Consider the following 48,886-nt stretch of genomic DNA (forward strand, 5'->3'; position numbering starts at 1 on the left):
TTGAGTACGCTTAAAAACAGTTTTTTAGATGCTTGGTAGCTTAAGAATTTCCAATTCCGATGTTTTTTATGGTTGACATATCACCACTGGGCTTCCATATGTATTTCTATGCTTCATAACGCTCCATTAGCTTTTCCTTATGAGCGGAAAAAATTTCTTCCAGTGAAATATCATATTTATTAGCGATAACAATAATATTCCCTAAAACGTCTCCAAGCTCCTCTACTAATTCTTGCTTATTTTCTTCATATGTTTGAATCTTTTCATCTGGTCTATCTCTACCAATTTCTAAAGCTCGTATGGCTCTTGCTACTTCCCCAGTTTCTTCAGCTAGGAAGCCAATACGCGTAAAAATACTTAAATCAGACCAACCACGTGTATCATAGTAATCCTTTAGCCATTTTTGAAACTCATTTAATTCCATTTCTATTTCCTCCATTTCTTTCCTCTCAAAATTAAATTATACTATAAAAGTGAAACGTGAATCAGTGGGGTTTTTTCACCCCCCCGCTTACAGTTCACTGCCCGTTAATGCGGAAAGATACTTATCAGATATGGAGGAACAATGATGGATAGTATTGCAGTATTTTGCGGATCAAGCATCGGTGCTTCTGAGGCATATAAAGAAGGAGCTATTTTTCTAGGAAAAGAATTAGCAAAACGTAATATTACCTTAATTTATGGCGGAGCGAGTGTAGGTGTGATGGGAACAGTTGCAGACACGGTTCTTCGTGAAGGTGGCAAGGTGATTGGGGTTATTCCGACGTTGTTAGAGGAACGTGAAATTTCTCATAAACATTTAACTGAGCTAATTGTCGTCAATTCTATGCATGAGCGCAAAAGCAAAATGATGGAACTAGCTGATGGCTTTATTGCTTTACCTGGAGGCCCTGGTACGTTAGAAGAATTTTTTGAAGTATTCACTTGGAATCAAATCGGCCTTCTACAAAAGCCTTGTGGTATTTTAAATATCAATCATTATTACGATTTACTCATTGAGTTATTTGACCATATGCAAAACGAACAATTTTTACAAGCCAAATCTCGAAACGCCCTTCTTGTAGATGAAGATGTTGTGGGACTATTAGATAAATGTGCAGCCTATGTTCCACCTGCAGTTAAAACATATCAAACGAATAAATGAATGCAGACTTCTTTAACCATAAAACTATAGGGTATTGTACTGGATTTGTTACTATCTTACATACTCGAAAAACAGCTGAAATCTATGAATTCAGCTGTTTTACATTTATCTATGAGATTTAAGTAAAATATGACTATTCTGCACAACGAGTGATTGATTTCCCTTCCGGCTGAGTGCTTTGTCGCTGACGCTTCGCTTTCGCACAGATAAAACATTTGCCGCTGACGCTTCGCTTTCGCGCAGATAAAACATTTGTTGCTGTCGCTTCGCTTTCGCACAGATAATACATTTGTTGCTGTCGCTTCGCTTTCGCACAGATAATACATTTGTTGCTGTCGCTTCGCTTTCACACAGATAATACATTTGTTGCTGACGCATCGCTTTCGCACAGATAATACATTTGTTGCTGACGCTTCGCTTTCGCACAGAGCAAAGCTTCCTGGGGGCGTCCGATGAGGTCAACACGATGTTGGTCACGAAGGCGTTATCACAGGACGTGATGGTTTTAGCCTTCGTTCCTCTATTGCTAATCCCCAAGGAGTCACTCAGTCTCCACTCCAATCAACCAATTCACATAGCGTGTATCTATTGGTAACAGATGCTTCCGTTGCTTATGTATATTTCATCACAAACTATTTTTATACTGTCTCAATCTTTAATTCCCTAGCCTGTATCATTAATTCACAAAGTGGACAGTCAAATAATACGTGTAATTCAAACCCTGTTTCAGTTTTATAGATTTCATCATATAGCCACCAAGAACCTTCTAATTGTTCTGGAATCGAACTTTTCTCTATATCACTAAAAGTTAATCTTACATTTGTATCGTACCAACCTACACTTGTTCCAGCTATAGTAAGCGTAATTGTAGATTCAGTTGAAGAGAAAGATAATACTTCTCCATCGTGCAATGATTTTGTATGTATTTCAAGAACTTGAGATGGGAGCTGCTCTTTTATTTCCTCAAATTGTTCCATATACTGTTTACTTAAATCGTGACTACGACTTTGATAATTTTTATTCCACTCTTCCGCCATTCTTCGTAATTCTTTAGATGGATATTTAGTTTTTAGAGAGCCATCTAAAATATATGGATGAAATGGTGCTGGAAGTAATGTTAATAAGTCATCTTTTCGCCATTCCAACTCTGCTTGTAACATTTCGATATAGCTTGTCCCATCTTCGTTTATCCAATTTAAACTTTCTTCCCAATCTTCTTTAGAGTCAGGGAAAGTCAAAAAACCATTGACTTGCATTTCACGATACCAATTTTGAGTGAAATATTTCAATTAAAAATCCCCCTTTCGTTATTTCTTGTTGATCTTTATCTTATTTTAATATACATCCAATAATAAATCATCTCTGTGAGAAATTAGCAAAATATTTGGTTGGTTTTTGGAGGGTATACACTGGTGCAATAAAGATGTAAGTTAATTTTAATAAAGCGGGGTTTTTATAACTCGAACTAAATGTGTTCCTTGCAGTTAAAAGATATAATGACAAGGCCAATATTCAATATTTATGAATCACTGGCCTTCCCCATTATCTCATAGAATTAATAATTTTCACCATGCCATCAACGGTAATAGCATTTGCACTGACTTCATCAACAATAAAAGTGTATTGAAAATCATTTTTCACGATATTAAAAATGACAAAATCTAAGCTTTTATAATAAACCATCTCATTTCCATCAGGTAATTTCACTGTCTTAGCACCCTTTGGAAATGAACGTTCATATTCATTGTCGGTTATTTCTATTATATAATGTGTACGACCTGCACCCTCTACCAAATATCGGATGGATAGTTGAGGATGTTTATGATTAAATGATCCAAAAACATGAGTGAAAGTAATAGGTGGAAGTCGTGTTGGTAAAGGTATATCACGTTTAAAAACCGCTTCACTTTCTTGAATTGCTTTATTAACTTCTGTATACTCTCCACCTTCTAAATAGATTTTTTCTAAATCAGTAGTAATTGCTTTCGCTTGATTTATTTGAAAATATAGAAGGAGTAAAAGACATACACTCATTTTCCTCAATTGATTTTTAACCTCCTGATTTCATTTTCCTTACTTTCTCCTAAATCAGAAGATATATGAGTTTTAGTCTTTTCAAGTCCTTTGTAAAACCTTTAAAATATCTTGAATTTCTATTAAATTATCAATGATATAATTTGCTTCAACACTTTGCCATGCATCATTTCGTTTCCAAATAGTCGTCATCCCTACTTTTTTAGCAGCTTCCACATCATTAAATGGATGATCCCCAACGTAAATACTTTCATTAGCTGTTACTTCTAGCTTAGATAACGCTCGATCAAATATTTCTGCATCCGGTTTTTTGATGCCCTCCCATTCAGAGATAAGAATCACATCAAAAACATCTTCAATTCCTAACGCTCGTATATTATTTAATTGAAATTGCCCATAACCATTTGTAATCATACCAAGTTTTAAGCCTTGCTTCTTCAAATTGTTCAACATGCTATGTAAGTATAAAAATGGAACACAACAATGCTTAAATTCCTGCAGGTAATCCTCTAACATTGCTTTTGGAGATAACTTAATAGAAAATTCTTCGATTAATTGTTGATAGACCTTATCTTTCCATACATAGCCATGATTATCTAGCTCAATAAAGCGTTGAACATAGTTCTCTTTTAAAATGTGTGATAGATTCGGCTTTAATCGCTCGTATTGTTGTTCAATAAATAAGCGAACTGAACTATCACGATCTAACAATGTTCCATCTAAATCAAAAATCACCGCTTGAATCATTAGTTTGCATCCCCTTTATTTAAAACTTCATTCTACAACTTTTTCGTTTTTTCACTGCCACTACCGCTATCATCACCATTACTAACTTCATCACCAAAATTAATCCGTAAATGCTAAAAGATATGATCGCTGGCAAAAGCACTAACCACCAAGACCATGCAATAACATCCGTGAGCTTTAATACTATAAATACAATTGTTAATACTTCCGCGATTCCCATATTCACACCACCAGATACGAGATTTTCGTCATACCAAATTTAGTTTCTTGTCGTTAATTCTTCTGAAGCCTCAAACTTTATTGTTATACAACTATTTAATCACTTTACATGAAATGTTTAAACTTTTTAAGTTTTTCAAAAAAAAGATGAACCTTTTCATTTGGTAATTCGTCTAAATATTGGAAACTAGAGTTCTAGAGTAAATAAAAGGGAGAAATGATCATGAAAAAACCGATTAAAAGAACTTGGATGATTGCTTCAGCACTAACAATAGGTATGGCAGTTCTAACACCACTTCAAGCAGGAGCTACAGCAGTAGAACCAACAAATGGTGTTACTGTTCAAATCGAACAACAAATATCAGGAACGATAAAAGACATCAACGGAGACGGGATTAATCTAAAAGGTAAAGACGGTAAAAACTACTATATCAGTTTCATTAAATTTTCTGAAGAACAATTAGCAAACATGAACTTAGTTGAAGGACATGAAATTACTGTAGAAGGAAATCTAGTAGAGGATTATTCAGACTTCTATACATTTGAAGTTTATAAAAGAGTGTTGCCTAAAGAAGTAACGGAAGAAGAGCTAACAAAATTAGAAAAATTGTTTAATGAAAAAATCAAATTACACAAAGAATTGTCAAATGAAATGACAGAAGAAGAGTTTGAAAAGAAATTTGAAGAAATCAAGAAAATAAGTGAAGACATGTATAAAATTTTAAAACCATATCTATTAGCTAATTGGCAGCCTGTAACGTTTGAAGAATATATAGAAAATTACGGATTTAATGAAAAAAATATAGTTATAGAAGAAAATGATAAAAAACAGCTCAAAGTTATTTATGAAGAATGGGTCAAGCTTGAAAAAGATGGTCAAGAGGTAAAGGCTAACGAAAAATATGATGAACTTCATAAAATCCTAGAACCATATATTGATGACCTTTATCCACCTCAAACATTTGAAGAGTACATGGAAGGTAAAGAGTTTGATATCCCTACAGAAACTTTAGCAAAACTAAAAACTATTTATGAAGATGCTCAAAAAGCTGAAAAAGCTAAAAATGATGAATTAGCTGAAAAAACATGGAATGAATTCTATGAAATCATTGATCCGTTCATCAAGCCTCTAACATTTGAAAAATACATGGCTGACTTTGATTTCGAAGTCAGTGAAGCGGATAACAAGCAATTAAAACAACTTTATGATGAAATCTTAAAGCTAGATGAAAAAGAAGAACAAGTAAAAATTGAAGAGAAATGGGAAACATTTAATAAAATTTTAGACCCTTATTTTAAAGCAAATAAAGAAATTCTAATTTCAGCTTCTAAAGTAACAATTAACGGTCAAGACTATCTTCCACAATAAGTAAAAGAATCGAGGTGTCCCAACAATCATTTAAGATGATTATTGAGATTCCTCTTTTTGTTAATTCCACAATAATATTCAGAGATTTTTTATACAAGAAGAACTTCCTTTAACTTTTGCCCATCGTCCGATATAAGTCCCCTTCTCTTTTGAAACAGAGAAAACATTACTTTGTACTTTTACATCCCCTCCATAGGTAGTTTCTTAAATCTATTTTTAATTCCACTTGAGGTAAAACGAAAACAGAACAATTCTTTTATTAGCCATAATTTCTGGTGGTAGAATTTTATCAACGCATTCATTACTTATAAGATTTTCCCAACTATATGTACCTTGTACTGTTGGTGCTTTATATAATCAGACTGCTCAAACTTGGATGTTATACAACTATTTATGTACTTAACATGGAATGTTTTAAAATTTTTTGAAAAATAACGAAACTTCCTAACTGGAAATACGTCTAAATATTGGAAACCTCGAGTTCCAGAGTAAATAAAAGGGAGAAATGATCATGAAAAAACCGATTAAAAAAACTTGGATGATTGCATCAGCACTAACAATAGGAATGGCTGTTCTGACGCCACTTCAAGCAGGGGCTACTGAAGTAGTACCAACAAATGGTGTTACTATTCAAATCGAACAACAAGTTACAGGAACGATTAAAGGAATCAGTGATGACGGGATATATCTAAAAGGTAGAGACGGTAAAAATTACTATATCAATTTCTATAAATTTTCTGAAGAACAAATAACAAAAATGAACCTAGTAGAAGGACAGGAAATCACAGTTGAAGGCAGCGCAGTAGAGGGTTTTTCAGACTTCTATACATTCGAAGTTTATAAAAAAGACTTGCCTAAAGAGGTAACGAACGAAGATTTAACAAAATTAGAAAAAATGTTTAACGAAGCGAAGAAGCTGCAAAAAGAAGCTGCAAAAGCGGATGAAAATAAAGCGAATGAAGAGGCCGAAAAGAAATATGAAGAAATGCATAAAATTTATGTAGACATGAGTAAAATTATTAAGCCATATTATTTAGCTACTTGGCAACCTGAACCATTTGAAGAGTATATAGAAAATTTCGGCTTTAGTGAAAAAAATATAGTTATAGAAGAAAATGATAATAAACAGCTTAAAGTTCTTTATGAAGAATGGGTAAAGCTTGAAAAAGAAAGTCAAGAGGAAAAGGCTACCGAAAAAATGAATGAGTTTCACAAAATCCTTCAACCGTATTTTGATAAACTTTATCCAACCCCAACATTTGAAGCGTTTATCGAAAGAATTGAGTTAGATATCCCTGCTGAAGATTTTGCAAAACTAAAAAATATTTATGATAATGCTCAAAAAGCAGAAAAAGATGGCAACGCTGATGAGTCTGTAAATTTGTGGGAGGAATTCTATTATATCATTGATCAATTCATAACGCCCCAAACATTTGAAGAGTACATGGCTGACTATGAATTCAAAGTTAGTGAAGCGGATAGCAAGCAATTAAAACAGCTTTATGAAGAAATCTTAAAGCTAAATATAAAAGAAGACAAAGCAAAAATTGAAGAGAAATGGGAAGCATTTCACATTATTTTAGAACCATATTTCAAAGCAAATAAAGAAATTCTAATTTCACCTTCTAAACTAACAGTTAACGGTCAAGACTATCTTCCACAATAAGTAAAAGAATCGAGTAATCCCAATAATCATTTAAGATGATTGTTGCGATTACTCTTTTTTTAATTCCACAATAATATTTAGGGATTTTTTCCAAAGTCTAATCCATAGTGTAATCCGTTTATTTCTATAGAAAAAAATAAGAAGAACTTCCTTTTGCCCATCTAGTCCCCTTTCTTTCGGAACAGAGAAAATATTACCTTGTCCTTTTAAATCCCCTAAATAGGTAGATTCTTAAATCTAATTTTAATTTCACTTGAGGTGAAACGAAAACGGAACAATTCTTTTATTGCCATAATTTTTGGTGGTAGAATTTTGCCAACGCATTTATTATTTATAAGATTTTTCTAACAACCTTGTACTATTAGCGCTTTAATAATCAAACTGCTCAAACTTTGAACAACTATTTATGTACTTAACATGGAATGTTTTAAATTTTTTTAAAAAATAACGAACTTTTTAACTGGAAATACGTCTAAATATTGGAAACGATAATTTCCAGAGTAAATAAAAGGGAGAAATGATCATGAAAAAACCGATTAAAAAAACTTGGATGATTGCTTCAGCATTAACAATAGGAATGGCTGTTCTGACGCCACTTCAGGCAGGAGCTACTGCAGTAGACCCAACAAATGGTGTTACTGTTCAAATCGAACAACAAGTTACAGGAACGATTAAAAACATCTACGGAGATGGGATTGATCTAAAAGGTAGGGATGGTAAAAACTACTATATTAGCTTCTATAAATTTTCTGATGAACAACTAGAAAAAATGAACTTCGTAGAAGGACAGGAAATCACAGTTGAAGGTAACGTAGCAGAGGATTATTCAGATTTCTACACATTCGAAGCTTATAAAAAAGAATTACCTAAAGAGGTAACGAAAGAAGAGCTAACAAAATTAGAAAAATTGTTTAATGAAAAGAAAAAGCTTCAAAAAGAATTGTCAAATGAAATGACAGAAGAAGAAGTCGAAAAGAAATTTGAAGAAATTGATAAAATTTATAAAGAAATGGATAAAATCACAAAACCATATATATTAGCTAAGTGGCAACCTCAAACATTTGAAGAGTATATAGCAGATTTCGGATTTAGTGAAAAAAATATAGTCATTGAAGAAAATGATAATAAACAGCTTAAAGGTATTTACGAAGAATGGGTAAAACTTGAAAAAGATGGTCAAGAGGAAAAGGCTAACGAAAAAATGGATGAATTTTACAAAACCCTTCAACCATATTTAGAGAAACTTTACCCAACTCCAACATTTGAAGAATTCATGGAAAGATATGAGTTAGATATCCCTGCTGAAGATTTAGTAAAACTAAAAAATATTTATGATAACGCTCAAAAAGCAGAAAAAGATGACAATGCTGATTTGTCTGAAAAACTATGGGAAGATTTTTATTACATCATTGATCAATTCACAACGCCTCAAACATTTGAAGAATTCATGGCTGACTATGAATTCAAAGTTAGTGAAGAGGATAACAAGCAATTAAAACAGCTTTATGAAGAAATCTTAAAGCTAGATAAAAAAGAAGACAAAGCAAAAATTGAAGAGAAATCGGAAGCATTTTATAATGTTTTAGAACCATATTTCAAAGCAAATAAAGAAATTCTACTCTCTGCTTCTAAAGTAATAATTAGCGGACAAGAATATACTCCACAATAAGGAAAAGAATGAGGTGTCTCAACAATCATTTGATTGTTGGGATTCCTCTCTTTGTTAATTCCACAATAATTTTTCGGGATTTTTTCTAAAATCTATACCATAGTGCAATCCGTTTACTTCTATAAAAAAATATAAGAAGAACTTTCTTTTACCCATCTATCGATATAAGTCCCCTTCTCTTTTGGAACAGAGAAACATTACCTTATTCTTGTTCAATTTCATCGCTGCTTAACCATTTTTCTACTTCTATCCCCTCGGTAGGTAGTTTCTTAAATCTAATTTTAATTTGAGGTGAAACAGAAAACAGAATAATTTCTGGTGATAGAATTTTATCAACGCACTCATTATTTATAAGATTTTCCCAATAATATGTGGTGTTTTATTTAAATAACATGGACTGTTTTAAAATTTTAAAAAAACAACGAACCTTTCCCACTGGAAATCCGTCTAAATATTGGAAATGTTAAGTTCCATAGTAAATAAAAGGGAGAAATGATCATGAAAGAACCGATTAAAAAAACATGGATGATTGCCTCAGCATTAACAATAGGAATGGCTGTTTTGACGCCACTTCAAGCAGGAGCTACTGCAGTAGAACCAACAAATGGTGTTACTGTTCAAATCGAACAACAAGTTACAGGAACGATTAAAAGCATCAGTGATGATGGGATGTATCTAAAAGATAGAGACGGTAAAAACTACTATATCAGTTTCTATAAATTTTCTGAAGAACAACTAGACAAAATGAACTTAGTAGAAGGACAGGAAATCACAGTCGAAGGTAGCGTAGTAGAGTATTATTCAGACTTCTACACATTCGAAGCTTATAAAAAAGACTTGCCTAAAGAGGTAACAAATGAAGAGCTAACAAAACTAGAAAAAATGTTTAATGAAGTGAAGAAGCTGGAAAAAGTAGCTTTTAAAGCAATGGAAAATAAAGCATTTGAAGAAGCAGACAAGATATATGAGGAAATAAGCGAGATTTCTAGAGACATGCGTAAAATTACTAACCCATATTATATAGCAAATTGGCAACCTATACCTTTTGAAGAGTATATAGAAAATTTCGGTTTTAGTGATAAAAATATAGTTATAGAAGAAAATGATAAAAAACAGCTTAAAGTTATTTATGAAGAATGGGTAAAGCTTGAAAAAGATGGTCAGGAGGAAAATGCATACGAAAAATATGATGAACTTCATAAAATCCTTGAACCGTATATTGCTGAACTTTATCCACCTCAAACATTTGAAGAGTACATGGAAGGCAAAGAGTTTGATATCCCTGCTGAAACTTTAGTAAAACTAAAAACTATTTATGAAGATGCTCAAAAAGCGGAAAAAGCTAAAAATGATGAGTTAGCTGAAAAAACATGGAATGAATTCTATGAAATCATTGATCAGTTCTTTAAGCCTCAACCATTTGAAGAATACATGGCTGACTTTGACTTCAAAGTTAGCGAAGCGGATAGCAAGCAATTAAAACAGCTTTATGAAGAAGCTATTAAGCTTGATAAAAAAGAAGAAGCTGAAAAAATCAGAGAAAATTGGGAAGCATTTCACATTATTTTAGAACCATATTTCAAAGCAAATAAAGAAATTCTAATTTCACCTTCTAAACTAACAGTTAATGGCCAAGACTATCTTCCTCAATAAGTAAAGGAAACGGGGTGTCTCACCAATCATTTGAAATGATTGGTCGGATTCCCCTTTTTTTAGATCCAAAGTAAACTTCGTCGCAAAAATAAACTATTTAAACAATTCAACAAATTTGATAACCTATAAATGGTTAATACGAATGCTTATATGATAAGGGGTGATGAATTGACATTTTATCTATTTAAAACAATTGCTCGTTAGGGGACGAATGCCGAAGTCAGTGATTATAGGAGAACACCTACTAGTGGAAGATGGAGCGGTCCGTCTTACAGTGGTTGGCACAAATATACAAAATCAATCGTGGTCCGGATCAAAGGATGAAATAAGTCTTTGTGAAGCAGGAACTAGAAGTAATCGTTTTGAAGAACAAGACGGTGAATTGGTTCATTCCCTATAAAAGCCTGATACTACTATAGTAGAAAAATAAAACGGAACCCTTTCTCCAATGTTGAAATAATATATTGGAGGAAGAGCAATTGAGTAGAAAAAATGAGAATACAGCATTTCAATGTGAAAATTGCAGTACGATGGTTGAACCATTAACGAACGGAAGTTTCAGAAATCATTGTCCAATCTGTTTATTTTCAAAACATATGGATCATGTTCCTGGAGACAGAGCGAGTACTTGTAAAGGTTTGATGAGACCAATTGGAGTCGATTATACAGGAAAAAAAGGCTTTCAACTTATCCATCAATGTACAAAATGTCAAAAGATTAGTCGAAATAAAATAGCTGTTGATTCCATTCAAGAGGATCAAGTTATCCAATTTATGCAATCAATCGTATAGTTAGGTAATTTATTATTCAAAGACACATTGGAAATTAACCTTCAATGTGTCTTTTATTATTTAAAATCAACCTATTCATTTTACCTCTATTGCAAAAATGTAAGAAGAACCTCCTTTGTCCCATCTTCCCGAAATACTATATATATAAGTCCCCTTCTCTTTCGGTACAGAGAAAACATTATCTTTTACCTTTACTAGCTCAATCTCATCGCTGCTCAACCATTTGTCTACTTCTATCCCATCAATCGGTGGTTTCTTAAAACTAATTTTAATTTCACTTTGAGGTGAAACAGAAAACGGAACAATTTTTTTATTGGCAATAATTTCAGGCGGTGAAATTTTATCAACACATTCATTATTTATAATATTTCGCCAACAATATGTGCCTTGTACTGTTGGTACTTCTTTTCCCTCTGTCAAAACAACAGGCTTGGGTGGTCCAGCATTATGTAGCATAATCATCCAGATTAATGCGATAATAAATAACATACTAATTATTTTTATCTTTAGACTTCTCATTTAAAATCTCTCCTATTCAGTAAATATAATTGCTAATATCATTTCGTTGCAATGGAAAACGAATTTCTCTATTTTCCCGCCATTTAAAATGTGTATAACAAAAAAATGAATTACGTGAATAATTAGCAAGCCTATATGACACATTACATATAGGAGGTGGAAGAGTAATGTCTAAAATAATTGGTGTGGAACAATCATTAACTAACGTTGAAGACGCTTTAAAGGCTAAAGGTTATGAAGTTATTCAACTTCGTACTGAAGAAGATGCAAAAAAATGTGATGCCTGTGTAATCACTGGGCAAGACAGAGATATTATGGGAATTAGCGATCCTATCATGGCAGGACCTGTTATTGACGCTGACGGTCTTTCTGCTGACGAAGTACTTCAACGTGTCGATAAATATTTCCACTAATAAATGACTTGGTGCTGTCGCTGTAGTTTTTTGACTATGGAGCAGCACCTTTTACTATTTATGTGATTATAGAGTGCTCATTATTAAATTCGCCAATTCAGGTCTTTTATAATTTCTATGCTTGGATTCTTACAAATTTTATCTATTCTTTTTCATAAGCTCTTACCTATAAACAAAATCTTGTTGTGCTTTTTTAGAATACTTTATTTGCATCATTTTAATTCTCTTTTAGCCCCATTCATGGCTGTTCGTTGTGCAATACGAGATTGCAGGAAAACTAAAACAGACGATAAAATCATTCCTCGAAACAAGAAATTGCGTGAGTTTTATGATAAAAAACGTGACGAAGGAAAACCTTTTAAAGTAGCGATAGTAGCTTGTATTAATAAACTATTACATTGGATTTTTGCCTTATTAAAAAATAGAACTACGTACCAAGATTTAGCTTGATAAGTAAGTACAACTAAATCAAACAAAACCTTCCAAAAACAAACTTTAGGAAGGTTTTTAGTATAGCACATGCCTATTAAACTTTTAACAGAAAATTATTGACAAACTATTAGCTGGTTTAGTTGAATAAGAAAAAAGATGAAATCTCTGTGGAATCCCATCTTGAAGTAAAGCACCCGTTCGTATTATAAGGTCAGCCAGAGTAATCTGGTTGACTATTTTTTATTCAATTTATAGATTGATAGTAGCCGGGGTCGAACGGAAGCACCCGTGGGACTAGATCCCGACAACTAAACTGTTCGCCCTCTACTTGTTAACACATGATTAGGCTGGTTGGGACATTACGATCTCGTATAACAAGCGAAGATATGAATAACAAGCTAGATAGAGGTTACCGGTCAATACACTACCTTAGGAGGAGATAAACTATGAATCCAGTAGTTGGTCTGGATGTCGCAAAAGGTGAAAGTCAGATTCAAATGTTCTTGGATAAAAAAATGCCCTATAAAAGCAGCGTGAAAGTTGATCATACGGTGGATGGATTGGAAGAGTTACACTCTTATTTATTAGATTTAGAGCGTCAAACAGGGATGAAGCCACCTGTTGTTTTGGAATCAACAGGTCACTATCATGCTCCAGTTGTACAGTTTTTAGAAGCAAGAGAATACATTGTCATTATCGTAAATCCACTGGTATCTTACCGAGCAAAAAGTTCTAGCTTGCGCAAAACCAAAACAGATGCCATTGATGCTTATCACTTAGGCGAACTGTATTACAAAGAGGATTTAGCGCCTCAGAAAAAGCGTGGTGTACAGTTATTAAACCTTCGACATCTAACAAGGCAACATGAAAATATGACGGGAATTATGATTCAAACAAAGCTTCAATTTCAAGCCGTATTAGATCAAATATTCCCTGAGTACAAAGGAGTTTTTGGCGATTTATACGCTGAGATTTCCATAAAAACTTTACAAGCTTACCCTACTTCTGAATCAGTTAAAGAAGCAGGTGTAGAAGAAATCGCACAATTCATTGATACACATTGCAAAGCACGTTCGTTTAATTGGGCGCTTGAAAGATCGGAAAAATTAATCGAAGCTGCAGAACGCAATCCATTTCAATCAACGCTTTATCAAAGTCTTCTAGTCAGTTTGAATATGTATATTGATTTACTTCAAGTGTACCACCAACAACTTTCTACGTTGGAGCGTGAGATTGATGAGTTAGCGGCACAACTTGAAGAATATGAATTACTCCAATCAATTCCCGGTATTGGTGAAAAAATCGCTGCAACGATTATTTCAGAAATCGGAGAAATTGATCGGTTTAATCATCCGAAAAAGTTAGTAGCCTTTGCAGGACTAGATCCCAGTGTGTTTGAATCAGGTCGCTTTAAAGGCACGAAAAATCACATTACTAAACGCGGCTCGGCTAGGCTTCGCCACATGCTTTATACAGCTGTTCGTTGTTCTATTCGAGATAGTCGGAAAAAGAAAACAACACCTGAAACTATCGCACGAAATAAGCGATTACGAGCCTTCTACGATTTAAAACGCAAGGAAGGAAAGCCATATAAAGTAGCCATTATTGCTTGTGCAAATAAGCTTTTACATTGGATTTATGCGATTTTAAAAACGAAAACACCATTCCAAGAAACCATGTAGTGACAGCATTTTCAAATACAACAAAAACCTTCCAAATTGAATTCGGAGGGTTATTTGGGTTGCGCTTTTTAGTATAGCATGAAGTGTTTTTTAATTTAAAAGATTTTTATTGACAATCTATTAGCTGGTTTAATTGAATAACGATTGTATTTTTATAGCTAATTCTTTTGGTTTAACGTCAATAGAAGATAGCTGGTTTATATCTACCCACATCGGTAGATATGTTCCACGTTGTCTTTTCTTATCTGTGTACTCTTCACCTTTCCCTGTGCCGAAATCGCCATGCATTATCTCAGCAAGAAAAAAATATTGAGTTCCATTAAATTCGATTGTTGCAATGCACTTACCAACTTTAACCGTAACACCTAATTCCTCTAACGCTTCTCTTTTAGCTCCTTCTTCAGGTGTCTCTCCATCTTCTATTCCTCCACCAGGAAACACATAATAAACTGAACCTTCTCGAACCCTCTTAATCAGTCCTACCTTTTCATCTTTAATCAAAACTATTGAACCTCGATCTCGCAAATGTATTCCCCCATTCTATATAAACCTTTATTCCATAATCCTGCACTTTTGCTGAATAAGCTACTGTAAATATAATACCTTAAAAAGTAAATTAACTAGTTACACTTACACTGTGGCATAATCAGCATTTGCATGACAAAACTGATTAGTAACAGGGATGTATCCGCACAAAAGGGAGCTATTATTGGATACAGATATATCAGTAAAACGTATTGCATTTAATGATATACAAGATGCAAAGCTGGTGGACACTGATGATTAATCACGAAGATCGACCAATCTTATACGACTATATAAAATTAGACATGGCCATTCGGTCATTACAACAAGACTATTCATCGCTTGAAAATTTAAAAATGTCGAAGGTCTATTTAAATGTTGTAGATGGTTTATTTAAAGACTTAAGAAACGATTTTTATAACAAAAAACGTGTGCTTACTAAGAAAAATATTGAGGTAGTCAAATGGGTAAATGTAGACAAACCCTGGGCAAATTGGTAAGGATATATTACAGCTTTTACAGGTTCAATAAATACTTTATATGAATACAAAACGGGGGTATCTCTAATTTTAAGATACCCTCATTTTAAATTTTTTTTACTTAATACAAATCTTAGAAGAACTCTGTATACAGTTCTGCTCCAAACTCTTATAATAATCCTGTTTATTTTCATATGGGAAAAAGTGACTTCCCGAAAACTCTTTCAAATTAAAAGAATTTGTCGTGACATTTCCCCAATTTTTCATACTACTTGCAGGCGCATCTGGATCATTAGTTCCGCAATGAGCAACAATCGGACCATGAAATAATTCATTACGATAATCAAAAGACTCATTCAAACGATAATCATTTTTCACTATTGGTAAAATATGTTGTAAAACTTCTTTATTTTCCAATAACTCTTTCGGAGTACCTCCTACTCGTATTAATTCTTTAACTAATTCACTATCATCCATATATGTTTGATAGTCATCAGGGAAATGATCTTGAGGTGCATGGCGACCTGCTACTATTAATAAATTCACTTTTTTCTTATATTTTTCTTCTAGTAAACAGGCTGTTTTAAAAGCAAGAATAGCTCCCATGCTATGACCATAAAAATATATTCGCGTTTGGTTTGTTACTCTGTTAATTGCTTCTGCAATTTGTGGCATCACATGAAGATAATCTGTAATATACTGTTCTTTTATTCTTGTTGATTTACCAGGTAGCTCTATCGGAAATACAGCTAAGTTCTGCTCCCATGTTTTCCAATTTCTAAAAGCGGCGGCACTGCCTCCAGCATGATGGAAACAGAACAGCTTATTACTATTTTCGTAATCTAACTCGTCCACAAAAGGAAACCACTTTTTAACGTCTACCACAACCATTCTTCATCCTCCTTGATATCCTTCATTCTTAATGGTTCTCGTTCCCGTATGTAAACTTTTTGAGAGGGTCCTATTTTTCTGCCAATATCATTCCATAATTTACAAGCTGTTAAATAATATTGTGTTGTTTGATTAAAGTAAGAACGATTCCAAATATCTTCATAAAATGTTAGAAGAGAACGTTCAACGCTTTTAGGCCATATTTTTTTATAGTGATCTTCGAAGCTATTGTTTTGTGCAGTAAAGACAATCTCCTCTACTGGATAGCTTAGAAATTTATTGTCTATTCTCTTATTTAATATAGGCGATTCGTTTAATGACGAACTCATACATGGCATCCAATGCACTGAACCGTGCGTGTCCGGTAAATACAATGTTCCTCTATTCGTTCCTAAAGTCACTCTGTGCAATAAATAAATGTTACTTTCTGGATTAGCTAAATCCATTTGATTGAAAACACGTAATGTCACAGGGGTGTCCCGTATTTGTCCAGATAGCATATAAAAAGGGTTATGCTCTGTAGGGTCATTAACTGGTTCAAATATACAGGATTGTAAACTACCAAGGGCTTGCCCTATAATATCTAGCATTGGAAATAATACTTGGATACTACAAGCCGCCTCTAAATAAATAATATCACTAACTTCTCTTAATGTTTTCGCCGTTTGTATAAAGGAATGTACAGCATCGACATTTGGATAAAAACTATTTAAGTGATATTTACAATTACCTACTTTCGCACTTTTAATTAGCTTTACATAGTCATCCTCATGAACAGGATGCTCCTGTATAACATGTATACCTTTCTCTAAAAATGCTTGTGCTATATTTGTCCCTTCTCCACCCACGATCGTTGATTTAACAACAACGCACGCAACATCCACCTGCTCATTTGTTATATCTTCTACAGTTGTGTAAAGTGGAACATTCAATGTATTGGCGAGTTCTTGCGACTGGTTACTACCCTTAGATAAAATACCTACAAGCTTATAAAGAGATGGTAAATTTAAGATTGCCTGCAAATAATAAGCACCGAACTTCGTACCACAAACGACTACTCTTAATGGCCTCATAATATCCCTTCCTCCAAGTCTAGGTGATTTTCTGTCTGTGAAGTAATGATAAAATCTTCTATCACACACTGTTCATGCAATTCTCGCATAACATTACTTGGATTCAATATGTCGCAAGCCCAATAAACTCCATTTTCCTGAATTATCCCTTCTATAATGGCTTCTACAGATAACGCACAAATAATTCCACTAATCGTAAAGCTATTTTGACAAAGTAATTGAGCTTGTCGTCGTATCGATTGTCCCTTAAATTTTCCAATCATCTCTATGACGAGTGTGTACCATGTTTGTCGAACAGGGAAAATGATAAGTTTTTCCATCAGGTCATCTACAATTTGATGTAAATGTTCAGGCGTATTTTTCATTGCTAATTGTATACACGCTTGTTGTAATAATGAAAAAACAGCTTTATTTGAATAAATATTATGCCAATGTGCTTCAGTTATATGTAGCTTTTTTGCAAGGCGAATTGTTTCATTTGTTATATACCTTTGAGCATATACAGTATTTTCCTCACCATTAATTTCCATTTTTATTTTTTCTGTATGTGCTATATCACGTACTACTTTTCCATCCTTATAAAAGGCATTCGCTGTACCAAAACCATAGATGGAGCTAAGCATTATATCAGCTGCTGCGCCTTTACTATATGCTTCTTCTCCTCCTGCATAGCCGCTTATTTTATCTATTTGATCAAATCCTTCTTGAGCTAATAGGCGAGGAAGAACCCCCGATAAACCGGGAAAACTTCCTGCTGAAAGAATCATTATATTTGTTAGCTCCTGTTGTATAAATTTCTTCTCCAACAAATCTGCCCCAAATGCATCGACATAATGGGCTCCAGCTTTTATGGCAGCTTGAGCCACTCTATCAATAATGCTATACGAGGGGCCTGCACAATTTAACACGATTGTACAACCTGCACAAAATGTCTCTAGCGCTATTTGGTCATATATATCTACCTGCATATATTCCATAAATTTGTCTAATTGAGAATGTTCTTTATGCTCACTTCTACTCCCACAGCGTAATGGGTATTTATCTTTTAAATATCTTACAGCCGCTTGTCCAACAGCCCCATTGTAGCCAATAATTCCTATTTTAAATTGATGGTTCATGGCTTACTCCTTTAAGCAGTAATTTAGCAGTCTCTTTCACATTAGGCTCCTGCAAACACGTAATATGATTACCATTTATAGGAATGATATTTAAATGACCAAATGTAATATCTCTCCAAAATTCTTCGTTTCTTGTACCAATTACCGGTAAAAAGGATGATATTTTATCAATACAACTAAATGCAACTACGTCTCCCATGAAAGGCTCGGTTCCATACGATACAACACCTTTAAAGCTTTGACAGAAGATTTGATATAGCGTTACCATTCGTTGCTTTTGAAAAGCTGAAATATCACCTTGCAAAGCTGGAACGGTAGTATATAAATCTACTAATCTCTGTTTAGGAGACTTGCTAGAAAGCTTTTGATAACATTGTGCAATTGGTGCAAACTCTCCGGTTAGATTACATAAATCTTCAATTGTAATGGTATTCGCTTCTTTTTTGATTAAATCATGTAGTGCTTTTTTAAGTAATTCATCCTCGACATCGTGACCACTTTTTACAAGATCAGCGCCTATTAATAAACCAAATGTTCTTTCCATTAATAGATCATTTCGAAGCTTTGCATCACAAGGCGTAGTATCTATTGTAATGACTGGTTCAACTTGAACACCTTCTGCAAGTAACACCTTTGCCGTTTCAACAGCAATAAGCCCTCCCATACAGTACCCTATTAATTCAAAGTTTGAAGCGTTTAGCTTTAACAATTGTTGCGCATATTTTTGCCCTAAATTTTGAATAAGTGTTTCAGGTGTATAGGCTAAATAATCTGCTTCATCACCAAAAATAAATCCTGCTATCGTGTCTTTGCGGTTAGGTTCATCTATCAAATAAGGGAGCAATTGATTGTAAGGTGTAAGTGTTCCCGTTCCATCGTGGAATAGTACTTTAATTTTTCCGCCAACCTCTCCTTCAGCTAATATAACGAAAGATGTTTTCGTATCTGAGGCAGTTTCATCCTGCATTGTTTGATGATTTTCAAGCGAGTGACTTATCTTTTCTGCAATTTCTGCAATCGTCGGTGTTTGTAAAATCTCTACCATTAATTGATCCCACTCCCAATGCTCCACTTCTGAAAGTGTATCTCTCATTGCTGCCACAACTTGTGCAACTAGTAATGAATCGCCACCTGCTTGATAGAAGTTTTCATTGCGCCAAATACTTTCTCTATTTAGTGCTTTCGCCCAAATTTCTGCAATTCTTTTCTCTAAGTCACCTTGCGGAGATTCACCGGATTGTGCAATAAATGGATTGGATGCTTCTAGTCGACTTTGTAATGTACTTCGATCCACTTTGCCGTTTTCAGATAACGGTAGTTCACGAAGCACTTCAATATGCACTGGTATCATATATTTTGGTAGTTGTCTTTCTAAATGTTGCTGAACCTCACTCGCATAAAGTCTCTTACGTTCACCTATAAATTGACCGACAAATACTGCCTGATTTGCAGCGGATAATGGATCATTTTTTGTAGGATATACACCGGCTATCTCCACCTCTGTTGCTGCAAATAACTCATGCCACTGTTCACAATTGAAAAATACTTGATCATTGTTTTTTCTAAAGTCTTCAAAATCATTTAGACCAGCATGAAATTCCATTGATGTAAGAAGTGAATAGTTTTCCCCAGTCGTATCTGCTACTATTAACGCTCCTCCTTCAACTGTCATTTCCTTAAAGGTTTGTAACACTTGTGGAGCTTTCTTAGCGTTGTGTAAAACATTATTACATAAAATCAAATCAAAGGAAGATGCTTGAATTCCTTGAGACCAATAGGATTGATTGATATCATACAAACCATATGTAACCCACTTATAAGGTTCAAACGATTTTCGCGCTTCATTTAAAAAGAATTGTGATAAATCTGTAAAAACATATTCTACATTTTTATGATTTAATGTTGGTATTAACTCTAAACTTACACCGCCTACGCCAGCTCCTACCTCTAAAATTCGGAACGTTTTCTCTGGATAAGCCTTTCTAAATTCATCTACAATTGTATGGACAGCTTGAATTGTAACTTGATTTAATGAACGACTAATTAGGTTGTCTTTATATGCCGCTAAAGCAATATCAAAGCTTCCTTTAGGGAAAAATAAATCTAATGAATCAATATCCCCGCGAAGTAAACCTAAAAGATGCTTACTTGAATCTTCAAAGTAATCCACAAGTTTTTTTCCATACTGCATTTTTTCTTCAATGTCTCTCCATTTTAGCCAAGAGATTTCTGATGCATTGTGTGGTAAATCTTTATTGACTAGATAATAGTTTGACGTTGCTGGATTTTGCTTTATAAGATTTTCTTTACATAAAACATTCAGCCATCTTCTTAGTAGCTGATGGTAGTATGGATGTACTTTGACTATTTGCTGAATTTCACTTATAGAAAATTCTCGATCATCTATAAAAATATCTAAGTCTTGGAATGTTTTCATAATATCTAGTACGGCTGTCCAATTTGAAATTGTAGACCATTGTGCAAATAACTCTCGATCTACATTATGGGTCGCTTGATCTCCAGCGTTTTTAACTACAGTTGTTAATCTTTCTGAAGAAACCAATGTTTTTATTTGATTTGTATTTTTCCTTGCTTGCACGAATGCTGAAATGTTAAATTCTTTACTTGCCAAATCTTTACTTGCAATAACCGCTGCATGCTCTACCTGCTGCATACGTTGCATAGAACTTTCAATTTCACTTAACTCAATGCGATGCCCATTAATTTTTACTTGAGTATCCTCTCTCCCTAAAAACTCAATCACACCATCTGGTAGGAATCTCCCTATATCTCCAGTTGCATATAAACGCTCTCCAGTGTAAGGATGGACAATAAATTTCGCTGTAGTATTTTTTTCATCCTGTAGGTAGCCGGTGGCAAGCCCCTCTCCCCCAATATATAAATCACCAATTGTCCAATCAGGGCATGACTCTAGCTCCTTATTCAACAAATAAAAATATTGATTTGCTAATGGCTTACCATAAGGAATACTGTTCTTATAGGTAGTATTTACATCTATTGGATAATAAATAGACCAGATTGCTGCTTCTGTTGCTCCACCAAGGCTGATAAATTTCGCTTGTTCAAAATAATGTGCCATTTGTTTTGGTAATGTAACAGGTATCCAATCTCCAGATAAAAATACTAAACGTAATTTTTTATGAAGAGTTGTTGTCGTATCCTGCATGTATGCATGAAGAAGTTGTAATTGGGCTGGTACTGAATTCCAAATAGTGGCTTGATGAGATGTTAAAAGCTCCAACCAATGTTTTGGATCTTTAAGACGTTTATGCTCTGGTAATATAACGCTACCACCAACACTTAATAATCCAAAGATATCGTATACCGATAAATCAAAAGCTAAATTGGCAATTGCTAAAACTCGATCATGCTCTGTTACTTGGAAACGATGATTCATATCCATTATTGTATTCAGTACTGCCCTATGACTAACAATAACGCCTTTCGCTTTTCCTGTACTGCCAGACGTATGAATAATATAAGCTGGCTGTTCTACATCTACACGTACAGGAATTAACTGTGCTTCTAAAGCAGTGTTTAATTGCTCGACTTCAATAAAGGAAAGAGATTCTTGTTCGTATAAATCACTATGGCTAGCATGACCTAAAATAAAAGTGGTTTGTGATTCACTTATAATATTTTTTTTACGAGCAATCGGTTGCTCAATATCTAAAGGTAAATACACGCCACCTGCTGTTAATGTTCCTATTACAGCAGCAATTTGCCAAATACCCTTCTGTAAGTCAATTGCTACAAAATCTCCTTGCCGCACACCTTTATTAATCAATACCTGTTGAATGGCATAAACATAACGACCGAGCTCCTCATATGTAAAATATTTACCATCTGCAAAAATAGCTATATTTTTAGCATATTGTGCAATAGCATCTAGCACATTGTCATAGAGTAACCCCTTAGGTAAATCAATCGTTGTTTTATTTACTTCATTTCTAATCTTTTGCATTGCTTCAGGTAAACCTAATAATTGACGTTCTGTCCATGCTGTTTCGTTAGTTGCAAGTTTTGTTAAGTGATCTACAAAAAATTGAAAGGCTGAATCGATTAGCCCACTTGGAAAAATACCTTCACGTACATCCCAATTTATTAATATTCCATCCGGTTGTTCAGATACTTGACAATCAATCCATACTTGAGGTGTTTGACTAATTTTATATGCTAATTTCAACTTAGGCTCATTTTCAGACATATGACTATTCGCGTCTGCACCTAATGTACTTGTATATACTACCGGTATAATAACATCACGATTACGATGTCGCTTTAATTCACGCAATACTTCAATTCCTGAAAAGTCGCGATACTCTAAGTCTGTCCATAGCTGCTGTTGTATTTCAGCCGCATGCTCATAAAATGCTCTATCTCTTTTTGCATGTATTTCTAACAGATTGATGGTCGTAAAATCTCCAATTACATCATGAATTTGAGCATGAATATTAGGTCGATTAAGCATCGTTATATTCATACAAAAGTGAGATTGTTTTGACCATAAGCCAATAATTTCAGCAAACGCTGTTAAAATAATACTGGAAGGAGTTAGCCGATGATCTTTTGCCTTCTGACTTAAAAATTGCCATTTATGATTAGGTAACAGGAAATTAAATTGTTCAAAACGAATTTTATTGCTATCAATTTTGTCGCTTTGAACGGGTAACTCTGGCGCCTCTGGGAAAGTCTCTAAACGACTAGTCCAATAATTTTTAGCTTTTTCATTGGCAATCGAGCGATCATGTTGTTCATATTGTTGTATCATGACATCTCTAAATTGAATATCTAAAGCTGGTAATGGAGTATTTCCTGTATAGTAATAGTGTTCTAATTCTGCTATTAATACATTGATACTGACAAAGTCAGCAATTAACATATCAATAGATAGATGAATAACACTTTGATTTTTTTGCTGTGTAAGGACTAGGTCATACAACGGCCATTTATCAGGAGCATATTGCTTAACAGATAACTCATTTCTTACATGTAATAATCGTTGATTGGCTACTTCAGGTACTTCATCTGATAAATCAATAACTTGTATAGTTGGGAGCTCTACGTTTTTTAATACTTGCTGATAACCCTCCTGATGCACTATCGCATGGAGCATATCATGTCGCTTTATGACTTGGTGCCATGCCTTTTCAAGCCGTGTAGGATCAAAAGTAGTGCCAACTAGTTCTGCATATACTTTACAACCTACTCCTCCATAACGATAATTGTTGCTTCTACCTACTAAATAGGCTGATTGAATATCAGTAAGCGGAAAGGAATCATAGCGTTTTTCAGTATCATGAATAATTGATTGTTGTTCCTTCTGTAAATAATCAAGGAGTTGCTCTTTATATTCTTTCAATCGCTCTTTACGTTCATTTGTAAGTACACCAGTTGGAGCCTTAAAATGTAATTTTCCATCTTCTACCCAAAGGTTCACTCCCAGCTCACGATACTCCTCTAATAATTTTTTCATGTTATAATATTCCCTCCTGATATTCGAAGTCCTTTTTCACAACTTCTATTAGATAGTCATCTTCTTTTAATGAATAAAGTGCTTTGATCGTTAATCCACTTTGATGAAATAGCGCCTCAAATTGGGATTGTGTTCTTTCCTTACCTCCACACATCGTCCAAATATTTAAATCCGTCATATATAAATGCGAGGCATTTCCTTCAATAACCTCTGGTAATAATTTTTCAATTATAGTTAGTGTAGAATTTCCGCCCATACTTTGAGCGATATTACGTAAAATTGTGATTGCTGCTTCATCCTCCCAATCATGGAGGATTCGCGATAAAATATAGAGATCACCCAATTTAGGTACCTCTTGAAAAAAGTCTCCTGCCTGAAATGTACATCGACTGTTGATGCCGTAAAGCTCCAATTTTCCTTCTGCCTTTTGTTGTACATGTTGCAGATCTATTACAATCCCTTGAGCATTGCGGTAAAATTCCAAAAATTTCGCGATTATCTCTCCAGATCCTCCACCAACATCGATAATTTTTTTGATGCAGTACCAATCTTTTTTTTCTGCAAAATATGCTTCTAGTTGAAGCCGTTCACTTGTTTTACTCATCATCTTATTAAACACTTCAAATTTTTCATTTTGCTGTACTTGCGCTTGAAAATAAGACTGTTGTTCTACTAATTGATAAGGGATTTTCTTCGTTTTCATCGCTTCATAAAGCTTCGACCAATAAGGCATTGCCTGTCTGCCTGTGAATAATAAAAAATCCTTTAATGAATCACTTGCTTGTCCTGATAATTTCTCCCCTAAAGGAAGTAATTTAAAATAATTATTTTCTTCCTCCATATATTTCAAAGCTACTAATGGTCGCATAAAACGAAAGAACATTTCTTCGTCAAGCGCTAATTCCTGTGCCAATAACGTTACATGCTTTCGTTCATCGAATAAGGCATCAAATATCCCTAATTCACAAGCTGTATATAGCAAATAAGAAGTAGAAAAGCCTTGAATCGTTGAGCGTATCATACTTTCTTGTATATCCATAGTTAATCTCCTTATTAATTACTGCTGCTATCTGCCATCAATTTATACCATCTACAAATAGTATTTTCTACGATATTAATAAGGGCATATAGCCCTCCTCCTAATAAAGCTAGCCCTATTACACCTGCATACATAGCTAAGTAATCTCTACTATCCATTCGATTTAAAATGTAATAACCTAATCCACTAAATGATGCAAAGGTTTCAGCTATAAATAGGATTGCTAATGCTGTTCCTAATGAAGCTCGCAAGGAAGTCATTACGCTCGGTAAGCAATAGGGTAGTGTCAAATGGCACAGTGTTTGTAGTTTTGTAGCGTTCAATGATTGAATAACTTGTTTCTGAGCATAAGGAATTCCTTTTGCGGCATCACGAATAACTACTACCAATTGAAAATAAAGAACAAAGGCAATTAACATGATTTTTGGGACATCCCCTAATCCAAATAGCACGAGAATAATTGGTAAAAAAACAACCTTTGGGATAGGATAAAGCACATATAATAAAGGACTTAATAAAAGATCTATCTTTTTATTCCACCCCATAAGTAAACCTGTAGGAATCGCGAAAAAGAGAGCACAGATTATACCGATACTTACTCGATAACTACTTATAAAAAAATGCTGTGTTAATTCACCACTAGTTACTACTGTTAAAAATGATTGTCCCGCTTCAAAAGGTGTAGGTAAAAAAGCTTTATTCAATGAGATGCTAGATAGATGCCATAATAAAATAATAATAATGGTAGCGATGACTATACTATATGTCTTCTTCACACGGCTCTCCCTTTAGTAATTGTTTAATTCGTTGTTGTTGACGATACATGAAAGCAGGATTACGTCGCTCCTCTATCTGATAATCATTCTCAATGGTGCCTGCAATTGTTTTTCCATTAGCGTGAAAGTCGACGATGCGATCGCTCATCATCAACGCTTCATCAATGTTATGTGTCACAAATAGTAGCGTTAAATTTCTTTCATGACGTATTCTCTGCAATGTTAGTATTAATTGCTCCTTCGTTAAAATATCTAACGCTGAAAATGGCTCGTCCATTAACAAAACTTTTGGCTTTTGGATTAAAGCTCTCCCTATTGCAACCCTTTGCTGCTGTCCCCCGGATAGTTGAAAAGGATAACTGTACTGCTGATTGTGAATATTCAATTGTGATAAAATAAATTGTGTCTCTTTTTCCCGTTCTTGCTTAGGTCGTTTGGCAAGCTTTAAAGGGAGAGCTATATTATCTTTCACACTTTTCCATGGGAACAGGCCGTAATTTTGAAAAATAATCGCTATCTCCTGCTGTGGTCCTTTCAATTCTTTTCCATCAAAATAAACGGTTCCATTACTCGGTTTTTCCAAACCAGCTACAATTTTTAATAAAGAGGATTTCCCACTACCAGAAACACCAACAATAGCTACACATTCACCAGAAGATATTTGAAGGTTAATGTTTTGCAGGACATTAACCGTACCTGAGGCTGTCTTGTACGCTAAGTCAACATGCTGAATTCTATACACGACATATCCCCCTTTTTATTGTTCTTCCAATGACGTTTCTACTAGATCTTCATATGGAAAAGCTTTGTCCAATAGTCCTCTAGAAACTAACCAATCAGATATACGCTCGACATTTTCTTGTGCTGGCACACAATTAGGAGTAAAAACTGGAACTGCATAATGCCCTTTTAATATTTCCGGTACGTTTGCCACTTTTAGAGCAAGTTCAAAGTATTTTTCTGGGTGCTGATTTAACTGTTTAATCGCTTCGTTGTAAGCTCTTAGGAAGTTTTCAATCACAGCTCTATTTTCTGTTATGTTTTTTTGTGTCATAACGATGACTGATTGGGAAAAGTTCTCTCCAAGTGTTGTATCATCAATGACAATATTTGCACCTTGTGCAACAGCATAGCTTGCCAATGGCTCAGGTAATATAGCTGCTTGCGCTTCTTTTCCAGCTAATACTGTATCTACACGTAATGAAAGATTCGGAAGATGAATTTTCGTTATTTCAGAAGAATCTAGTTTCAAATGCCGTTCATATTGCTCCATTAAATAATCCATCATTGTATTCTCAGAGATCATGACAGATTGCCCTACTAGCTGCTTCGGTTCAACAATAGAGCTATGTGGAGAAGAAACGACTAAAAATCTTCCTTCCTTCTCCGTCGCACCTAATGCTAATGCAATCGTTTTAACATCAATGCCCCCCTTTTTTATTAAATTTTGAACGATCATATCAGTCATCATGCCATCTAGCTCACCAGCCTCCATCGCCTTCGATTGATCAGAGGCACTGCCAAACTCTATAAGCTCAACATCGGCACCATATTTTTGGAAAAGCTGATCCTTCTCTGCAACATAAAGAGGCAGACTATCATCGATACGCAACACACCTATTTTTAGTGAAGAATGCTTGGTCATTTTTGTATCTTCACTACACCCACTTATGAAGGCCAAAATGACAATCATAAAAATTATTCGAGAAAGGTGATATTGTCTCATAGAGCACCTTCCTCCATAGTGACACTGTTTTCCTCAACGAATGCTGCTAGTTGTTCAAGACGTGAATGAGTGAATAATGTTTGAATAGAAAGCGCTATATTAAATTTCTCCTTTATTTTTCCGATGATTTGAATGGCCATTAAAGAATTACCTCCACATGCGAAGAAATCATCATCAATTCCAGGATATGAATAAGACAATATTTCTTCCCAAATTTTCGCTATTTCTTTTTGCATCTCTGTAAAAGGCTCTCTATATTCAGATGACTCCTCTTGCTCTAGAGGTAACTGTTGTAAAAATTTACGGTTAACTTTTCCGTTCTCTGACAGTGGCATTTTATCAATATATTTGTACACAGTAGGTAACAAATAATTAGGTAATTTTTGTGCCAATAAATTTTTGGTTTGTTCAATAGTTAGACCATTTTGTTCATCTTCTAATACTACATATGCCACTAATATTGTTGCTCCATTACGTTTATGAACAATTGTTGCCGCTTCCTTCACAGTAGGCAATTTAGCTAGGTGATAATCTATTTCACCTATTTCAACCCTATAGCCATTTAGTTTAATTTGTGAATCTGCTCTCCCTAAAAATTCAATATTGCCATCAGGTAAATATCGCCCTAGATCTCCTGTATCATATAGACGTTCTTTTGTAATTGGGTGAAGTAAAAATTGGTCATTTGTCCGCTCTTCATTTTTCCAATACCCCATGGCAAGTCCTAATCCTCCGATATACAATTTCCCTGGTACATTCACAGGACAAGCTGCCATTTGATCATTTAGTATATAGTAATATTGATTGGCTAAAGGTTTGCCATAAGGTATGCTCTTCCAATCCCTATTTACTGTTTGTATATCGAAACTATTTGACCATATAGACGCCTCCGTCGCACCACCTAATCCCAATATTCGAGTCTTTGGCGCAATTTCCCAAACATCTGTAGGCAAGCTTAATGAAATCCAGTCACCACTCAATAACACAGCCCTTAGTGTTGGATACTGAGCAGACTCTATATTCCTACTATATTCTGTTAACATTTGCATAAAGGCCGGCACTGTATTCCAAATGGAGATGTGATGATTTTGTATTAATTTTTTCCAATATGCAGGTTCTTTTACATGCTCAGCTTTTGGTATAACAATTCCACCACCAGCAGCAAGTATGCCAAAAATATCGTATACGGATAAATCAAACGTTAGGTTAGATAACGCAAGAATACGATCCTCCGTACAAACAGCAAGTCGATGATTAATATCTAATACTGTATTTACTGCACCTCTATGATCAATCATGACACCCTTCGGCTTACCAGTAGAACCCGAAGTATAAATGACATACGCTAAATCTGAAGGCAACAAGTCAGGACTATCGACTAGACATTCTTGATGTGCCCATTTAGCATCAACGACCGTCACATGATAATCATTTAGGAAGGGTAGCTGTGTGAGTATATGTGCTTGTGTTACTATGGATTGAACTTCTCCTTCTTTTAAAAGAAATTCCATCCGTTCAATAGGCGTTGTACAATCAATCGGTAAATATGCCTTCCCTGCTTTAATAATCCCCAATGCAGCAACTATTTGTTCCCATCCTTTTTCCATAACAATAGCAACTAATTTCCCTTTAGTACTATCCCGTTCAAGTAATGATTGAGCAGTATGATTTTTTAAATGGCATAGCTGTTGATACGTAATAGTTTTTTCTTCTGAGAACACTGCGATATTAGTAGGATTTTCAGCTATTTGTTTTTCAACAAGACTTAACAACGTCTCATTTGATATTTCTGTGTCCTGCCCTTTAATTTTTCCTACTTGCTCTTGAGATGGTAAACGCACAAGACTTCCAATTCTTTTTTTCCATAAATCTTCCTTCGTAGAAAGCTCTTTTAAAATACTGATGTATGCCTCAAACATGCCAATGACTAAATGCCGTGGGAAAATCTCCTCTATTGCATCCCAGCTTAGCCATAGTTCACCTTTTTGCTCTGAAACTTGATGATCAAGCCAAACTTGAGGAGTTTGAGATAATCCATATACAATATCTCCTAAATAGCCACCCATTGTTGATGCCCCATTATTTTTTTCAAGCCCTAATCCACTCGTAAAGACAAATGGCATCATTATGCCCATTTGACGATTCCACTTTTTAGCTATTGCACGCTCTACATATACACCACCCACATAAGGATGCTCTAAATCCTGCAATAGTTGCTTTTGAACATTTCTAGCACGTTCTAAAAAAGATTCTCCTTTTGACATATCAATAGATAAAAGATTAAGCGATGTAAAGTCACCTATAAGCTGTTCTACATCCGGTTCAAATAGCACACGATGGAAACGAGTAAGATTTATTGTAAATTTTGGTTGACTACTCCATCTTGCTAAAGTTTCAGCATAAGCAGCGATTAACAAGGATGCTGGAGACAAGTTCATTTTGGTAGCTAATTGCTTTAAGGCTAGCCATTGCTGTGAAGATAGTTTCTCTTCATATCTCGTAAACTTACAGTTAGATAAATCTCCTTTATAATCAAGTAGAGGTAAATCTGGTGCAGGGTACATATTATCAATGCGTTGATTCCAATATTGCATATCCTGCTCATACATTTCTGTTTCCCGAATTTTTTCATAAGCCAATATATAATCTCTGAATGTAGTTTGAAGCACTTGTAGTTTTGCAGAAGAATCATCATATAGGCGCTTCCACTCTTTAAATAAATAGAACATACTAAAACCATCAAAAATAATATTGTCAAAACTAATATGTAGTCTTGTTTTATGTTCATTTATAGTCGACATTCGAATATCAAACAAGGGCCACTCACTTGGATTAAATGTTTGATGCTCCATCTCACTTCGCACTATTGTAAGCTGTTCTTTTTGCTGTTCTGTTGAAAGATTTGTAAGATTGTACGATGCAATAGAATAGTACTCTACAAACTCTTGAACCTGTTGGTGTTGTCCATCATTTAAAATGACGGCCCTCATCATATCATGATGTTGTATGAGACGATTCCATATTTGTTCCACTCTTACATGATTTAGAGCTGGGCAATCCATTTCAAAATAGCAGTGAGTGGATACATCACCGTATGCATAAATACCACTACGACCTAGCCAATATGCTTGTTGAACTTCTGTTAATGGAAATGGCTCGAAACGATCCCGCTCATTAGGCACTATAGTTGGTAGCTTTTTCTCCGTTTCTTCGTTTGTCTTTTGTAGCACTAATTCCTCTAATAACAGTGCCATCTGTTGAAAATCAGGCTGATTGAAGATTGCTTCTAAGCTAATTTTGACAGCAAATTGCTCTTTTATTTTTGCACTAAGCTGAGTAGCTAATAATGAATCCCCGCCTAGCTCAAAGTAATGATCACGTATGCCAATTGCATCTACCCCTAATACTTCGGTCCATATTTCTGCTAACCTTATTTCGATTGGGGTTGCTGGTGCAATAAATTCTTTTGTAGCTAAATTGACTTGCTCAATTTCAGGGATTGGTAATGCTGCTCGATTCACTTTGCCATTGGCCGTAATAGGTAACTCCTCTAATGGAATAATTACATGAGGAATCATATAACTTGGTAATCGTTTTTCTAAATAATGTTTAAGTGGCTCTAGCTGGAATTCTGAAAATGATTGTCTTTCAACTTGAGCTACAAATAAATACTGAGTAAAGGCTGTATCAATAGACTGAAGCGTAATATTTGTGAAGCCCTCTTCTTTAAAAATAGAGAGCCAACGATCTTCCGATAGTAATGGAAGACATGTCTTTTCCCGTTCATCCTTATAATGTGTAAAACCATCTTCTAAAAATGCTGTACTGACTAATTGCAGAGGATTATTCTCCGTCATTTCTAAATTAACAAATAGCCCACCATGCTTTAATAACTTCTTTAAATCTTTAAGTGAATTTCTAATATGGACTGCTCTATGCAAAGAGTGCGACGCCACAATCAAATCATATTCACCATCTATAAAACCTTGAGAAATTGGACATTTATTTATATCAAGTACTTTTAAATGGATATTGGGCTGTAAACCTACTATTTTTTGAACACGATTTATAAAGTAGTTGGACTCATCTGTAGCAGTATAATGAATCTCATCTTTTGAAAAAGTCTCTGCTAGAATACGAAGTGTGTTCGTATGACGCACCCCAACCTCTAATATTTTGAGTGGTGCTTGGCGTTCTGTTCGATTACTTAAAACTGTTTGAATCAGAGTCGCTATTAAATCCTGCTGTTTTTTTCCATCAGACATGTTTTCAGTCAATTGTTCTAAAGGATGTATGTTATGATGAAGCAATAATTCTAAAGGCTCTAGTTCACCCGTTAAAAGTGCATAGCTTTTTTCAAAAAAGTCAGAAACAAACGCCCTTATATATGTTGTTTGCATTTTCTCTAAACTACTAAACTGTTCTTCACTATTAACGATTAAGCATTGTTTATTATGAATAGTAGATCCTTCACAAGAAACTAAATTGTTTTTTTCCAAAAAACTAAACCATTGATATATTAAACTTTGATATCTGCTGTTAATTTTTTCTCGCTCTATTATTTTTAAAATATTGTAACGAACATCTTTTTCTAGCGGAAATCCTAATTTGGAAATTATTTTACTAATCATCTCCATAGTAAGATATTCACAATAATCCTTTAACGACCGATAACGATTTTCATTCTCATTGTAAGTTTTAGTAAAATCCCCATTCTCTTTTAATTGAACAATATAAGACCAATCAATCATTGGTTTATTATATTTAATAGTTTGTACTTGCTCTTTTTCAGAACTACTTACAATATAAGCGGCTAAATATTGGTTTTCCTCTCCTCTGACCGTGACAGCAGCATCCTCAACTATTTCATAACTTCTAATGGCACTTTCGATTTCACCTAATTCAATACGGTGACCCCGTACCTTTACCTGTGAATCATTTCTTCCTAAAAACTCGATAAGGCCGTTGTTCCAAAATCGACCGATATCCCCTGTCTTATACCAACGAATACCTTTCTCTTCAATAAAGCGTTCAGTAGTTAATTGTGGCTCTCCTACGTATCCTTTGGCTACACCGGCACCTCCTATCCACAACTCTCCTGCTTTCCAACTCGGACAGTCTTCCCCATTTGTATCAATAATTCTATAAAACTGATTTTTCAGGGATCTTCCATAAGGGATTGAACGCCAACTTGCTGGTATTGGATGATTGACATGATAATAATTGGACCAAATTGCCGCTTCTGTCGCACCGCCCATTGCTACTAATAGCCCTTTCGGTGCTACTTTTAACAGTCTCTCAGGAATATCTAAACTAATCCAATCTCCTGACAACATCACAATACGTAAATTTTGACAAATCATTTTTACGCTTTCGGCTTCTATTAATAACATCTTCAATAAAGCAGGTACTGAATTCCATAATGTAATACGGTAATTACATATTAACTTTAACCAAATATCTGCGTTTCGAGCCGTATCGTCTGATATAAGGACAAGGCTACCACCAACACTTAAAAGACCAAATATATCATATATAGATAAATCAAAATCTAATGATGATAATGCTAGAATACGATCTTCTTTGCTAATATCATATTTTTTATTAATATCTGCAATTGTATTCCAAGCAGCCTTATGACTAATTTCTACACCTTTTGGTTCTCCCGTTGAACCTGATGTGAAAATAATATAAGCAGAACGGTTTACATCTACTTTAGGAAACTTCACATGACCAAATTGATGTATCTGTTCCATCATAATAACTTGTACTTGTTCAATATCTTGGTACTTTTCTTCGTAGGAGGCCGTTGTTAGAATAAAAGAAACATTTGCCTTCTCAATAATTTTTTTATAACGTTCAATAGGCTGTGTCACATGTACAGGAACATAACAGCCTCCAATAGCTAGTACTCCTAAAATCGCTTGTATTTGCTCTAATCCTCTTGGCAATGAAATAGCTACTCGATCACCTTGTTTAAAACCATTATGTAACAGGGCCGCAGCAACCTTTTCCGCTTGTAATGACAGCGTCTCATAACTAACTTCTTTATGACTTATACCATCTATAAGCGCTATAACTTGTGGTTGTTGCTTTGCTTTTTCGAAGAAAGACGTGTGCAAGCCTTGAGCATGATCTTCTATTGTGGCATTATCAATTAATTGACGTCTTACTTCTTGTGCTTTTGTTTCGATAGCTGGCTGTTGAAGCCAATGCTGTTCATCTTCAATTAACCAATCAATAGTTTTGATAAACAGTTCAAACATGTCATCCAACAAACCCGAAGGGAATAATTCATCTAAACCATCCCAAATACATAACAAACCATCATCCATATCAAACATTTGGAAATCCAACCAAACTTGTGGCGTTTGTGAAATCATATAATGAATAGTACCAAATGCATCTTTAAACTCCTCATTTATTAGTGGTACGCCTAAATTACATGAAAAAACTATCGGAGCAAACACTTTTTCATCTGGGAAATACTTAGCCATATCCCGTTGAATTTTCACACCTGAATAAGCGGTATAGTTTAAATCTTGATGAAGTTGCTGTTGTAAACTTTTCGTAAATGCTAAAAAATGTTGTCGATTTTCACTATCGACTTCCAATAATAGTAGCGTAGTAAAATCAGCTACAACTTGCTCTATCTCTTCAGACAAAGTATCTCGGTTAAACAATGGAATATTAATAATAAAACGAGATTCACTGCTCCATTTACTTAATGTATAGGCATAAGCTGCTAACAATACCATTGCAGGTGTGACGTTATGGTGTGAGGCAGTCAATTTAAGCTTACTCCAAGATTGTTCTTCTAAAAAATGCTCCCTTCTTGTAAATTTAGGGGTGTGTTGTATCAACTCAGCATTGTTTGATAACGGTAGTTTTGGACCTAATGGCAAAGTAGTTAACCTGTTTTTCCAATAAGCCTCTGCGTAGCTTTCTTCATTGGCAATTGCTAGTGCTTTATCATGTAGATATTTTGCAAAGTTCCAATTTTCAGGTGCCTTCGGTTTTTGCTGTCTAGAATAAGCTGCCGCTAAATCTCTTAAAATAATTTGGAAACTTTGAACATCAGCTACAAGTAAGTCTATATCGAAATGGAGACGAGTTTTACCATTTGGTAATAGAGATAGCTGTAAGCAAGCTACTTCCCCTTGATCAATTGCCAATAGCCGGTGTGAGGTATTAGCGCGAATAGTTTCTAGCTTTTTGCTAATCTCGACTTGCGAGCAAGTTGTAAAATCGTGGACATCAATAGTTGTAAAAGGTGATTCTTTTAAAATTTGCTGTTGACCATCTTCTGTATATTTGACACGGAGCATAGGATGATGCTGAATTATTAATGCCCATGCTGCTTTAAGCCGCTCTATATCAATATTCCGCCCATCAATTTCCATATAACCATGACAGCCATTTCCACCTAAATATTGACCGCTTTGTCGTCCAACCCAATAAGCATACTGTACATCTGTTAATGGAAAAGGTTCATACATATTAGCTACTGTCTTATCTTGATTTTCTAATAGTTCGTTATCATTATTAATTGTATATACATAATCTCTATTTATTATTTTATTCCAAGCACTTAAATACGGCTCGGATATTAATTCTTTAAAGGTAATTGTTACCCCAACTTTTTTTAGTTTGCCAACTAATTTCATCACTTGTAAGGAGTTTAAGCCTAATTCTAATAAATTTTGATCCTCATGTATTTCTTTCTGTATACCGAGTAGATGATTGACTTCCAACACTAGACTTTGGATATTATCTAGATCATTCTTTAATCTCAATACTTTGACGCCTCTCTTTCTATAGTAATCTGTTTTAATTTGTTCTTATCAACCTTCCCTACATTTATAAATGGTAACCGCTCTACATATATGATTTGATCTGGAAGTTTATATTGAGCAACGCCTAGTTGGATTAGAAAACTACATATCTCATCTCGTTCAATTCTTTGTCCATCCGTAACTAAAAATGCACAAATGTTCTCTCCTAACACTTTATCTGGCAAACCGATAACAGCTACATCTTTAATAATTGGATGTGCTCGTAGAAAGCTTTCGATTTCAGAGGGTATAATATTTTCACCTGCACGATTAATTTGTTCCCTTACTCTACCAACAATTTGTATATTCCCCTCTGGTGTTATACGTGCTTTATCACCAGTACGTAAAAAATAATTTATTGTGAAAATATCAGCATTTAAAGCAGGTGCTTGATAGTAACCCCCAAATGTATACGGTCCTTTTGCCACCAATTCCCCAAGCTCACCTTGAGGAACTTCTCTTCCTAGCTCATCTATAATCTTTATTTCATCACCTAAAGAAATTGCTCGCCCTTGACAGCTCGTAACAGTTTCTATAGGATCATTTAATGCTGTGAAGCAAGTTATTCCTTCCCCTAATCCATATCCTTGTTGTATTTTACATTGAAATTTATCCATAAAATGAACAGCTGTTTTTTGCTCTATGTGAGCAGCACCAATTAAAACAACCTCTAAACTCGACATATCCAATTCTTCATACCATTCAAAAGCTTCTAACCATAAGCTAGCTATTGTTGGTACAATTGAGGTATGTGTCACACGTTCCTTTTCTATTTCTTGAAATGCTTCATCAAAGCTAGAAGTTTGACATAATACCACTTTGCCTCCTGTAAAAAGAGTGCCTAATATGCCTGGAGAGCATAACGGATAATCATGTGAAATAGATAGTACTGCCATGTATACAGTTTCAGGAGTAATCCCACATTTTTCAGCAGAGGCTAGTGCATTGTAAGCATACGCCTCATGGATTTTCGGAATAATTTTCGGAATACCTGTAGTGCCACCAGACAATAAATATAACGCAGTATCTCTATAATGTGGTAAATCACTAACCACTAATGAATAGCTACTTTCTTTAAGCTGATCTAATGTTACATGTGTAAAAGTTGCTGGCCACTGTACGGTAGATTTACCAACCGTCACAATATATCGAATACTTTTATGCAGAGGGATGATTTGTGCAGCCATGCACTCATACTGAATACCAAGATGAGCGTTGCAACATATATAAGCTATTGGCTGTACCATCTTTGCGATTGTATCAATTTCTATTTCTCTATGAGAAGGTAACATCAGAACAGGCTGCACACCTATTTTTAGTAGACTAAATAATACAGTAATAAACTCAATTGTATTTGGTAATTGTAATAAAACCCGATCACCCTGCCGCCAACCTAATGACAAAAAGCCTGTCGATAATTGCTCAATTTCTTGAAGCAATTCTTGATAAGTTAGGCGTCGATTTCCTTCCACAACTGCTATGTTATGAGGAAATTGTTCAGCGATAATTTCTAGCTCCTCCATTAATGTTTTCTTTCTTAAGAAACCCAATTGCTCATATCGTTCAACCTCATGTAAATACCAATCCATTTGTGAAGACATGCTTTTCGCTCCCATCCTCTCATCTACAAAATACATTTTGTTATACGCTACTTAATTGATGTTCCTTTCTCCACATTGCTGCATATTTGCCTTCTTTAGCAATGAGCTTTTCATGTGAACCTTCTTCTACGATTTGTCCTTCATTAACAACTAGGATTTTGTCTGCATTTTTTATAATGGAAAGCGTATGGGCAATCATAACAACCGTTTTTTTCTTTTTCAAAAGATTTTTAATCGCTTCTTTTACAGCCAGCTCATTCTCGATATCTAACGACGCTGTTGCTTCATCTAATAAAAGTATTGGGCTGTCCTTTAAAATAGCACGTGCAATGGATATACGTTGTCTTTCACCGCCCGATAGCTTATTACCATTTTCTCCAACAATTGTGTCATAGCCACACTCTAATTTCTCAATAAAATCATGGCAGTTTGCTTCTTTCGCAACATTAATAATTTCTTGTTCTGTCGCTTCTGGCTTTGCATAGCGAATATTATTTAAAATCGTATCATTAAACAAAAATATATCTTGGTCGACTAGTGAAATTTTCTGCAATACTTTTTCAGAAGCAATCGATTGAATAACTTGCTGACCGATTAATATATCACCGCGTTCAGGCTCATAGTATTTTGTTATTAAATTTAAAATAGTTGATTTTCCCGAACCCGATGGTCCAACAATCGCCACAAACTGTGAAGAATCAATTTCAAAATTGACATTTCGTAGTATAGGTTCCCCTCGGTTATAAGCGAAATTCACATTTTGAAAAGCTATACTATACTGTTCAGGTTCAAAAGAAGTCTCATTTGATAACTCCTCCACCTCTTCTATGACGCACTCAATTTGTCTTTTTGCAATCATTAAGTTTTTATAAGAGGTTAAATCAATAAAAAGTGTGCCAAATAATTTGCATGTAAATAAAGGGGAAATGCTAATTAGAAAGAAAGAAGACGCATCTAAATTCCCCTCCAGCCATTGATGTCCTGCTAAATAAAGAACAATCGGTAAACTTAGCCAACACAAAATACTAAACGTTGTACCAATTGGAATTACTTTAATCTCATATAAATAACTAACATCACTATAGTCCTTCATTGATGAGGTTGTTGCTTTATTTTTAACACCACCCAAACCAAATGATCGCAACGTTTGAATACCATTTATATACTCAACTACAGCACTTGTGTTACTTGTCATAATATTTTTCTTTTGATTTCCGTATTTTTTTACCATTAAAAAGGATAAATAAAGAGTTGGTATTAACAATAAACCTGAACATAACAGAACTACTCCAGCAGGTATATAAATAGTCGAAATAAAGCCAATTAGCAGTAAAGTAAATGAAGAATTTTTTATAATATCTCCTATTTTATGAGTCAAAATATTTTCATAATTATTGACACTTGTTGTCGTTGCATTAATGTACTCTCCTGTTTGTGCCTTCGTAAAGGAGGAAAGCGGTATTTTTTTCATTTTATCGCCCAGTGTCAAGCGAAGAATTCTACTAATCTGGGCACCTCCGATTTGCCCTCTCGTATAACCAAACGCGTAGATGATTAAACGAATAACAAAAACAGCGCCTAACAATGACAGAATTCGAGTTAACAAGTTCATCGTTAATTGCTCTGTTATTAAAGCATTAATCGTGTAATATAGTACGATAAAATTAAAACCAGCTAGCATACCCTCGATGACATTGAAAACAATCGAAAGATAAAAAGAAGCATTTTTTGTAAATGCATTTTTTTTGTCCATACTTAAGTCTCCTTCATAAATAGGCTTTCCCTTGGAAGACCCTTCTTTTTCTACAAGTACAACATCGTTAAAATTCATACGTAATTTCTCTAGCTTTACTATAATCCTGCCAAGTCTTTTTATATGAAGGGTTTTCTTCTAGCATTTCTTGATGCGTTCCACATGCTTGTAGTGTTTGATTTTCTACAATTGCCACTCGATCACAATGCTTAATAATACCAAGACGGTGTGCAATGATAATTACTGTTTTACCAACACAAAGTTCAGCAATGGCTTGATCAATCTCGGCCTGATTTTCTGGGTCTGCTGCGGATGTTGCTTCATCTAATATTAAAATCGGTGCATCTTTTAAAATGGCACGTGCAATAGCAATTCGCTGCTTTTCTCCACCAGAAAATCTAGTTCCAAAACTCCCTACCCTCGTATCGTAACCATCAGGTAATGAAATAATAAAATCATCTATTTGTGCTTTTTTCGCCGCAGTTCTTACCTCATCGAGTGTAGCATTAGAACCCATGACAATGTTTTCAAACACTGTACCACTTGTTAAAAAGGTCTTTTGGAAAACTGTTGTTATATTTTTTAATAATTCCTCATAATCAATATCCTTCACATTTTGATTACCAATCAAAACTTCTCCTTGCTGAACATCATTAAAGCGTGAAATTAACTGTACAATGGTGCTTTTCCCAGAACCTGAGTCACCTACAATAGCTATTTTTTCATTTTCAACAATAGACAGATTCACATTCTTTAAATGTTCTTTTTGCCCATCATAAGAGTAATTGACATTTCTTAGTTCGATATTGTAATTCTTCGGAAATGCTTGCCCTTGCCCAAAAACAGGTGTTTCTAAAAAGGCTACGCATTTCTTTACAGAATTTAAAACCTGTGCAAAGTTTGAACCTAATTCCTGTAAAGGTCGTAATTCTGTTAAATACAATGAGCCTACAAATGCAAAAAGAATAAAGACACTTCCTGTTAAACTACCATTTAAAAACCACATTCCACCAATAGGTACCATAAGGAGTAAGCCACATTCTATAATAATGACAAAGCTCGCATATGGTGGACCCATTTTTAAAGACATTTCTTTCCAGACATTAAATTCATCATCTACTGTGTTTGTAAACTTTTTAAATGATGAACTACTCATGTTATATGCCTTAATTAAACGCATTCCTTGAATATATTCGATAATGATTGCATTTAGATTGGCTATGGAACGTGCTCCTCGATCCATTAATTGATTCGTCCCCCGAAACATTATTACCATTACTGCCACTGCAACAATTAATGGAATAAACGAAATAAGCGCTAACGGTACGTTAACTGTACATAAATAGATGAAGACAGCAATTGGACCACTCAAGTAAAACACTAACTCTGGTAAATGATGTGCTAAAAATAACTCTAGCTTTTCAATTTCTTCATTTAATAGTGTTTTAATTTCTCCTGTATTTCGTTCATTTAAAGAACCTAGTGAAACTTGCGCCATATGCTCTGTTACTTGACAACGCACTTTAAATAACGTTCGATAGGCACCCTTATGCGATAGGGTACCAGAAATAGCAAAGAGCCCAAATCGAACAATTATCGAAATAGCCAAAATCAATAAATTTTGAATTAACAAAGCTTCTGTTAAATTATTGTGATAGACTTGCTCAATTATTTGATAAATAATGAAATAAGGTACAATTGTCGAAAGACCACTAATTAAAGAACATAAAACAGACAAATATAAATATTTTTTATCCTCTCCAGCCCAAGAAAGAAGCATAAAGATCGGATTTTCATTTTGTTTTACAACTTTCCCCATTATCGTTCAGCCCTTCCCTTACATCGTAATTTTGTATCGTACATTTCTCTGCACATTGCAGGTCAGTTACGTTAGATCCATTCCCTGCTATCTAGTGAAAGTTTCAATTGTATACTGATGATTTTCTTTATTTAACTTATAATCATCTTGCTTCTTTCCATCTCCGAAGCGAAGTATACGATGACAGCAAGATGCTATAAATTCTAAGTCATGTGTAATGACAAAAATAATTTTATTAGCCTCCGCTAAATTCTGTAAAATACTAGAAACCTTTTGCATACTGTCAAAATCTAATCCACTTGTCGGTTCATCAAACACTATAATTTCCTTTTCACTTATTAAACTTGCAGCTACAGCAAGTCTCTGTTTTTGTCCTCCTGATAATGTATTCGGGTGTCGATTGACCAGTTCTAATAAATCCATTTCCTCCAATGCTTTTCGTACTAAATTCGGATTGGGATTTTTCACCCCAAATACACATTCTTTTTCAACCGTTTCTGCGAATAACTGATAATTGACATCTTGCATTACCATATAGGAAAGCTGAGCCTGTTTTTTCAATGTTAGTTTTTGTTTATTAAAATAAATATTTCCTGATGATAGTTTATGTAGACCACATATCGCTCTAGCAAAGGTCGTTTTTCCTGCACCATTATGTCCTGTGATTGCAATTATTTCTCCGCTTTTTGCTGTGAATTGAATATTTTCTAATACCTTTCTTTTTTTGTGCGATATAGTGACATCCTTCACAACAAGCTCATGAACTTTTTGTTCAGCAGGTAGCGATTTATGTTGAAACTGTACATTGTCTAAATAAAGTGTGCGGAGTCCTAATTGCCTCAGTTGAAGATCTGAAAGCTGTAAAAAATCCTTTTGTGAGTAAACTGATACAATTTGTCCCTTATTTAATACAATGGCTCTATCAATTAATTCTTTTAAATAGTAAAGTCTATGCTCCGATACAATAATTGTTTTACCTTGCATTTTTAGTAATGCAATCATGTCTTTTAAATCCTCAATAGCAGCCGCATCTAAATTAGAGGAAGGCTCATCTAATACAAAAATATCGGGTGCTACAGCATACACACTTGCAAAAGCAATCTTTTGCTTTTCTCCCCCCGATAAATGAAAAATATTGCGTCGACGAAGCCTTTCTAAACGAAGCTCAGACGTAATTTGCCGCATTCGTTCTTCCATCATTTCTTTTGGATATGCCATATTTTCCATTCCAAATACAATCTCACTATCAGTATCCACATTAAAGAATTGTGACCTCGGATTTTGGAACACCATCCCAACCTGTTCGCTTAATTCATACATTTTCCTATTTTCTACAGGTTGATTATTTAACAACACTTGCCCTTTTAGCTTTCCAGAATAGAAATAAGGAATTAAACCGTTAATTGCTCGGATAATAGTTGTTTTACCACAGCCGCTTTTACCACACAGTAAAATGCACTGTCCCTTTTTTACATGAATATTTATATTTTCTATACCTTCACTTTTCTCATCTGTATAATGAAATGAATATTGCTCGACTTTCAACATATGAACACTCCTCCGAACACAAAAAATGTAAATATAAATATTACAATACTATCACTGAATTGGAATGATACATGTTGAAAGCAAGAACGCTCTTTCGGATTTTCAATCCCTCTCGCTATGCTAGCAGCAGATAATTCATCAGCAATTTTTGAGGCTGCCATCATTAAAGGGACGTAAATACATTCAACCGTTTGCACAGGATTTTTTAGAAAACCTATTATGGAGGGTGAGATGCCTCTCAACTTCATAGCATCCTTTATATATCGCCAATCCTCACCAATCATTGGAAAATAGCGTAACATTACAGCTAATGGAATAATTACCTTTTTGGAAATTCTTATTTTTCCTAAAGCCGTCATAAATTCATTTATCTTTGTGGTTCCAACTAATAAACCACCCATTACAACACACGGGAATATTTTTCTGATAAACATTGCAAATGATACAAACATTAGCTCCCACGCACCTGTCAAAAATATTTCACTTACTAAGTGAACTACTAGAATAAACCCGTATCCAAGCATCATTTTCAATGAAAAAGAAAACATCCCCATCAGAAAGCAAAGACAAAATATTATGGCCATTAATATTAGTTCAAATTGAAAAGAAGGTGACAAAAAAACCGTTGCATTTACTAACATTAGTAGAAATACTTTCGTTCTTGGATCAAGTTTGACGGTGAAAACATGCATATGCATATTGCCCTGCAATTCTTCTTCCTTATTCATAAGTTCACCGCCCTGCCTATGCCAGCACTCCAGATTTTTCAAACTGTTTTCTCAATAATTTTTTTCCCAATAAACCGCTAATCAAAGCGCATAGCATTGTGCCAACAATCATTGTTGGTAACATCCAATTTTGGGCAGTTGTTAACATCGTATCCATATAAGCTTGTTCTGTTCCTTGACCTACCAAATACTCTTTATACGCTTGTTGGTTAAACCACAGCATTACGTAAGAACCCATTGGATGAAGTGAAAAAACAATATAGCTTATAATATTAATTGATATATTTTTATGCTTACCAATCGATGCTATTAATTCACCAATTATAGCTAATCCTATACAGGCTAATGACCATAACCAGTACATCCCTGTAACGAATGTAATAATCGCTAACAATATTCCTAAAATAAGAATAGGACCAAATTTCGGTACTTTAGCAATCATTAATAAATAAATAGGTCCCGTTAATAGAGCAGCGCCAGCTGGCATTAAAAACGTTAATACAGGATTGGGAGCAAAAAAGGCTGATCCAATCATCATGAATATAAAGAACAGTGCTGAGAAAATACCGATTGTAATTAAATCTTTAGTAGTTAGAGATTTTTGCTGCATTGTTTGAGAATACATATCTACATCCACCTTCCTTTTTGTAGTAATTATTACTATATTTTCTTATATTTTATTGATAATGATTATCATTATCTATTATAATAAATAGTAGTACATAAAAAAATAACTACACTATGTTTACGTCCAATCAAGGAAGAGGAAAGTCTAATTGAGGAAAGGAGAAATCAGATGACATCTCATCATTTTAAACCTCTGTTATTAGAAAATGGTTTTTCAAAATTTGACCAAATGAGCAAATATAACTCAGTAGGTACTACATATACAATCGATCCAACTTTAGGTAAAGGTTATTATTGGATATACCATTTTGAGGACATGTTTTCTATTCTCATTCATGATTTTTATTTTTTTGAGGATTATCAGTTAGAATTAACAATGCCTGAACTTTTAACCGTCACATACTATGAATCTATTTCAGGTGAGGAGCTTAACCCTTACCATCCATTAAAGCCAGGTTATATTAAAAGTTATTGGGGAAAAGGAGAAAAATATAGCGCTATTATTCATAAAAATATTCCAGTACAATCAATCGGTATTGAGTTTACCCCTATTTTTTGTGATCAATTCCTAGCACATAAATATGGTGAAAAATATGTGAATCCACGTCAAGCATTAACAACACTAAAAGCCACAGCTACTTTTCCAGAAATGGTAATCCTACTTCGACAAATAGCGGCTTATCGTGGTGCTGATCTGACCTCTGCACTTTTTTATGAAGGGAAAGTATATGAAGCATTAGCCCTTATAATGGAACGTGTACTTTTCAATGAAACTTGTCATTGCTCACAAATTTCTAAAGAAGATATTCACCAAATTGAACATGTAGCCACTCATATAGAAAAGTACTACGCCCTACAACTAACTTTAGATCATTTAACTAAAATTTCTTGCATGGGTGCTACAAAATTAAAAAAATTATTTAAAGAAGTGTATCATTGCACAATTACCGAGTATATTCAAAAACAACGTGTTCATCAGGCTGAGAAATTACTAGCTCATACAGAGCTCCCTATTAACGAAATTGCTCGAACAGTAGGCTATCAAAGTGCAGGTAGATTTTCAGAGTTATTTAAACGCTATTCCGATTTAACACCAAAGGAATATAGGCAGCAAATATTTAGAGGTTAAACATAAAAGGGGGTTACTGATCATCATAAAACTTGCTCTACTTTCCATTACAGATTCGTATTTCGATAAATACCATTCAAAACTTACAGCTTTCAGGGGGTGAGAAACAACGAATCTCAATTGCACGTGCTATTTTGAAAAATGCACCTATTATTATATTAGATGAAGCGACTGCAAGTCTTGATCCTGAAAACGAAACGCTCCTTCAAGCTGCACTAGATGAATTAATTCAAGGAAAAACAACAATCATCATCGCTCACCGTCTATCCACGATACAAAATGCAAATCAAATTATTGTCATTGAAGACGGTAAAGTTATCCAAAAAGGGACGCATCATTCACTTATTAAAGAAGAAGGTGTGTATCGTCATTTTATTAATATTCGACAAGCTGCTGAGAATTGGAGGCTTTCAACATAGTTTATAGAAGGGGCTGTCTACCGACAGCCCCTTTAATGGGTGAATGCTCTATTTATATTGTCACTAGACTTTACTTATGTAGACCTTAGTGAAAAAACGTTTTTTATCGCACCTATTATTCCAGGCACGAGAAATACGACACCAAAAAAGATAGTAAGTAAATTAAAATGTTGTGTTTCATAAAAAGTAAACCACTCTCTGAAAATTGAGGCTTCAGTAATTCTTCCAAATAACGTTCCACCAAAATCTCGATAATTAGGTATCCACCCTGTTACTTCAAATGTAATAAAGATGATTTGTGACAATACGAATACACCAATAGAAGATACCCAAGGTCTTTTCAAAAATGGAATATGATGTTGTTTTTTAGTCATGTAATCCCCTCCCTCCATTTCTTCAACGTCAAAATGAAATATATCTAGTATTTCTCTGAAAACCCATCTCTAAGGTATTCTATTATTTCTTGACCAAAAAACGAAACAGTCAACAGAATCAATATAAGGAAAATAGCTAAACCACCGAAAATAAACGAGAACACTATCCCCCATTTTTTATCATTCAATAAAACCTCTCCTATTCCAGCATTTTGTTCCTAGATAATAATGACATCTTTCATTTAATAATACCTCAAATCAGATGTATTCGCATAAATATTTCCATTTATACACAACATTTGAAGAGACTTCTGTTAATTGTTGACCCAAGATGAATTACATTTTCTGCATCGGCTATTGAAAAACCATGACGTTGTATATTTATTAAAAAGGCAGTATTCTAAAAAAATGTTGTTATTCAGCTAACGGTACAATTTATTTGGACAAAGATATCAATTTCATATTAAAATTGACATTGATTGAATTATTTAAGAGATAATTGAGGAGAGACATCATTGCAGATTTATTCATATAGCATCCCAGAATTAGATTTATATCACACAAGCATTCCCATTTATAACAAGGACAACAAAGTGATAAGTATCCTCAAAAAAAATCGCCACCGTATCCTAACACAACTGTTTCATACGCTTCTCCGATACGGAATGCCATATTGCTATAATGCTATTTCAATTGATAATAATTCAATATACAAAATCGATTGCATATTTACAGGTATTCGTTATACACTATATAGCCGCAATGCAATGGATAAGGTTTCAATTACACAAAAGCGTGTGCAATTAATTGAAAAGGTGCAAACTTTTCTGATTAACGGGGACGTGTACCAATTTGAGAAAGATTACACTAATTCAGGAACTTTAACGTTAAATGGTGAAAAGATTGCTGTAATTAAAAATTTAGATAATACAAATACAAATTTAACGAATCGTATCCACATTGAAGCAATCAATGATGAAATCGCATCTCTAACTGCTATAATGTATCAAACATTTGTACGTAAATTTTGATAGCAAAAGTTTAATATTTCAATGAGCCGTGTGCTTCAATTTATGAAAAATCAAAAAAAGACAGAATTGATTCTACATCAATTTGTAGATTTATCCTGTCTTTATTTTTTAACAGCTACATACTTTTAGAAAACAGCCTTATTAAAGCCAAAAAGCCACACCAAGTTAGATGTGACTTCAACATTTGATTAATCAAATTCTAAAATATTTTTTTCTACTACTACTTGATAAACCTCTTTAGTACTGATTAAAATCGTTTTATAATGTTCTGTTTCAGTAAATGAATACCAAGACTTCTCATTGAGCCCATTTGAAAGTTCTTCTGTAAAAGTTTCTTGTTCAATATTATTCTTGATTTTATATTCTTCTTCACGACCTTCGTCAAAGTAAAACTTCACTTTATATTCATACTCCATAAATCAACACCTCCCATCTACTTATATAATGGGTTGTAAGTACAAAAATTATGAAACATAATAAAAAGCCACACCTAGTTAGGTATGACATTCATTCTTCTTCATTTTCTGCTCATTCTACATACATTGCTCAAAAACCTCAAAGTTCCAGCTAAGTCCAAGACATCATCAAACATCCTGTTCGCATATCAACCAACCATAAAAAATAGCCCTCTTAACAAATACTTATTAAGAGAGCTTTATATAATTCCTAATCTATCACTTATCTCCAACTGGCTTTAATAAATTCATCGGAAGCCAAACAGCACTATCGTGTCTTCCCTCTAACTTATCGACTACATATATATAACCATTAATTTCATTATACCATGAATAAACAATACTTCCCTTTTTCATAAATCTTTCAGTTTTAGATTCTTTTAATGGAACGCCTTTCCCTTCTGCATCTCCTGTTAGTTCATAACGTACACCTCTATCTCTCGATATTGTCTCAGCGATTTTAAGATCTGTACCAGGATATTCATAGCAAAATTCGTAAGTACCATCACCACTGTCGCAATACTTCAGAAGTTGTCCATTATTTGTATCCTTGAAATAAATACCCCATAATTCTTCTTTTCTGAAGTAACTTCCATAACTACTAGCAATACCATCACGATTAATATAAATATAAGTTGGATTGTTATAGAAAGATGAACGAATTTTTATTGGTACTTCTTTGAAAACTACCAAATCTGTTGCTTGTACCCGATATTGCCCCATCTGGTAAAATGTTTTGCCATCATATTTTTCAATATCATACGTTTTAAAGAAGTTATTTCGCTTTACCACTAACGAATCAAACGTACCATTTGGATTTTTCTTGTACACCTTGATATCTTTTTTAAAGGTCATTTTTCCTGTTTGGCCTTTTACAACTTCTGCTCCATCATACATCACTTTTGCTTCTGATTTTGTTGGATTTACTACAGCTAATACAAATGCTGCTAGTAGCACCATAAAAAATTTTTTCATTATTCTCCTCCTACTTAATTAAGTTTAGAAAACATATAATTTCTTAGTATTACACACTAACATTCCAATATTTTACTAAAAACATTATAAAGAAGGATAAATTTAACAAAAACAATGTGTTGTGTTTTACCTCAACATAATTTTACCCTTCTACCATTCCACCAATTTTCTATATTTGGTGTACTACTTATAAATTATGTACAATTATCCGCAAGTCAACCTACCATATAAAAAAACCCCCTTAACAAATATTAATAAGAGGGCTTTATATAATTCCTAATCTATCACTTATCTCCAACTGGCTTTAATAAATCTACCGGAAGCCAAGTGTAACCTTTTGAGTCCGATACTTCTAGATAACCATTAACTTCAGTACCATACGATGAAAAAGTGGTTCCCTTTGCATACATTGTTTCAGTTTTAACTTCGTTTAATGGCGTGCTTTTCCCACCTGCATCTTTTGTTAACTCATAACGTACATTGCTATCTCTCGATTTTGTCTCAGCGATCTTAAGATCTGTACCGAGATAATAAAGACACGGATCGTAAGAACCATCACTATCGCCAGAGCAAAAATTAAGTTTTTGTCCATTATTTGTATCCGAGAAAGAAATATACGAGTAGCCTTCTTGTTCTCTGAAGTAACTTCCGTAACTATTAGTAATACCATCACGATTAATATAAATATAAGTTGGATTGTTATAGAAAGATGAACGAATTTTTATTGGCACTTCTTTGAAAACTACCAAATCTGTTGCTTGTACTCGATATTGCCCCATTTGGTAGAACGTTTTGCCATCATATTTTTCAATATCATACGTTTTAAAGAAGTTATTTCGCTTTACCACTAACGAATCAAACGTACCATTTGGATTTTTCTTGTACACCTTGATGTCTTTTTTAAAGGTCATTTTTCCTGTTTGGCCTTTTACAACTTCTGCTCCATCATACATCACTTTTGCTTCTGATTTAGTTGGATTTACTACTGCAAATACAAATGCTGCTAGTAATACAATAAATAATTTTTTCATTATTCTCCCCCTCGTATATTAGTAGTAAGAGCTCTTTCCGATAGAATTTCCAGTTGATCCGGACAACTGGGGAATCTGTTGGATTTCCTATAGGAGATA

Annotated in this window: 39 protein-coding genes and 2 pseudogenes; 14 read left to right on the forward strand and 27 right to left on the reverse strand. The window is 34.3% G+C overall.

From position 1 onward, the window contains the following. Positions 1-106: 106 nt before the first annotated feature. Positions 107-424 carry a MazG nucleotide pyrophosphohydrolase domain-containing protein gene (locus ABH966_RS23270; RefSeq protein ID WP_370082693.1) on the reverse strand — a complete coding sequence of 106 codons (318 nt, stop codon included), beginning with the start codon at positions 422-424 and terminating at the stop codon, positions 107-109. A 144-nt stretch (positions 425-568) separates the two neighbouring features. Between ABH966_RS23270 and ABH966_RS23275 the strand changes: the two genes are divergently transcribed. Then, positions 569-1,144 carry an LOG family protein gene (locus ABH966_RS23275; RefSeq protein WP_370082623.1) on the forward strand — a complete coding sequence of 192 codons (576 nt, stop codon included), beginning with the start codon at positions 569-571 and terminating at the stop codon, positions 1,142-1,144. Between the two features lie 105 nt (positions 1,145-1,249). On the opposite strand, the gene ABH966_RS23280 is transcribed toward ABH966_RS23275, so the two are convergent. The 5 genes from ABH966_RS23280 to ABH966_RS23300 form a co-directional block, all read right to left on the reverse strand. After that, positions 1,250-1,570, reverse strand: a complete 321-nt coding sequence (locus tag ABH966_RS23280; protein WP_370082625.1) for a hypothetical protein — start codon at positions 1,568-1,570, stop codon at positions 1,250-1,252. Positions 1,571-1,782: 212 nt separating this feature from the next. Beyond that, entirely contained in the window at positions 1,783-2,433 is a 651-nt protein-coding gene (locus tag ABH966_RS23285) for a DUF4085 family protein (protein ID WP_370082627.1), read from the reverse strand. A gap of 253 nt (positions 2,434-2,686) precedes the next feature. After that, a complete protein-coding gene (locus ABH966_RS23290) occupies positions 2,687-3,187 on the reverse strand; it encodes a hypothetical protein (RefSeq protein WP_370082629.1) in 501 nt (166 codons plus the stop codon). A gap of 72 nt (positions 3,188-3,259) precedes the next feature. After that, positions 3,260-3,925, reverse strand: a complete 666-nt coding sequence (locus ABH966_RS23295) for an HAD family hydrolase (protein WP_370082631.1) — start codon at positions 3,923-3,925, stop codon at positions 3,260-3,262. Between the two features lie 19 nt (positions 3,926-3,944). After that, positions 3,945-4,145 carry a transmembrane Fragile-X-F protein gene (locus ABH966_RS23300; RefSeq protein WP_370082633.1) on the reverse strand — a complete coding sequence of 67 codons (201 nt, stop codon included), beginning with the start codon at positions 4,143-4,145 and terminating at the stop codon, positions 3,945-3,947. A 222-nt stretch (positions 4,146-4,367) separates the two neighbouring features. On the opposite strand from ABH966_RS23300, the gene ABH966_RS23305 reads away from it, so the two are divergent. The 6 genes from ABH966_RS23305 (at position 4,368) to ABH966_RS23330 (ending at position 11,292) form a co-directional block, all read left to right on the forward strand. Then, entirely contained in the window at positions 4,368-5,513 is a 1,146-nt protein-coding gene (locus tag ABH966_RS23305) for a hypothetical protein (RefSeq protein ID WP_370082635.1), read from the forward strand. A gap of 511 nt (positions 5,514-6,024) precedes the next feature. Beyond that, positions 6,025-7,179 carry a hypothetical protein gene (locus ABH966_RS23310; protein ID WP_370082637.1) on the forward strand — a complete coding sequence of 385 codons (1,155 nt, stop codon included), beginning with the start codon at positions 6,025-6,027 and terminating at the stop codon, positions 7,177-7,179. Positions 7,180-7,702: 523 nt separating this feature from the next. Next, positions 7,703-8,848 carry a hypothetical protein gene (locus ABH966_RS23315; protein ID WP_370082639.1) on the forward strand — a complete coding sequence of 382 codons (1,146 nt, stop codon included), beginning with the start codon at positions 7,703-7,705 and terminating at the stop codon, positions 8,846-8,848. A 498-nt stretch (positions 8,849-9,346) separates the two neighbouring features. Next, on the forward strand, positions 9,347-10,501 hold the full coding sequence (locus tag ABH966_RS23320) for a hypothetical protein (protein WP_370082641.1): 1,155 nt from the start codon (positions 9,347-9,349) through the stop codon (positions 10,499-10,501). Between the two features lie 247 nt (positions 10,502-10,748). Further along, positions 10,749-10,901 carry a hypothetical protein gene (locus ABH966_RS23325; protein ID WP_370082643.1) on the forward strand — a complete coding sequence of 51 codons (153 nt, stop codon included), beginning with the start codon at positions 10,749-10,751 and terminating at the stop codon, positions 10,899-10,901. 79 nt (positions 10,902-10,980) lie between these two features. Next, positions 10,981-11,292, forward strand: coding sequence for an RNHCP domain-containing protein (locus tag ABH966_RS23330; RefSeq protein ID WP_370082645.1), 312 nt, complete (start codon positions 10,981-10,983; stop codon positions 11,290-11,292). A 75-nt stretch (positions 11,293-11,367) separates the two neighbouring features. On the opposite strand, the gene ABH966_RS23335 is transcribed toward ABH966_RS23330, so the two are convergent. Beyond that, the gene (locus tag ABH966_RS23335) at positions 11,368-11,811 is read right to left on the reverse strand and encodes a hypothetical protein (RefSeq protein WP_370082647.1); all 444 of its coding nucleotides are present in this window, start codon (positions 11,809-11,811) and stop codon (positions 11,368-11,370) included. A gap of 167 nt (positions 11,812-11,978) precedes the next feature. Between ABH966_RS23335 and ABH966_RS23340 the strand changes: the two genes are divergently transcribed. From ABH966_RS23340 to ABH966_RS23350, 3 genes and pseudogenes are all read left to right on the forward strand, one after another. Further along, the gene (locus ABH966_RS23340; protein ID WP_132358618.1) at positions 11,979-12,224 is read left to right on the forward strand and encodes a YkuS family protein; all 246 of its coding nucleotides are present in this window, start codon (positions 11,979-11,981) and stop codon (positions 12,222-12,224) included. A gap of 231 nt (positions 12,225-12,455) precedes the next feature. Continuing rightward, positions 12,456-12,674, forward strand: a pseudogene (locus ABH966_RS23345) (IS110 family transposase); the annotation flags it as partial. Between the two features lie 428 nt (positions 12,675-13,102). Beyond that, positions 13,103-14,338 (forward strand): IS110 family RNA-guided transposase, encoded by a 1,236-nt coding sequence (locus tag ABH966_RS23350; RefSeq protein WP_370082649.1) that lies wholly within the window; start codon positions 13,103-13,105, stop codon positions 14,336-14,338. A gap of 129 nt (positions 14,339-14,467) precedes the next feature. On the opposite strand, the gene ABH966_RS23355 is transcribed toward ABH966_RS23350, so the two are convergent. Beyond that, positions 14,468-14,863: an NUDIX hydrolase gene (locus ABH966_RS23355; protein WP_370082651.1), complete on the reverse strand. Its 396-nt coding sequence runs from the start codon at positions 14,861-14,863 to the stop codon at positions 14,468-14,470. Between the two features lie 254 nt (positions 14,864-15,117). Here ABH966_RS23355 and ABH966_RS23360 point away from each other — a divergent pair, with 254 nt between their 5' ends. After that, the gene (locus tag ABH966_RS23360) at positions 15,118-15,363 is read left to right on the forward strand and encodes a YhjD family protein (RefSeq protein WP_370082653.1); all 246 of its coding nucleotides are present in this window, start codon (positions 15,118-15,120) and stop codon (positions 15,361-15,363) included. A gap of 96 nt (positions 15,364-15,459) precedes the next feature. On the opposite strand, the gene ABH966_RS23365 is transcribed toward ABH966_RS23360, so the two are convergent. From ABH966_RS23365 to ABH966_RS23435, 15 genes are all read right to left on the reverse strand, one after another. Continuing rightward, positions 15,460-16,227: a thioesterase II family protein gene (locus ABH966_RS23365; RefSeq protein ID WP_370082655.1), complete on the reverse strand. Its 768-nt coding sequence runs from the start codon at positions 16,225-16,227 to the stop codon at positions 15,460-15,462. Next, positions 16,221-17,306: a Gfo/Idh/MocA family oxidoreductase gene (locus ABH966_RS23370; RefSeq protein WP_370082657.1), complete on the reverse strand. Its 1,086-nt coding sequence runs from the start codon at positions 17,304-17,306 to the stop codon at positions 16,221-16,223. Before ABH966_RS23370 ends, ABH966_RS23365 begins: the two co-directional genes overlap by 7 nt. Further along, on the reverse strand, positions 17,303-18,424 hold the full coding sequence (locus ABH966_RS23375) for a saccharopine dehydrogenase NADP-binding domain-containing protein (protein ID WP_370082659.1): 1,122 nt from the start codon (positions 18,422-18,424) through the stop codon (positions 17,303-17,305). The genes ABH966_RS23370 and ABH966_RS23375 overlap by 4 nt, the downstream gene beginning before the upstream one ends. Continuing rightward, complete coding sequence (locus ABH966_RS23380; RefSeq protein WP_370082661.1) at positions 18,408-23,921, reverse strand: amino acid adenylation domain-containing protein; 5,514 nt, start codon at positions 23,919-23,921, stop codon at positions 18,408-18,410. Before ABH966_RS23380 ends, ABH966_RS23375 begins: the two co-directional genes overlap by 17 nt. A 1-nt stretch (position 23,922) precedes the next feature. Beyond that, positions 23,923-24,960 (reverse strand): methyltransferase, encoded by a 1,038-nt coding sequence (locus ABH966_RS23385; RefSeq protein WP_370082663.1) that lies wholly within the window; start codon positions 24,958-24,960, stop codon positions 23,923-23,925. Positions 24,961-24,974: 14 nt separating this feature from the next. Continuing rightward, positions 24,975-25,736 (reverse strand): ABC transporter permease, encoded by a 762-nt coding sequence (locus ABH966_RS23390; RefSeq protein ID WP_370082665.1) that lies wholly within the window; start codon positions 25,734-25,736, stop codon positions 24,975-24,977. Then, the gene (locus tag ABH966_RS23395; RefSeq protein WP_370082667.1) at positions 25,720-26,478 is read right to left on the reverse strand and encodes an ABC transporter ATP-binding protein; all 759 of its coding nucleotides are present in this window, start codon (positions 26,476-26,478) and stop codon (positions 25,720-25,722) included. The genes ABH966_RS23390 and ABH966_RS23395 overlap by 17 nt, the downstream gene beginning before the upstream one ends. A 15-nt stretch (positions 26,479-26,493) precedes the next feature. Then, positions 26,494-27,462, reverse strand: coding sequence for an ABC transporter substrate-binding protein (locus ABH966_RS23400; protein ID WP_370082669.1), 969 nt, complete (start codon positions 27,460-27,462; stop codon positions 26,494-26,496). Continuing rightward, complete coding sequence (locus ABH966_RS23405; RefSeq protein WP_370082671.1) at positions 27,459-35,258, reverse strand: amino acid adenylation domain-containing protein; 7,800 nt, start codon at positions 35,256-35,258, stop codon at positions 27,459-27,461. Before ABH966_RS23405 ends, ABH966_RS23400 begins: the two co-directional genes overlap by 4 nt. Further along, entirely contained in the window at positions 35,255-36,898 is a 1,644-nt protein-coding gene (locus tag ABH966_RS23410; RefSeq protein ID WP_370082673.1) for a (2,3-dihydroxybenzoyl)adenylate synthase, read from the reverse strand. Before ABH966_RS23410 ends, ABH966_RS23405 begins: the two co-directional genes overlap by 4 nt. 40 nt (positions 36,899-36,938) lie before the next feature. Continuing rightward, the gene (locus ABH966_RS23415) at positions 36,939-38,651 is read right to left on the reverse strand and encodes an ABC transporter ATP-binding protein (RefSeq protein WP_370082675.1); all 1,713 of its coding nucleotides are present in this window, start codon (positions 38,649-38,651) and stop codon (positions 36,939-36,941) included. A 67-nt stretch (positions 38,652-38,718) separates the two neighbouring features. Further along, positions 38,719-40,470 (reverse strand): ABC transporter ATP-binding protein, encoded by a 1,752-nt coding sequence (locus tag ABH966_RS23420; protein WP_370082677.1) that lies wholly within the window; start codon positions 40,468-40,470, stop codon positions 38,719-38,721. A gap of 87 nt (positions 40,471-40,557) precedes the next feature. Then, positions 40,558-42,018 (reverse strand): ABC transporter ATP-binding protein, encoded by a 1,461-nt coding sequence (locus ABH966_RS23425; RefSeq protein ID WP_370082679.1) that lies wholly within the window; start codon positions 42,016-42,018, stop codon positions 40,558-40,560. Continuing rightward, positions 42,012-42,746 (reverse strand): energy-coupling factor transporter transmembrane component T, encoded by a 735-nt coding sequence (locus tag ABH966_RS23430; RefSeq protein WP_370082681.1) that lies wholly within the window; start codon positions 42,744-42,746, stop codon positions 42,012-42,014. The genes ABH966_RS23425 and ABH966_RS23430 overlap by 7 nt, the downstream gene beginning before the upstream one ends. A gap of 16 nt (positions 42,747-42,762) precedes the next feature. Then, positions 42,763-43,371: an MptD family putative ECF transporter S component gene (locus ABH966_RS23435; RefSeq protein ID WP_370082683.1), complete on the reverse strand. Its 609-nt coding sequence runs from the start codon at positions 43,369-43,371 to the stop codon at positions 42,763-42,765. Positions 43,372-43,542: 171 nt separating this feature from the next. On the opposite strand from ABH966_RS23435, the gene ABH966_RS23440 reads away from it, so the two are divergent. Further along, positions 43,543-44,502, forward strand: a complete 960-nt coding sequence (locus ABH966_RS23440) for a helix-turn-helix transcriptional regulator (protein ID WP_370082685.1) — start codon at positions 43,543-43,545, stop codon at positions 44,500-44,502. 89 nt (positions 44,503-44,591) lie between these two features. Then, positions 44,592-44,921 (forward strand): annotated as a pseudogene (locus tag ABH966_RS23445) (ATP-binding cassette domain-containing protein); the annotation flags it as partial. 74 nt (positions 44,922-44,995) lie between these two features. Here ABH966_RS23445 and ABH966_RS23450 read toward each other — a convergent pair. Continuing rightward, positions 44,996-45,295 (reverse strand): YfzA family protein, encoded by a 300-nt coding sequence (locus ABH966_RS23450; RefSeq protein ID WP_132358673.1) that lies wholly within the window; start codon positions 45,293-45,295, stop codon positions 44,996-44,998. A gap of 515 nt (positions 45,296-45,810) precedes the next feature. Here ABH966_RS23450 and ABH966_RS23455 point away from each other — a divergent pair. Further along, positions 45,811-46,326, forward strand: coding sequence for a tubby C-terminal domain-like protein (locus tag ABH966_RS23455; RefSeq protein ID WP_370082687.1), 516 nt, complete (start codon positions 45,811-45,813; stop codon positions 46,324-46,326). Between the two features lie 188 nt (positions 46,327-46,514). Here the strand turns inward: ABH966_RS23455 and ABH966_RS23460 are convergent, their stop codons facing one another. The 3 genes from ABH966_RS23460 to ABH966_RS23470 all read right to left on the reverse strand — a co-directional run bounded on the left by ABH966_RS23460 (position 46,515) and on the right by ABH966_RS23470 (position 48,787). Next, positions 46,515-46,742, reverse strand: coding sequence for a hypothetical protein (locus tag ABH966_RS23460; RefSeq protein WP_142507768.1), 228 nt, complete (start codon positions 46,740-46,742; stop codon positions 46,515-46,517). A gap of 258 nt (positions 46,743-47,000) precedes the next feature. Continuing rightward, positions 47,001-47,756, reverse strand: a complete 756-nt coding sequence (locus ABH966_RS23465) for a hypothetical protein (protein WP_370082689.1) — start codon at positions 47,754-47,756, stop codon at positions 47,001-47,003. A gap of 284 nt (positions 47,757-48,040) precedes the next feature. Then, a complete protein-coding gene (locus tag ABH966_RS23470) occupies positions 48,041-48,787 on the reverse strand; it encodes a hypothetical protein (protein WP_370082691.1) in 747 nt (248 codons plus the stop codon). Between the last annotated feature and the right edge of the window lie 99 nt (positions 48,788-48,886).

The sequence above is a fragment of the Lysinibacillus sp. RC46 genome (genome assembly GCF_041262385.1).
GTDB lineage: Bacteria > Bacillota > Bacilli > Bacillales_A > Planococcaceae > Lysinibacillus.

What these genes read in the sequence shown, in the direction of transcription:
- ABH966_RS23460 (WP_142507768.1), bottom strand. Translation starts at nt 46,742, where the DNA reads ATGGAGTATGAATATAAAGTGAAGTTTTACTTTGACGAAGGTCGTGAA.
- ABH966_RS23410 (WP_370082673.1), bottom strand. Translation starts at nt 36,898, where the DNA reads ATGTCTTCACAAATGGATTGGTATTTACATGAGGTTGAACGATATGAG.
- ABH966_RS23470 (WP_370082691.1), bottom strand. Translation starts at nt 48,787, where the DNA reads ATGAAAAAATTATTTATTGTATTACTAGCAGCATTTGTATTTGCAGTA.
- ABH966_RS23380 (WP_370082661.1), bottom strand. Translation starts at nt 23,921, where the DNA reads ATGAAAAAATTATTAGAGGAGTATCGTGAGCTGGGAGTGAACCTTTGG.
- ABH966_RS23385 (WP_370082663.1), bottom strand. Translation starts at nt 24,960, where the DNA reads ATGGATATACAAGAAAGTATGATACGCTCAACGATTCAAGGCTTTTCT.
- ABH966_RS23340 (WP_132358618.1), top strand. Translation starts at nt 11,979, where the DNA reads ATGTCTAAAATAATTGGTGTGGAACAATCATTAACTAACGTTGAAGAC.
- ABH966_RS23375 (WP_370082659.1), bottom strand. Translation starts at nt 18,424, where the DNA reads ATGAACCATCAATTTAAAATAGGAATTATTGGCTACAATGGGGCTGTT.
- ABH966_RS23440 (WP_370082685.1), top strand. Translation starts at nt 43,543, where the DNA reads ATGACATCTCATCATTTTAAACCTCTGTTATTAGAAAATGGTTTTTCA.
- ABH966_RS23295 (WP_370082631.1), bottom strand. Translation starts at nt 3,925, where the DNA reads ATGATTCAAGCGGTGATTTTTGATTTAGATGGAACATTGTTAGATCGT.
- ABH966_RS23300 (WP_370082633.1), bottom strand. Translation starts at nt 4,145, where the DNA reads ATGGGAATCGCGGAAGTATTAACAATTGTATTTATAGTATTAAAGCTC.
- ABH966_RS23360 (WP_370082653.1), top strand. Translation starts at nt 15,118, where the DNA reads ATGATTAATCACGAAGATCGACCAATCTTATACGACTATATAAAATTA.
- ABH966_RS23465 (WP_370082689.1), bottom strand. Translation starts at nt 47,756, where the DNA reads ATGAAAAAATTTTTTATGGTGCTACTAGCAGCATTTGTATTAGCTGTA.
- ABH966_RS23370 (WP_370082657.1), bottom strand. Translation starts at nt 17,306, where the DNA reads ATGAGGCCATTAAGAGTAGTCGTTTGTGGTACGAAGTTCGGTGCTTAT.
- ABH966_RS23315 (WP_370082639.1), top strand. Translation starts at nt 7,703, where the DNA reads ATGAAAAAACCGATTAAAAAAACTTGGATGATTGCTTCAGCATTAACA.
- ABH966_RS23275 (WP_370082623.1), top strand. Translation starts at nt 569, where the DNA reads ATGGATAGTATTGCAGTATTTTGCGGATCAAGCATCGGTGCTTCTGAG.
- ABH966_RS23430 (WP_370082681.1), bottom strand. Translation starts at nt 42,746, where the DNA reads ATGAATAAGGAAGAAGAATTGCAGGGCAATATGCATATGCATGTTTTC.
- ABH966_RS23450 (WP_132358673.1), bottom strand. Translation starts at nt 45,295, where the DNA reads ATGACTAAAAAACAACATCATATTCCATTTTTGAAAAGACCTTGGGTA.
- ABH966_RS23320 (WP_370082641.1), top strand. Translation starts at nt 9,347, where the DNA reads ATGAAAGAACCGATTAAAAAAACATGGATGATTGCCTCAGCATTAACA.
- ABH966_RS23310 (WP_370082637.1), top strand. Translation starts at nt 6,025, where the DNA reads ATGAAAAAACCGATTAAAAAAACTTGGATGATTGCATCAGCACTAACA.
- ABH966_RS23415 (WP_370082675.1), bottom strand. Translation starts at nt 38,651, where the DNA reads ATGGACAAAAAAAATGCATTTACAAAAAATGCTTCTTTTTATCTTTCG.
- ABH966_RS23335 (WP_370082647.1), bottom strand. Translation starts at nt 11,811, where the DNA reads ATGAGAAGTCTAAAGATAAAAATAATTAGTATGTTATTTATTATCGCA.
- ABH966_RS23350 (WP_370082649.1), top strand. Translation starts at nt 13,103, where the DNA reads ATGAATCCAGTAGTTGGTCTGGATGTCGCAAAAGGTGAAAGTCAGATT.
- ABH966_RS23400 (WP_370082669.1), bottom strand. Translation starts at nt 27,462, where the DNA reads ATGAGACAATATCACCTTTCTCGAATAATTTTTATGATTGTCATTTTG.
- ABH966_RS23425 (WP_370082679.1), bottom strand. Translation starts at nt 42,018, where the DNA reads ATGTTGAAAGTCGAGCAATATTCATTTCATTATACAGATGAGAAAAGT.
- ABH966_RS23435 (WP_370082683.1), bottom strand. Translation starts at nt 43,371, where the DNA reads ATGTATTCTCAAACAATGCAGCAAAAATCTCTAACTACTAAAGATTTA.
- ABH966_RS23305 (WP_370082635.1), top strand. Translation starts at nt 4,368, where the DNA reads ATGAAAAAACCGATTAAAAGAACTTGGATGATTGCTTCAGCACTAACA.
- ABH966_RS23270 (WP_370082693.1), bottom strand. Translation starts at nt 424, where the DNA reads ATGGAATTAAATGAGTTTCAAAAATGGCTAAAGGATTACTATGATACA.
- ABH966_RS23420 (WP_370082677.1), bottom strand. Translation starts at nt 40,470, where the DNA reads ATGGGGAAAGTTGTAAAACAAAATGAAAATCCGATCTTTATGCTTCTT.